General features: G+C 65.0%; 49 protein-coding genes (2 of these 49 running past the window's edge). 26 read left to right on the top strand and 23 right to left on the bottom strand.

Going from position 1 to position 57,671, the window contains the following annotated elements; genetic code table 11:
* The 3 genes from E3T51_RS02895 to rsmI form a co-directional block, all read right to left on the bottom strand.
* On the bottom strand, window positions 1–886 hold the 5' portion of the coding sequence (locus E3T51_RS02895) for a TatD family hydrolase (protein WP_134527269.1). The gene continues 98 nt to the left of window position 1, outside the view; 886 of the gene's 984 nt are visible here — the first part of the coding sequence; the start codon lies at window positions 884–886; the stop codon falls past the left edge of the window.
* Window positions 879–2,450 carry a methionine--tRNA ligase gene (gene metG, locus E3T51_RS02900; protein ID WP_104193072.1) on the bottom strand — a complete coding sequence of 524 codons (1,572 nt, stop codon included), beginning with the start codon at window positions 2,448–2,450 and terminating at the stop codon, window positions 879–881. Before metG ends, E3T51_RS02895 begins: the two co-directional genes overlap by 8 nt.
* 61 nt (window positions 2,451–2,511) lie before the next feature.
* On the bottom strand, window positions 2,512–3,375 hold the full coding sequence (gene rsmI / locus E3T51_RS02905) for a 16S rRNA (cytidine(1402)-2'-O)-methyltransferase (RefSeq protein ID WP_134527272.1): 864 nt from the start codon (window positions 3,373–3,375) through the stop codon (window positions 2,512–2,514).
* On the opposite strand from rsmI, the gene E3T51_RS02910 reads away from it, so the two are divergent.
* The 5 genes from E3T51_RS02910 to E3T51_RS02930 all read left to right on the top strand — a co-directional run bounded on the left by E3T51_RS02910 (window position 3,374) and on the right by E3T51_RS02930 (window position 8,355).
* Window positions 3,374–4,993 (top strand): dolichyl-phosphate-mannose--protein mannosyltransferase, encoded by a 1,620-nt coding sequence (locus tag E3T51_RS02910; protein ID WP_241989140.1) that lies wholly within the window; start codon window positions 3,374–3,376, stop codon window positions 4,991–4,993. The genes rsmI and E3T51_RS02910 overlap by 2 nt on opposite strands.
* 172 nt (window positions 4,994–5,165) lie before the next feature.
* Window positions 5,166–6,266, top strand: coding sequence for a fatty acid desaturase family protein (locus E3T51_RS02915; protein WP_134527278.1), 1,101 nt, complete (start codon window positions 5,166–5,168; stop codon window positions 6,264–6,266).
* Window positions 6,267–6,322: 56 nt separating this feature from the next.
* The gene (locus E3T51_RS02920) at window positions 6,323–6,844 is read left to right on the top strand and encodes a hypothetical protein (RefSeq protein ID WP_134527281.1); all 522 of its coding nucleotides are present in this window, start codon (window positions 6,323–6,325) and stop codon (window positions 6,842–6,844) included.
* A gap of 179 nt (window positions 6,845–7,023) precedes the next feature.
* Entirely contained in the window at window positions 7,024–7,386 is a 363-nt protein-coding gene (locus tag E3T51_RS02925) for a LysM peptidoglycan-binding domain-containing protein (RefSeq protein ID WP_166806365.1), read from the top strand.
* Window positions 7,387–7,458: 72 nt separating this feature from the next.
* On the top strand, window positions 7,459–8,355 hold the full coding sequence (locus E3T51_RS02930; protein ID WP_134527287.1) for a sulfurtransferase: 897 nt from the start codon (window positions 7,459–7,461) through the stop codon (window positions 8,353–8,355).
* A gap of 27 nt (window positions 8,356–8,382) precedes the next feature.
* On the opposite strand, the gene E3T51_RS02935 is transcribed toward E3T51_RS02930, so the two are convergent.
* A complete protein-coding gene (locus E3T51_RS02935; protein WP_134527290.1) occupies window positions 8,383–10,881 on the bottom strand; it encodes a DEAD/DEAH box helicase in 2,499 nt (832 codons plus the stop codon).
* 345 nt (window positions 10,882–11,226) lie between these two features.
* Here E3T51_RS02935 and E3T51_RS02940 point away from each other — a divergent pair, with 345 nt between their 5' ends.
* The gene (locus tag E3T51_RS02940) at window positions 11,227–12,846 is read left to right on the top strand and encodes a molybdopterin-dependent oxidoreductase (RefSeq protein ID WP_134527293.1); all 1,620 of its coding nucleotides are present in this window, start codon (window positions 11,227–11,229) and stop codon (window positions 12,844–12,846) included.
* A 280-nt stretch (window positions 12,847–13,126) separates the two neighbouring features.
* Here the strand turns inward: E3T51_RS02940 and E3T51_RS02945 are convergent, their stop codons facing one another.
* From E3T51_RS02945 to E3T51_RS02970, 6 genes are all read right to left on the bottom strand, one after another.
* On the bottom strand, window positions 13,127–14,080 hold the full coding sequence (locus tag E3T51_RS02945) for a ferritin-like domain-containing protein (protein WP_134527296.1): 954 nt from the start codon (window positions 14,078–14,080) through the stop codon (window positions 13,127–13,129).
* Between the two features lie 217 nt (window positions 14,081–14,297).
* Window positions 14,298–15,053 (bottom strand): twin-arginine translocase subunit TatC, encoded by a 756-nt coding sequence (gene tatC / locus E3T51_RS02950; protein ID WP_104193207.1) that lies wholly within the window; start codon window positions 15,051–15,053, stop codon window positions 14,298–14,300.
* 48 nt (window positions 15,054–15,101) lie between these two features.
* On the bottom strand, window positions 15,102–15,353 hold the full coding sequence (gene tatA, locus E3T51_RS02955) for a twin-arginine translocase TatA/TatE family subunit (RefSeq protein ID WP_134527299.1): 252 nt from the start codon (window positions 15,351–15,353) through the stop codon (window positions 15,102–15,104).
* A 129-nt stretch (window positions 15,354–15,482) separates the two neighbouring features.
* A complete protein-coding gene (locus E3T51_RS02960; protein WP_134527302.1) occupies window positions 15,483–17,102 on the bottom strand; it encodes an FAD-dependent oxidoreductase in 1,620 nt (539 codons plus the stop codon).
* On the bottom strand, window positions 17,095–19,254 hold the full coding sequence (locus tag E3T51_RS02965) for a molybdopterin oxidoreductase family protein (RefSeq protein WP_134527305.1): 2,160 nt from the start codon (window positions 19,252–19,254) through the stop codon (window positions 17,095–17,097). The genes E3T51_RS02960 and E3T51_RS02965 overlap by 8 nt, the downstream gene beginning before the upstream one ends.
* Window positions 19,255–19,261: 7 nt before the next feature.
* On the bottom strand, window positions 19,262–20,674 hold the full coding sequence (locus E3T51_RS02970) for an MFS transporter (protein WP_134527308.1): 1,413 nt from the start codon (window positions 20,672–20,674) through the stop codon (window positions 19,262–19,264).
* Window positions 20,675–20,956: 282 nt separating this feature from the next.
* Here E3T51_RS02970 and E3T51_RS02975 point away from each other — a divergent pair, with 282 nt between their 5' ends.
* Window positions 20,957–21,751 (top strand): RNase H family protein, encoded by a 795-nt coding sequence (locus tag E3T51_RS02975; protein ID WP_134527311.1) that lies wholly within the window; start codon window positions 20,957–20,959, stop codon window positions 21,749–21,751.
* Window positions 21,752–21,956: 205 nt separating this feature from the next.
* Here the strand turns inward: E3T51_RS02975 and E3T51_RS02980 are convergent, their stop codons facing one another.
* The 3 genes from E3T51_RS02980 to E3T51_RS02990 all read right to left on the bottom strand — a co-directional run bounded on the left by E3T51_RS02980 (window position 21,957) and on the right by E3T51_RS02990 (window position 25,413).
* Window positions 21,957–22,406, bottom strand: coding sequence for a hypothetical protein (locus tag E3T51_RS02980; RefSeq protein ID WP_134527314.1), 450 nt, complete (start codon window positions 22,404–22,406; stop codon window positions 21,957–21,959).
* 190 nt (window positions 22,407–22,596) lie between these two features.
* Complete coding sequence (locus E3T51_RS02985; protein WP_134527317.1) at window positions 22,597–23,835, bottom strand: exonuclease domain-containing protein; 1,239 nt, start codon at window positions 23,833–23,835, stop codon at window positions 22,597–22,599.
* A 117-nt stretch (window positions 23,836–23,952) separates the two neighbouring features.
* The gene (locus E3T51_RS02990) at window positions 23,953–25,413 is read right to left on the bottom strand and encodes a sugar porter family MFS transporter (protein WP_134527320.1); all 1,461 of its coding nucleotides are present in this window, start codon (window positions 25,411–25,413) and stop codon (window positions 23,953–23,955) included.
* Window positions 25,414–25,692: 279 nt separating this feature from the next.
* On the opposite strand from E3T51_RS02990, the gene E3T51_RS02995 reads away from it, so the two are divergent.
* Window positions 25,693–26,598 carry an oxygenase MpaB family protein gene (locus E3T51_RS02995; protein WP_134527323.1) on the top strand — a complete coding sequence of 302 codons (906 nt, stop codon included), beginning with the start codon at window positions 25,693–25,695 and terminating at the stop codon, window positions 26,596–26,598.
* A 99-nt stretch (window positions 26,599–26,697) separates the two neighbouring features.
* Here E3T51_RS02995 and E3T51_RS03000 read toward each other — a convergent pair whose 3' ends face one another.
* Together E3T51_RS03000 and E3T51_RS03005 are read right to left on the bottom strand one after the other, a co-directional pair.
* The gene (locus E3T51_RS03000; RefSeq protein WP_134527327.1) at window positions 26,698–27,981 is read right to left on the bottom strand and encodes a M18 family aminopeptidase; all 1,284 of its coding nucleotides are present in this window, start codon (window positions 27,979–27,981) and stop codon (window positions 26,698–26,700) included.
* A gap of 51 nt (window positions 27,982–28,032) precedes the next feature.
* The gene (locus E3T51_RS03005) at window positions 28,033–28,767 is read right to left on the bottom strand and encodes a hypothetical protein (RefSeq protein WP_134527330.1); all 735 of its coding nucleotides are present in this window, start codon (window positions 28,765–28,767) and stop codon (window positions 28,033–28,035) included.
* A 163-nt stretch (window positions 28,768–28,930) separates the two neighbouring features.
* Here E3T51_RS03005 and E3T51_RS03010 point away from each other — a divergent pair, with 163 nt between their 5' ends.
* From E3T51_RS03010 to E3T51_RS03025, 4 genes are all read left to right on the top strand, one after another.
* On the top strand, window positions 28,931–31,072 hold the full coding sequence (locus E3T51_RS03010) for a RecQ family ATP-dependent DNA helicase (protein WP_134527333.1): 2,142 nt from the start codon (window positions 28,931–28,933) through the stop codon (window positions 31,070–31,072).
* 130 nt (window positions 31,073–31,202) lie between these two features.
* Window positions 31,203–32,006: an amino acid ABC transporter substrate-binding protein gene (locus tag E3T51_RS03015; protein ID WP_134527335.1), complete on the top strand. Its 804-nt coding sequence runs from the start codon at window positions 31,203–31,205 to the stop codon at window positions 32,004–32,006.
* A 12-nt stretch (window positions 32,007–32,018) separates the two neighbouring features.
* Complete coding sequence (locus tag E3T51_RS03020) at window positions 32,019–32,687, top strand: amino acid ABC transporter permease (RefSeq protein ID WP_134527338.1); 669 nt, start codon at window positions 32,019–32,021, stop codon at window positions 32,685–32,687.
* Window positions 32,674–33,534, top strand: a complete 861-nt coding sequence (locus E3T51_RS03025; RefSeq protein ID WP_134527341.1) for an amino acid ABC transporter ATP-binding protein — start codon at window positions 32,674–32,676, stop codon at window positions 33,532–33,534. Before E3T51_RS03020 ends, E3T51_RS03025 begins: the two co-directional genes overlap by 14 nt.
* Window positions 33,535–33,558: 24 nt before the next feature.
* Here E3T51_RS03025 and E3T51_RS03030 read toward each other — a convergent pair whose 3' ends face one another.
* The 5 genes from E3T51_RS03030 to E3T51_RS03050 all read right to left on the bottom strand — a co-directional run bounded on the left by E3T51_RS03030 (window position 33,559) and on the right by E3T51_RS03050 (window position 39,432).
* A complete protein-coding gene (locus E3T51_RS03030; protein WP_104193095.1) occupies window positions 33,559–33,855 on the bottom strand; it encodes a hypothetical protein in 297 nt (98 codons plus the stop codon).
* Window positions 33,852–34,199, bottom strand: a complete 348-nt coding sequence (locus E3T51_RS03035; RefSeq protein WP_233205974.1) for a hypothetical protein — start codon at window positions 34,197–34,199, stop codon at window positions 33,852–33,854. The genes E3T51_RS03030 and E3T51_RS03035 overlap by 4 nt, the downstream gene beginning before the upstream one ends.
* Before the next feature lie 348 nt (window positions 34,200–34,547).
* A complete protein-coding gene (locus E3T51_RS03040; RefSeq protein ID WP_134527344.1) occupies window positions 34,548–35,087 on the bottom strand; it encodes a 5' nucleotidase, NT5C type in 540 nt (179 codons plus the stop codon).
* Between the two features lie 146 nt (window positions 35,088–35,233).
* Window positions 35,234–38,254: an AAA family ATPase gene (locus E3T51_RS03045; RefSeq protein WP_134527347.1), complete on the bottom strand. Its 3,021-nt coding sequence runs from the start codon at window positions 38,252–38,254 to the stop codon at window positions 35,234–35,236.
* Window positions 38,251–39,432 carry an exonuclease SbcCD subunit D gene (locus E3T51_RS03050; protein WP_134527350.1) on the bottom strand — a complete coding sequence of 394 codons (1,182 nt, stop codon included), beginning with the start codon at window positions 39,430–39,432 and terminating at the stop codon, window positions 38,251–38,253. The genes E3T51_RS03045 and E3T51_RS03050 overlap by 4 nt, the downstream gene beginning before the upstream one ends.
* A 150-nt stretch (window positions 39,433–39,582) precedes the next feature.
* Here E3T51_RS03050 and E3T51_RS03055 point away from each other — a divergent pair, with 150 nt between their 5' ends.
* The 7 genes from E3T51_RS03055 (at window position 39,583) to E3T51_RS03085 (ending at window position 46,974) form a co-directional block, all read left to right on the top strand.
* Complete coding sequence (locus tag E3T51_RS03055; protein WP_134527532.1) at window positions 39,583–40,371, top strand: DeoR/GlpR family DNA-binding transcription regulator; 789 nt, start codon at window positions 39,583–39,585, stop codon at window positions 40,369–40,371.
* Window positions 40,368–41,369 carry a 1-phosphofructokinase family hexose kinase gene (locus tag E3T51_RS03060; protein ID WP_134527353.1) on the top strand — a complete coding sequence of 334 codons (1,002 nt, stop codon included), beginning with the start codon at window positions 40,368–40,370 and terminating at the stop codon, window positions 41,367–41,369. The genes E3T51_RS03055 and E3T51_RS03060 overlap by 4 nt, the downstream gene beginning before the upstream one ends.
* Complete coding sequence (locus E3T51_RS03065) at window positions 41,366–43,372, top strand: PTS fructose transporter subunit IIABC (protein WP_134527356.1); 2,007 nt, start codon at window positions 41,366–41,368, stop codon at window positions 43,370–43,372. The genes E3T51_RS03060 and E3T51_RS03065 overlap by 4 nt, the downstream gene beginning before the upstream one ends.
* An 83-nt stretch (window positions 43,373–43,455) precedes the next feature.
* Window positions 43,456–45,222, top strand: coding sequence for a phosphoenolpyruvate--protein phosphotransferase (ptsP, locus tag E3T51_RS03070; RefSeq protein WP_134527359.1), 1,767 nt, complete (start codon window positions 43,456–43,458; stop codon window positions 45,220–45,222).
* A gap of 57 nt (window positions 45,223–45,279) precedes the next feature.
* On the top strand, window positions 45,280–45,558 hold the full coding sequence (locus E3T51_RS03075; RefSeq protein WP_134527362.1) for an HPr family phosphocarrier protein: 279 nt from the start codon (window positions 45,280–45,282) through the stop codon (window positions 45,556–45,558).
* A gap of 161 nt (window positions 45,559–45,719) precedes the next feature.
* Window positions 45,720–45,971 carry a hypothetical protein gene (locus E3T51_RS03080; protein ID WP_134527534.1) on the top strand — a complete coding sequence of 84 codons (252 nt, stop codon included), beginning with the start codon at window positions 45,720–45,722 and terminating at the stop codon, window positions 45,969–45,971.
* Window position 45,972: 1 nt separating this feature from the next.
* Window positions 45,973–46,974 carry an FHA domain-containing protein gene (locus E3T51_RS03085; RefSeq protein ID WP_241989142.1) on the top strand — a complete coding sequence of 334 codons (1,002 nt, stop codon included), beginning with the start codon at window positions 45,973–45,975 and terminating at the stop codon, window positions 46,972–46,974.
* Between the two features lie 43 nt (window positions 46,975–47,017).
* On the opposite strand, the gene E3T51_RS03090 is transcribed toward E3T51_RS03085, so the two are convergent.
* The gene (locus E3T51_RS03090) at window positions 47,018–47,524 is read right to left on the bottom strand and encodes a hypothetical protein (RefSeq protein WP_134527365.1); all 507 of its coding nucleotides are present in this window, start codon (window positions 47,522–47,524) and stop codon (window positions 47,018–47,020) included.
* A 193-nt stretch (window positions 47,525–47,717) separates the two neighbouring features.
* Between E3T51_RS03090 and E3T51_RS03095 the strand changes: the two genes are divergently transcribed.
* From E3T51_RS03095 to E3T51_RS03105, 3 genes are all read left to right on the top strand, one after another.
* Entirely contained in the window at window positions 47,718–49,574 is a 1,857-nt protein-coding gene (locus E3T51_RS03095) for a gamma-glutamyltransferase family protein (RefSeq protein ID WP_134527368.1), read from the top strand.
* Window positions 49,575–49,743: 169 nt separating this feature from the next.
* Window positions 49,744–49,944, top strand: coding sequence for a hypothetical protein (locus E3T51_RS03100; RefSeq protein ID WP_134527371.1), 201 nt, complete (start codon window positions 49,744–49,746; stop codon window positions 49,942–49,944).
* Between the two features lie 445 nt (window positions 49,945–50,389).
* Entirely contained in the window at window positions 50,390–51,640 is a 1,251-nt protein-coding gene (locus E3T51_RS03105) for a trans-sulfuration enzyme family protein (RefSeq protein ID WP_134527373.1), read from the top strand.
* 5 nt (window positions 51,641–51,645) lie between these two features.
* On the opposite strand, the gene E3T51_RS03110 is transcribed toward E3T51_RS03105, so the two are convergent.
* Complete coding sequence (locus E3T51_RS03110; RefSeq protein ID WP_134527376.1) at window positions 51,646–52,425, bottom strand: gamma-glutamyl-gamma-aminobutyrate hydrolase family protein; 780 nt, start codon at window positions 52,423–52,425, stop codon at window positions 51,646–51,648.
* A gap of 238 nt (window positions 52,426–52,663) precedes the next feature.
* Here E3T51_RS03110 and E3T51_RS03115 point away from each other — a divergent pair, with 238 nt between their 5' ends.
* The 3 genes from E3T51_RS03115 (at window position 52,664) to E3T51_RS03125 (ending at window position 55,418) form a co-directional block, all read left to right on the top strand.
* The gene (locus E3T51_RS03115; RefSeq protein ID WP_134527379.1) at window positions 52,664–53,395 is read left to right on the top strand and encodes a PspA/IM30 family protein; all 732 of its coding nucleotides are present in this window, start codon (window positions 52,664–52,666) and stop codon (window positions 53,393–53,395) included.
* A gap of 236 nt (window positions 53,396–53,631) precedes the next feature.
* Entirely contained in the window at window positions 53,632–54,408 is a 777-nt protein-coding gene (locus E3T51_RS03120; RefSeq protein ID WP_241989143.1) for an arginase family protein, read from the top strand.
* A 221-nt stretch (window positions 54,409–54,629) separates the two neighbouring features.
* Window positions 54,630–55,418 (top strand): crotonase/enoyl-CoA hydratase family protein, encoded by a 789-nt coding sequence (locus tag E3T51_RS03125; RefSeq protein ID WP_134527385.1) that lies wholly within the window; start codon window positions 54,630–54,632, stop codon window positions 55,416–55,418.
* Window positions 55,419–55,599: 181 nt separating this feature from the next.
* On the opposite strand, the gene E3T51_RS03130 is transcribed toward E3T51_RS03125, so the two are convergent.
* Window positions 55,600–56,589 carry a diacylglycerol/lipid kinase family protein gene (locus E3T51_RS03130; RefSeq protein WP_134527387.1) on the bottom strand — a complete coding sequence of 330 codons (990 nt, stop codon included), beginning with the start codon at window positions 56,587–56,589 and terminating at the stop codon, window positions 55,600–55,602.
* 206 nt (window positions 56,590–56,795) lie between these two features.
* Here E3T51_RS03130 and E3T51_RS03135 point away from each other — a divergent pair, with 206 nt between their 5' ends.
* Window positions 56,796–57,671, top strand: the 5' portion of a protein-coding gene (locus E3T51_RS03135) for a dihydrolipoyl dehydrogenase family protein (RefSeq protein WP_134527390.1). The gene runs 588 nt beyond the window's last position; 876 of the gene's 1,464 nt are visible here — the first part of the coding sequence; the start codon lies at window positions 56,796–56,798; its stop codon lies beyond the right edge, outside the window.

Below are 57,671 nucleotides of genomic sequence, written 5' to 3' on the forward strand. Positions count from 1 at the left end.
TGGCGGTGATTTGAGCAGAGAGCAGGGAGACATCCGTTTCGAGATGAGCGGCCATGCCGCGCAGCGTGTTGGGCAGCAGGTACGGCGCGTTGGGGCGGCCGCGGTAGGGCAGCGGGGTGAGGAACGGGGCATCCGTTTCGACCAGCAGCAGGTTGCGCGGGGCGGCCGACAGGGCGGCCCGCAGGTTGTCGGCGTTTTTAAACGTGACGTTACCGGCAAAGGACATGTACCAGCCCTGCGCGGCACAGATTCGGGCCATGTCCGCGTCGCCAGAGAAGCAGTGAAAGACGGTTCGTTCGGGGGCGCCGACCTTGAGCAGCGTTTCAATCACGGCCTCGTGGGCATCACGGTCGTGAATCTGCAGCGCGAGGTTGTGCTCCTTGGCGATGCGAATATGAGCTTCAAAGGAGCGAAACTGGGCGGCACGGCCCGCTTCGGGAGTACGAAAGAAGTCGAGTCCGGTCTCGCCGACGGCGACCACGCGCGGCTGCCCGGCGAGTGCGTCGATCGCGGCGATAGCGTCATCGAGGGTGCCGGCTTCGTCAAGAGCAGGCGCCTCGTTGGGATGGATCGCAACGGCGGCGAGCATGCGCGGCTCGATCAGGGCGGCCGCGGCCGACCAGCGTGAGGTTTCGACGTCGCCGCCGACCTGGATCACGCCGCGCACGCCAACGCTCGAAGCCCGGTCGAGCTGTTCCCGATAGTCAAGCGGATGCTCGCCGTCGGCGATCTCGAGATGAGTGTGGTTGTCGTAGACGGGTACCGTGAGCGGCTCCGGCAGGGGTGGGTAGCTCAGGTCGCGGCGCGCGGTGTTCTCGCGGCGGCGAATGGCGCTGCCGTAGCCGTCGACGCCTCCGTCCAGCCCGGCAAGAGAGTCGCTAGCCATCGGTCGGCTCCACGATCGATTCGATGCGCGGGAACAGCGGTTCGAGCGGGCTCACCTGAGCTCCGCCTGCCCAGTCCCAGGCCCGGTCGACGCGCTGGTCGGCGAGGGCACCGTCGCCGCCGAGAGCGGTCCACAGTTTGGCGGTGGCGATGGGAATAACCGGCGAAAGCAGCACGGCGAGGGTACCGAGACCGCGCACGGCGGTGTGCAGCACTGTTTCCAGCCGCGCCCGCGTTTCAGGGTTCTTGGCAAGCGCCCACGGCTCCTGCAGGGTGATGTAGCCGTTGAGCTCGTCGACGAGTTCCCACACGCTGGCCAGGGCGTCGTGGATGGCGAGGGTCTCGATGAAGGCTCCAGCGGCATCCGTCACCCGCTTTTCGGTGGCCTGGATCGCGAGGTCGGCGGCCGAAAGCTCGCCAGCGGCGGGCACGACGCCGTCACAGTAGCGCACGACCATGGCGATCACGCGGGAGGCGAGGTTGCCGAAGCCGTTGGCCAGCTCGGACTGGTACCGGGCCGAGAGATCCTCCCAGCTGAACGAACCGTCCTGGCCGAAGCTGATCGCGCGCATGAAGTAGTAGCGAAACGCGTCGGACCCGAACGTGTCGGTGATCTGGCTCGGGGCGATGCCGGTCAGCTTGGACTTGCTCATCTTCTCGCCGCCGACCAGCAGCCAGCCGTGCCCGAAGACCTGTTTAGGCACCTCGATGCCGGCGGCCATGAGCATGGCCGGCCAGATTACGGCGTGAAAGCGCAGAATGTCTTTGCCGACGATGTGGGTGGCGGGCCACCGGCTGGCGAACTCCTCATCGTTCTGGCCGTAGCCGGCTGCGGTGATGTAGTTTAGCAACGCGTCGAACCAGACATAGACGACGTGCGACTCGTCCCACGGCACCTTGATGCCCCAGTCAAAGCTCGACCGGGAGATCGACAGGTCGGAGAGCCCGCGCTTGACGAACGCTAGAACCTCATTGCGGGCCGCTTCCGGTTGCACAAAGTTGGGATTCTCTTCGTAGAGTGCAAGCAGCCGGTCGGCAAAAGCACTCATCTTGAAGAAGTAGTTCTTCTCATGCAGCAGTTCGACCGGTTTGGAGTGGATCGCGCAGACGAGCTGTCCGGTGTACTCGCCGGTACCATCGACCAGGTCACTGGTCTGCTTGTATTCCTCGCAGCCGACGCAGTAGTAGCCCTCGTACTCGCCGGTGTAGATATGGCCCTCGTCGTGCAGGTGCTGCAGAAACTTCTGCGCGTTCACCTCATGGCGTTCATCGGTCGTGCGAATGAAGTCGTCGTTCGCAATGTTGACGGTCTGAAGCAGCGGCTTCCACGCGGTCTCCACCAAACGGTCGGCCCATTCCTTCGGCGTGACGCCGTTGGCGGTGGCGGTGCGCAGAATCTTCTGGCCGTGCTCGTCGGTTCCGGTGAGGAGCCAGGCGTCTCGACCCGACTGCCGGTGCCAGCGCGCGAGCACGTCGGCGGCGACTTCGGTGTAGGCGTGCCCGATGTGCGGCACATCATTCACGTAGAAAATGGGCGTGGTGATGTAAAAAGAGCCTGCGGACATGCGTTCATCTTATGCGGCGAGTGCTTGCGGGTCTGGCCCGGTTACGCCCGGAGTTGTCGGATCAGCCCAGAGGAAAGGCCGAACGGTCGGGTTTCGGCAGCGGCGCGCCAGTCTTGGCCTGCAGGGCGTGCTCGTAAAGTTCTCGCTTGCCGAGCCCGCTGGCGGCCGACACGTCGGCTGCAGCGTCTTTCAAACGGATGCCGCCGGCCACCAGGTCGAGAACCTCGGCAACACCCATGGCCAGGTCCAGTACCCGCACTTCGGCGCCCGCGACGACGATGCAGATTTCGCCGCGCACGCCCGCAGCCGCCCACTCGGCCAGTTCACTCGCCGTGCCACGCTTGACCTCTTCGAAGAACTTGGTCAATTCCCGGCAGACCACGACCCGGCGGTCGGGGCCGAGGGTTGCGGCCAGATCGGTCAGGGAGTCGGCAAGACGGTTGGGCGATTCAAAGAACACCATGGTGCGACGCTCGGCAGCGAGGTCACGCAGCAGTTTGACCCGCTCGCCGTGCTTCCGCGGCAAAAACCCCTCAAAGGTGAATCGGTCCGTCGGAAGCCCCGAGACGGCCAAGGCGGTCAGTACAGCAGAGGGTCCAGGCAGGGCCGTGACCAAAACGCCAGCCGCGACCGCGGCATCCACTAAGTGAAAGCCAGGATCGGAAACGGTGGGCATACCGGCGTCGCTGAGCACCAAAATGTCGACATCGCGCGCCAGTTCGACGAGTTCGGCTGCCTTGCCGCGTTCGTTGTGGTCGTGCAGGGCGATGAGCTTGGGCCTGTTCTCAATTCCGAGGGCTTTCAGCAGATGGACGGTGACGCGGGTGTCTTCGGCCGCCACGATGGTGATGGTACTCAGGGTTTCGATAAGGCGCCGGGAAGCGTCGCCGAGATTTCCGATCGGGGTGGCGGCAAGGATGATCATGCTGCAATTCTCGCAGCAACAGCCGAACATTCGTTCTTCGCTCGCTCTGTACGATGGTGACGTGCTCGCTACTAGTCGATGGGTTCGCTGGGGCAGCTACCTCGCTGTAGTACTGCTGGCCGCCGCGTTGCGTTTGTGGAACCTCGGCCGTCCTCAGGCGCTCGTGTTCGACGAGACCTTCTATGTGAAGGACGCCTGGAGCCTGTTCAACAACGGCTACGAATCCACGTGGCCGACCGACGCCAACCCGCTGTTTGAAGCCGGGCAGACCGACATCTACACGTCGGAGCCGTCCTTCGTGGTGCATCCGCCGCTCGGCAAGTGGCTGATCGCACTCGGCATGAATTTACTTGGCCCTGGCAACCCCTGGGGCTGGCGACTGTCGACTGTCCTGGTGGGGGTACTCGCTGTCGTGCTCATCATGCTCGTGGCGCAAAAACTGTTTCAGTCACGACTGCTCGCCCTGATCGCCGGTTTTCTGCTCGCCATCGATGGGCATGCCATCGTCATGAGCCGCGTGGCGTTACTCGATAATTTCGTGATGTTCTTCGCCCTGCTGGGTTTTGGCGCCGTGTTGATGGACCGTCAGTGGCATGCGACGCATCTCGCGACCCGGCTCGCGGGTCAAACCGACCCCGGCTGGGGTCCGGCGCTGTGGTGGCGACCGTGGTTGCTCGCCGCTGGCCTCGCCTTTGGACTGACCAGTTCGGTGAAGTGGTCCGGCCTGTATTTTCTTGCCGCGTTCGGCATCTACCTCGTCGTCGTCGATGCCCTGGCCCGGCGTCGAAACGGCGTCTCATTCTGGCTCAGTGCTGCCATCCTCAAACAGGCCCCCGCCACCTTTCTCCTGCTCGTTCCCATCGCCGGCGCCACGTTTCTCTTGTCCTGGACCGGCTGGTTTGTCACACGTGGCGGCTACTATCGCGACTGGGCGGACGGGGTGGGGGCTGCCTGGACCGGACCATTGGCGTGGGTGCCGCACACGCTCCAAAGCTTTTGGCACTATCAGGCTGCTGCCTATACCTACCATGTGGGGCTGGCCACACCGCATCCGTACCAGGCGAACCCATTGACCTGGCTTTTCATGATTCGACCGACCAGCATGTACTACCGCGGCTCCGACGCGGCCGAATTCGGCTGCCAGTTTCAGAGCTGCTCTGAGGCCATCACCTCTGTGGGCAACCCGCTGATCTGGTGGGCCGCCACGGCGGCCCTGTTCTATCTCGTCTACCGACTCGCCCGATATCGCGAATGGCGGGTCGGCTACATTCTGATGGGCGTGGTGGCCGGCTATCTGCCGTGGCTCATGTATCTGAACCGCACGGTCTTTCAGTTCTACACGATCACCTTCGAGCCATACCTACTGCTCGGTCTTACCTTTGTCATCGGGTTACTCCTCCAGCGAATACCCGACCAGGCCCGACCACGACGCAGGCACTCAGCACATTCGCAGGTTCCGGAATATGACCCCCAACCGCGGGCCGGCACCGTTACCGCGGTGGCCGTCGGTCTTGGAGTCACGCTGCTGGTCACGGCTTTCTTCTTCCCGGTATGGACCGGAATGCAGACTTCGTTCGCGTTTTGGCAACTCCACATTTGGATGCCAAGTTGGCGATAGATCGGTCAAATACATTCCATTTTCGGCATATAATGACTGAGAAAAACGTGTGAATTGCGAGCGAACGGGGAGTTCGCGAACGTAGACTGACGGCTATCTGCTCCACGAGTAACCGCTCACTTTTCGGCTGAGAAGTCCCGAACGCTGAGAATCTTAGACTCAGGAAGGCCTTATGTCGGAAGCACTAGCCGCACCCTCGGTCCGCATCATCAGGACCCGGCCGGGTGGAGATACGAAAAATCCCACAACAGAATACTCGGCCCTTCTGCACACCGTGCGCAATCTCGGTCTTCTTGGCCGACGCACCGGCTTCTACTGGCTGGTCTTCTCCACTCTCGTTGCTGCCACCCTCGGCGCTGCCGTTGGTTTCGTGTTGCTTGGCGACACCTGGTACCAATTGATCATTGCCGCGGCGCTGGGCCTCATCTTTACCCAATTCGCCTTCCTGGCCCATGAAGCCTCACACCGTGCCGTGTTTACCTCCGGCAAAGCCAACGATCGAGCCGGCCGGGTTCTCGCCAACCTGTTCGTCGGTATCAGCTACGCCTGGTGGATGACAAAGCACAGTCGTCACCACGCCCAGCCGAACGTCGTCGGCAAGGACCCTGACATCGAACCAGACTTCATCGTTTTTCGTGAGGAAGACGCCAAAAAAGTCAGCCGACTCGGTGCCATCATCACCCGTAAGCAGGGCTACTTCTTCTTCCCACTGCTGATGTTTGAAGGCATCAACCTGCATGTCCAGGGCTTCAAGACCGTCTTCGGTAAGAACAAGGTCAACGAGCGCTGGGTCGAGATCACGATGCTCGTCACGCGCCTCGCTCTGTACCTTGCCGTGATCTTTTATTTCCTGCCGCTCGGTATGGCCTTCGCATTTGTGGGCGTGCAAATGGCGGTCTTCGGGGTCTACATGGGCGCAACCTTCGCGCCTAATCACAAGGGCATGCCGCAGCTTCCGGCTGAAAGCCGGGTGGATTTTCTTCGTCGTCAGGTGCTCACCAGCCGCAACATTCGCGGCGGCACCTTCATTGACCACTACATGGGCGGTCTCAACTACCAGATCGAGCACCACCTGTTTCCGAACATGGCCCGCCCGCACCTGCGTAAGGCTCAGGAGATCGCCAAAGAATACTGTCTCTCCCACGACGTGAAATACACCGAAACCGGAGTGTTTGAGAGCTATGGCATCGTCATCGCCTACCTCAACAAGGTCGGTCTGGCGGCGAGAGACCCCTTCGACTGCCCGATAGTGCAGCGCTTCCGCACGCACTAGGCGCACGCAGTAGTCAACAGGCCGTCTCCCCCCGGGGAGACGGCCTGTTTTTTGTTTTGTGGGTATTCGCCCGCACCCTGCCGGCCTCCAACCTCGTGATCACGCCGGGCACCATCACCGCCGGCACCGGATCCGACGCGGCACCGACTGTCGGGGCCGTCACCATCAGCAATGTCGCCCAGTCGCTGGTCTACACCACGACTCTCGGCAAGGGCACCTTCACCCTCGCCCCGACCTTCGACCTGAACGTCCCGGCCGACACCTACCGCTCCAACTACTCGGCCGCGATCGGTTCCACCGCCGTCAACCCCTACGTGTCGACCATCACGTTCACAATCGCCTCGCTCCCGTTCTCGCCGGGCCGGCGTCTCAATGAGTTGGGGCGCATCAGCTGCGCACTTGTGAGGTCTGGGGTCGACCGGTCTCGGCCACGAAACGCCCGGTGCCGTACTCGCCGGGCTGACCGGTCTCTGCGCGGAAACCTGCGAAGGCGGCTCGCGGGCAATGTCAGCGCAGCTGAGCGCACCACCCCGAACGGGGGTAGTCGACGCAGTGGTGCTGCCACTCGTGCACCCTAAGCTGGCTGAATGCGTGCATAGACAAGGTCACAGCGCGTCTCATCAGGAAGGGTTGAACCATTCGCAGCTCACTCGTACGTCGCCCGTGGGGCATCATCGTTGCCGCTGTCCTGCTCGTGGTGGTTTCTGGCTGTGCCGGCGAACCTGCTCCGGCCGTCACCGTCACGATCAGGCCGAGCGTGACCCCGACGCCCACCCCGAGTCCCACGCCGACACCGACGCCGGTTCCCACCGAGGAGCCGGCGCTCATTCCCAACCCCACGGTGCCCGACCTCGTTCCCAACGCGGAGCCCGTGCCCCTGCCGCAGGGACCCGCCGCTGACCAGGGCAGCACACCGGGCGCCCGCGGCACAACAACTGCTGACGGTGCGGGAGCCCTGCTCACCTACACGGTCGTCGAGGGCGACGCTTTCTTTGACATCGCCCAACGATTCAATATCCCGGTACAGCTGATGCTGACCATGAACCCCTCGGTGCCCGGGCTCGGCGAGAACATTTACATCAAGCAGATCATCAACCTGGACTGGACCACGACCCGGTAGCCGTATGTCGCCGGATGACTCGCCCCGGCCACGATTCCGCCCCGTGTCGGCGGCCCCCGCTAGCCTTGGTCCATGAGTTCTCCCGTTCCCTCGTCTCCCATCGTCTCCACGCAGTGGCTGGCCGACCACCTCGGCTCTGACCACCTCGTCATTCTCGACGCCACAGTGCTCGCGCTCGCACCTTCAGATTCCGGGCCGCGCTACCTCAGTGGGCGGGACGACTATCTCACCAAGGGGCACATTCCCGGAGCCGTGTTCGCGGACCTCTTCGATGTCTTTTCCGACCCGGCGGGTGCATTCGATTTCTCCCGGCCGAGCGCCGATCTGTTTGAGGTGGCGGCGGCATCCGTCGGCATCGACAACAGTACGACGGTCGTCGTCTACGACGCCGTGGTGGGACAGTGGGCTGCCCGCATCTGGTGGCTGTTCCGCGCCTTCGGCTACGACGATGTCGCCGTGCTCGATGGCGGTCTCACCAAGTGGCACGCCGAGACCCGCCCGTTCGCCACCGGCGGCACGCGACCGCGGGTCGTCGATGGCTTCACGGCAACGCCGCGTCCCGAGCTGTGGGTCGACAAGAGCTTCGTCGAGTCGATCGTCGCCGGCACAATGGATGCCGCACTCGTCTGCTCCGCGCCGCCGGCGGAATTCGCCGGCACGGCCGGGTCACGCCCGCGGGTCGGACACATCCCGGGCAGTATCAGCCTGCCGGCCGGCACACTCGTCGACCCCACCACGAATGTGTTCCTCCGCGGCGACCGGCTCAAGGCAACGCTCGCCCCAGCCGTGGCGGCGTCCGCAAATGGAGCATCGGGCCACCTGGTGACCTACTGCGGTGGCGGCATCGCTGCAGCGGCCAGCGCCCTCGCTCTTATCCGCGCCGGCAACGAGCACGTCTCCATCTACGACGGCTCCCTCAATGAGTGGGCCGCCGACGCCTCTGCCCCGCTCCACGCACCCGGCGTGTAGCGCCGCGATCTCGACGGGCGCTCAGCGCTACAACCGATTGACACCGGTCACGCGCACGACCGCCGCGCCGAGGTCATCGGAGTCGGCGAGGTTCACGCTCGCGCTGATCCCCCAGTCGTGGTCACCGGCCGGGTCGTCGATAATCTGGCGCACGGTCCACTCCTTTGCGCCCTCCTCGATAATGAGCAGCTCAGAACTGCGCGCGTTACCGCCGGTGAGTACCTCATCGTGCTCGGCGAAGTAGCCGTCCATCGCCTCGGCCCAGACATCGGTGGAGTAGCCGTGCTCCCGGTCGAGTTCACCCAGCTCGTCGTAGTGCTCCAGCGCAGCGAGCTGCACCCGGCGGAACAGCTCGTTGCGCACCAGGATACGAAAAGCTCGTACGTTGGTACTGAGTCGACGCGGTGGCGGGGGCAGAATCGTGTGGGCTTCCGCTTCGTGCGCGGCGAGATCGGGGTGCAGCAATTCTTCCCACTCGTCGAGCAGGCTCGAGTCCACCTGGCGGACGAGCTCCCCGAGCCATTCGATCAGGTCGAGCAGGTCTTCGTTCTTCGCCTCGTCGGGAATGGTCTGCCGGGCAGCCCGATACGCGTCCGACAGGTAGCGCAGCACGACGCCCTCGCTGCGGGCGAGCTTGTAGAACGCGATGAACTCGCCAAACGACATGGCCCGCTCGTACATATCGCGCACGACGGATTTGGGCTTCAGTTCGAAGTCGGCGATCCACGGTTGGGAAGCCTTATAGGTGTCGAAGGTGTAGTTCAGCAATTCTTCGAGTGGCTTGGGGTGCGTGATCTCCTCGAGCAGCGCCATCCGCTCGTCGTATTCGATGCCCTCACGCTTCATCGCATTCACGGCCTCACCGCGGGCGGCAAATTGCTGCCCCATAAGCACCGGCCGCGGGTCATCGAGGGTCGACTCCAGAATCGAAATCATGTCGAGCGAGTAGGTGGGCGCTTCGGGGTCGAGCAGCTCGAAGGCGGCCAGCGCAAACGGCGACAGCGGCTGGTTCAGCGCAAAGTTCGCCTGCAGGTCGACGGTCAAACGGATGCTGCCGCTCGCGCTCTGCTCTACGATTCCGGCTTCGCGCAGGGTCTTGTAAATGCCGAGAGCCCGCCTGGCCAACACCAACTGGCGCTTCCACGGCTCGTGGTTGTCGAAGACGAGGGAGTGCACGTGGGCGAAGGCATCGCCGCCGCGTCCGATCACGTTGATGAGCATCGCCGCGGTCATCTGCATGCTCGACGAGAGGGTTTCGGGTTCGGCGTCGACGAGTCGGCGAAAGCTGGGTTCACCCCAAGACACGAAGCCGTCCGGCGCCTTCTTGCGCACGATTTTGCGCTTCTTTTTCGGGTCATCACCGGCCTTCTCGATGGCCTTGAGATTGTCACTCTCGTGCTCGGGCGCCTGAATCACCACGGTGCCGGCAGTGTCGTAGCCGGCCCGCCCGGCCCGGCCCGCAATCTGGTGGAACTCGCGCACGTTCACCTGACGCATTTTCACGCCGTCGTACTTGGTGAGGGCCGTGAACAGCACGGTGCGAATGGGAACGTTGATGCCGACGCCGAGGGTGTCAGTGCCGCAGATTACCCGCAGGTAGCCGCGCTGGGCGAGCTGCTCCACCAGGCGGCGGTATTTCGGCAGCATGCCGGCATGGTGCACGCCGATTCCCATGCGGATGAGCCGGGACAGGGTTTTGCCGAAACTGGTGGTGAACCGAAACTCGCCGATCAACTCGGCAATAACGTCACGCTGCTCCCGGGAGGCCACCTTCGCGCTCGCGAGGGCCTGAGCGCGTTCGAGGGCGGCCGCCTGGGAGAAGTGCACGATATAGACCGGCGCTTTATCGGTGTGCAGCAGTTCTTCGACCGTTTCGTGTACCGGGGTCTGCTCGTAGTAATAGCTGAGCGGAACCGGGCGCTCGACCCCGGTGACAACTGCGGTGGCCCGACCGGTACGCCGGGTCAGGTCATCGCTGATGAATTTCACGTCGCCGAGTGTGGCTGACATGAGAATGAACTGCACCCGCGGCAACAGCAGCAGGGGAACCTGCCAGGCCCAGCCGCGCTCCGGGTCGCCGTAGAAATGGAATTCATCCATCACGACGAGGTCGACCTCGGTGTCTTCGCCGTTTCGCAGCGCGAGGTTGGCGAGAATCTCGGCAGTGCAGCAGATGATCGGGGCATCGGCGTTGACGCTCGAGTCGCCGGTCATCATGCCGACGTTCTCAGCCCCGAAGGTCTCGACCAGCGAGAAGAACTTCTCACTCACGAGGGCCTTGATGGGCGCTGTATAGAAGCTGCGTTTACCGGCCGAGAGCGCCGCGAAATGGGCTCCGACGGCCACGAGCGATTTGCCGGTTCCGGTTGGTGTGCTCAGGATGAGGTTCGCCCCCGAGACAATCTCGATGACCGCTTCCTCCTGCGCCGGGTACAAGGAAAGCCCCTGTTCGGTCGCCCAGGCTTCGAACGCCTCGAAGAGAACGTCGGGGTCGGTTTCATTTTCGAGGCGCGCAAGCAAAGACATAGTCCCTCAAGACTGCACTACTTCGCACCTTGCCCTCGACTTTTTGGCTACCGATCTCGTCATCTGTCCCATTTCGTCGACCACCGGCCCGGCCTGGCGCATAACTCCTGCAATTTACCGGCCGCCTGAAGTCTTGACGCGAAAAGTCGAGGCGGGGCGGGGCATCGCCTGCAAATTGCAGGAGTTATGCACTCTCGATGGCCAGTTTGGTGACCGTTTCGATGGCCGGGGCAATTTGCCGGATCAGCCACCGCGCCGAGCCGCAAGATGTGACGGATGTCTGACGAAACCCGCCGGGGCCGCCGACCGGCGGGTAATCACAGCCGCCCGTTCTAATCTGGCAACATGGTCTACGTCTCTCCTGACACCGCTGCGATTGCTACGCCACACCCTGCGCAGGCACTCTGGCGCCCGGCAGCCGCCGGTGTAGCCGCAGCCCTGGCCGGCCTCGGCGTGGCCGAGCTGACCGCGGCCTGGATCGCCCCGGGCGCGAGCCCGGTACTGACGGTCGGCGCCCTCGTCATCGACATCGTTCCGGCCGCCGTCAAAGACCTCGTTATCGGCCTGTTCGGCACAGCCGACAAGATCGTGCTGATCGTGACCATCGTGTTCGTGCTGCTCCTGGCCGCCGGCCTCGCTGGCATTGTCGAAAGTCGGCGCCCACCATTCGGCCGCCTGCTGGTGGTCGTCATCGGCGCAATCGCCCTGTTCGCGGCGCTGTCCCGTTCGAGCGCCTCGACCCTCGACGCAGTCCCAGCCGTCGTTGCCATGGGTGTCGCGGCGATCGCGCTGACCGTTCTCACGACCAGGCTGCCGGTCGATCGCCGCACCGGGCACGCCGCGACGGCATCGCCACCGGACCAGGTACCGGCACGCCCCGGAGGGAGTGGCCCCGACCGTCGCCGCTTCCTCGTCTATACCGGAATCACCGCGGGCATCGGCGTGCTCGCCTTGGCCGGCGGACAGTTCAGTGCCGCGGCCACCCGGGCAGCGGATGCCGCGCGCGCGCTGTTCACGCTGCCTCGGCCATCCGTTCGCGCCGCCGCCATTCCGGCCGGGGCGAGCCTCGACGTGGCCGGAATCACCCCGCTGATCACTCCGAACGCCGACTTTTACCGCATCGATACCGCCCTGAGCGTGCCGCGCATCGACCCGACCACCTGGCGACTGAAGATCACCGGCATGGTCGAGAATGAGGTCGAGATCGACTTCGCCGAGCTGCTCGCCCTGCCGCTTGAAGAAAGCACGACCACCCTGGCCTGCGTGTCGAACTACGTCGGCGGCGACCTGATCGGCAACGCCACCTGGCTGGGCTACCCGATCCGCAAGCTGCTCGCAAGGGCGAAACCCACGCGCGATGCCGATATGGTGCTCTCGACCAGCCAGGACGGCTTCACCGCCGGCACGCCGATCGAGGCGCTCACCGACGGCCGCAACGCCATCCTCGCCGTCGGTATGAACGGCGAACCGCTCCCCCTCGAACACGGCTATCCGGTGCGCATGGTCGTGCCCGGCCTGTACGGCTACGTCTCGGCGACGAAATGGGTCGTCGAACTCAAACTCACCCGGTTTGACCAGGAGCAGGGCTACTGGACTCCGCGCGGTTGGTCAGCCCAAGGACCGGTCAAGCTCTCCTCCCGCATCGATGTGCCCCACCAGGGAACCTCGGTATCCGCCGAGTCGATCGTCATTGCCGGTGTGGCCTGGTCGCAGCAGGTGGGGATCAGCGCGGTCGCCGTGCAGATCGATGACGGCCCGTGGCAGGACGCCACTCTCGCCGACGCGATCTCGGTCGACACCTGGCGACAGTGGGCCTACACCTGGGACAACGCGAGCGCCGGCGACCACACCGTCTCGGTACGGGCAACGGATGCCGCCGGACTCGTGCAAACCTCGGCCACGGCCGATGTCGCCCCCAACGGTGCCACCGGACTGCACGAAATTTCGGTGTCTGTCTCGGGGTGACCCGCTGGGCAAAGGCTGAAACATGCGCTCCGCCACCAATCCGGCGCCCACCCCGTATATTCGGGGGCAGGCACCACACCGGGCTCAGGTGCTGCCACGCAGGAGAGCCGGGCAGAAGAGCCGGGCAGGACCTCCATACGCGGGGGTTACGCCGCGGCGGGGAAGTTCGGGTGTGACCCGCACTCCCCCGCCCGGCGGAGTGCGGGAGCTGCGCCTCCGCGCGGGAGGTACAACTCCCGCGCAGCGACGTTACTCCCGCGCCAGGTGACGCCGGTGTTCCCTAGCCGTTGGCGCCACTGGTGTTGATGACACCGTTCACACCGGCCGGGAAGAACCCGCCCGACTTCACCGGCGCCGCATTGAGGTAGGCGATGTTGAGCACCTGGGCGGCACTGCGGCTGTAGACCAGGCCGTTGGCGTCAGTCGGAACCAGGTTCGCCTTCGACGCGTTGCCAATGCCCTGATCAAGATCCGTCGGGCCATCGACAGCGTCGCGCAAATCGGAGATCGCCTGCGCGGTCGTGTACACCGAGGGAAGTGCGATGCCGAGCGCGTACAGCGTGCTGCGGATGACACCGGCGTGATACGCCTCGACCGCGAGAATCCCGGCGGCCGCTTCGAGGAATGTCTTGTTCGTGATCAGCGGCGCGGCGCCCTTATACGCGGTGACTCCGACATCCTCGAAGATGAACGCCCCAAAGAGGAAGTTCGCCTCGTTGGCGTACACGTCGAATTTCTGGCCCGGCTTGACCAAGCCGGCCGCCAGGGCAGCAGCCGTGAAGCTCGCGTCGAGGTTGATCTTCGGGCGAGACACCTTCGCGCTGCCCAGGGCGGAACGCAGGAAAGCCACGTGGGCCTTCTCGTCGGCGGCGATTTCATCAGCGTACTTCTTGATTATTGCGGTCTTGAAGTGCACCATACGGCCGCCGGTCACACCGCCGCGCGTGCCCGCTCCCGTCGTCATGCTGTCGGGCAGCCCGCGGCCGGTCGTTGCCCGCAGGTAGAACTCGGCCTCGAGGTATTCGAGGTTGAGGGCAAAATTCAAAATGGCCGCGTCGCTCGGTGCCTCTGCCGGGCCGCCGGAGTCGACAGCCATTGCCGGGCCACCGGTAGCGAGCACCGCTGCTCCGACACCGAAGCCAGCCACGCCCGCCGCACGAAGGAAGTTTCGGCGATCCGAAGAATTCTCCGCGCTGCGATTGATGGCATTGGTAATAAATCCCTGATCAAACATCCTGGTTCTCCTGACGGTAAGTGAACGTGCCGGGTGTGCCTCAGTAACATCGGTAACGTACCCTCGCAAATCAATTTCGTGTGAGGGTGGACAAAAACTGTAATCAAACGATAAGAAAAATCCTCACTTTTGTGCATGGGCCCGTGCCGAATTTGTTTTGAGCGCGCCGAACCCGGGTGCAGTTTCGGTGGCATCACCGAGTCGGACCGAGTGCCGGTTAGAGCAGCAAGCCGTCCGCGCCGACTCGCGGCACCCGGCGGGCGACCCGGCGGTCGTGCAGCACTGCAATTCCGTACGCGGCGAAATAGAGCACCACCATCGGCACGGCGAGCAGGAACATGGACACGACGTCGGCCGCCGGCGTCGCAATGGCCGTGAATAAAACGATCACCAGGATGGCCAGACGCCAGGATTTGATAATAGAGCTGGCACTGACCACCCCGGCAAAGTTCAACAACACAATAAATACCGGCAGTACAAACGCGATCCCGATGGCGATCATCAGTTTGAGCACGAAGTCGAAGTAGTTTCCCGCGTTAATCAGCGCGGCATCCTGCTGGGGCGCAAAACTCGTCATGAGTTCAACCACGTGCGGCAGCACATACCAGCCGGACGCGCACCCGATCAGAAACAGCGGTACGGCCGAAAAAAAGAACCCGAAGGTGTACTGCTTCTCTTTGCGTGTCAGGCCGGGCATCAGAAAAGCAAAGATCTGATAGAGCCACATCGGGCTCGAGACGATCAGTCCAACGTAGAAGGAGATGCGTAGTTTAAGGTCAAAGGCGCTCGTGATATCTGGGTAATTGATCTGGGCGTTGCGGTTTTGAGCACGCACGATCGCGTAGATCGGCTCGCGCAGACCATCCCAGACGAAGCCGGAAAGCAGCCAGCCGGCAATGGCACCGACGAGGATGCCCGCAGCGGCGAGAAAGAGTCGCTTGCGCAGTTCAAGCAGGTGCTGCCCAAGCGACATCTTTTTCTTGGCGGGCGCGGTACGCACGCCCTCCACCACCACGATTGCCTAGGCTTTCGGGTTCGGCGTGCCGCTCGGATCGGCGCGAGGACTGTCAGCGCGAGCACTGTCGACGCGAGCGCTGTCGGCCGAACTAACCGGTGTGCCGTCGTCGGTGCGTTCCGGGGTGATCTCGCTCTTGAAAATCTTCATGGACTGACCGAGGCTGCGGGCGAGCCCCGGCAGTTTCGGTGCGCCGAACAAGAGCAGGATCACGACGAGAATAATTAGGAAATGCCATCCGGTCAGGTTGCTCAGCATGCGAATTCTCCCTCTAGTGAGTCGGTCGTGCAGCAGTGTAACGGTCTCACCGGAGATAAAACCGGGTAAATCTCATCATTTTCTTCGCCTGTAAGATCTTCCCTCTGCAAGGTGACAGAATTCACGCTGTCAGGGCGTCGACCCGACGGTTGCGAGGCGTTCGAGAACCTCGCCGATGCGCATTTTGCACCCGCCGCATCCGGTGCCAGCTCGGGTGGCCGCACCGATAGAGGCGACACTCGTGTCGCCGGCTTCGACCGCATCGGCAATGGCACCCCCAGTGACGCCGTTGCACCAGCACACGGTTGCGCCCGGGTCGAAGGCGCCGTCAACCGAAGGCTCATAGTCCGGCCCGTCGTAGCGCAGCAGCACCGACCGGTCCGCCGGTAATTCGCTGCCGCGCTCGAACAGTAGCGTCAGCTCGGCGGCGGTGCGCGGCATACCGACACAGACGAAGCCCGTAAGAAACCCCTCGCGGGTGACCATTTTCACATAGCGGCCGTGTTCGGGGTCAGCCCACTGCGACACGTACAACGGAGCTGCGTTACACGCGGCGGCATGACCGTCGGCCCCAAGATCCCACGGGTCGGCTGCGGTGTTACCGACCGACACAACGTCGATGTCCTCGGCTTTCAGCATCACCACGGCCGACGCCGCACCGACCAAGGCCTGGACCTCCCCCGTGCCCAGCACCTCGTTGCTGAACCGCTCAGCGAGCCAGTCGGCCTGACGCCAGCCGGGCCCGATCAGACCGCTCGGGCCGCCGGTTGGCAGCGTCGTCGACTCGCCGGCCTGGCGGGCGGATGCCACGTGGGCGCAGTCGCCGATCGCGTAGACACGCGGATCGCCCCAGCTCTGCAAGTTCGAATCAACCAGGATTCCGGTCGAAACCGGCAGCCCGGCCAGCTGTGCCAGCTCGGTTCGAGCCCCGACTCCGCAGGAGAGCAGCAACAGGTCTCCGTGAATTTGCTTGCCGTCGGCGCAGATCACGGCGTCGAACCGGTCTACGCCGTCGTCATCCTGATGAAAGAGCAGGCTCTCGGCGCGGGAATGGTTGACCATGGTTACGCCCGCCCGTCGGGCGCTCTGGGCCAGTACGCTGCCGCCGCCGCGGTCGAGGTTGCGGGCCATTGGAATTTCCCCGTGGTAAACGACGCGGGTCTGCGCCCCGGCCGTAGCCGCGGCGAGCGCGATCTCCATACCGAGCACGCCGGCGCCGAGCACGACGATGCGCTTGCCTGCGGTCACGGCCGCGAGTACCCGCTGGGCGTCATCGAGGTCACGGAGCACGGTGACCCCGCGTGGAAGTGCGGCGCCGCTGGTATCGAGAGCAGCGGCATCCGTTGCCGGTTTCTGCCGGTCACGACGCACCCGGACGATGCCGTCGAGCGTGGGAATGTTGGCGCGGGCGCCGGTGGCGAGCACGAGCCGGTCGTAGGACAGCAGGGTGCCGTCGCTGAGCGCTACAGCAGAGCGGCTGCGCAAAATCGCCGTGACGCTCACCCCGAGGTGCAGGAGAACTCCGGCCTCGCGGGCGGCTGGCGTGTCGGTGATCTCGAGGCTGTCACGGTCGATATGGCCGACAGCGTGCTCGGCGATCAGCACGCGGTTGTAGGCATCGGTGTTTTCGGCCCCGATCACGGTCAACGTGGCTGCGCCCCGGCGCACAAGGGGCAGGAGTTCTTCGACGAAGCGGGCCCCGACCGGGCCGTAGCCGACGAGCACGATGCGCTCGGGAGGTTTAGACATGGGTGCCATCTTTCACGAGTGCACGCACTCGAACGGTCGTCTTCTTGAATTCGGGCATGCCGCTCACTGGATCTGTCTCATCGTCGGTCAGCAGATTGGCACTCTGGTCACCAGCAAAGTGGAACGGCAGAAAGATCGTGTCCAAGCGGATATCGGTGCTCACCTTGGCCCGGCAGCGCACCGTGCCGCGGTAGTTGCTGACCTCTATCCAGCTCTCGTCGCTGATTCCGAGTTGCTCGGCTGTGGCCGGGTGGAGCTGCAGTCGGGCCTCCGGTTGGGCGTCGGATAGCTCCCGCACCCGCCGGGTCTGGGTGCCACTCTGGTAATGCTCGAGCAGGCGGCCGGTGATGAGGGTCAAGGTGCCACCGAGCTGGGCCGGTGCGCCGAGCCGTCGTGCCTCGACGACTACGAGGCGAGCCAGGCCGTCGGGGTGGGCAAAGCGGTCAAGAAACAGTCGCGGCGTTCCGGTCGACCCGATTGGGTAGGGCCAAAACGCCGGTTCCTCGGTATCCAGCAGGGCATAGCTGAGGCCGGAGTAGTCGGCGAGCCCGCCCTTCGACGCCCGGCAGAGTTCGTCGAACACCTCGCTCGCCTCGGCGCTGAAGCTTCCCGCCGAGTCGAGGCGCCGGGCGAGCTCCTGCCAGATCCACAATTCGCTGCGCACACCCTCCGGCGCCTCCACGGCCAGCCGACGACGGATGACGCGCCCCTCGAGCGAAGTCATCGTGCCTTCCTCCTCGGCCCACTGCGTCACCGGCAGCACGACATCGGCGAGCACCGCCGTTTCGGAGAAGAAAAAATCAGCCACTACCAGAAAATCGAGGGTTTTCAAGGAAGCTCGCACTCGGTCGGCGTTCGGCGCGGAGACGACCACGTTGGAGCCGTGCACGAGGAGGCAGCGAATGCCGCCCGGCTCGCCGAGCGCGCGGAGGAGCTCGACCGCGGGCAGGCCGACGCTCGGAAGGCTGTCGGGGTCGACGCCCCAGACCCCGGCGACGTGGGCGCGGGCGGCGGGATCGGTGATCTTGCGGTAGCCGGGCAGCTGGTCGCATTTCTGGCCGTGTTCACGACCGCCCTGCCCGTTGCCCTGGCCGGTCAGGGTGCCGTAGCCGGAGTGCGTGGTGCCGACGAGGCCGAGCACGAGGCTGAGATTGATGGCGGCGCTAGCCGTATCGGTGCCGTCGGCGTGCTGCTCGACGCCGCGCCCGGTGAGAATGTAGGTGCCGCTGCCGGTCGCTGCTCCCCGTGCGGCGGCAGCGGCGAGACGTCGGGCCAGTTCCCGCAGCTGCCAAACCGGAACGCCGGTCTGTTCCTGTACCCGGGTGGGCCACCACTGGCTCACGCTGCGGCGCAGGGCGTCGAATCCGGTGGTGCGATTGGCGACGTAGTCGAGATCGGCGAGTTTCTCGGCGATGACGATGTGGGTCAGGCCGAGTAGCAACACGAGGTCACTGCCCGGGGTCGGCTGCACGTGCATGCCAGCACCGTCGTCGGTGAGCCGGGCGGTCGCGGTGCGGCGGGGGTCGACGACCACGAGGCCGCCGGCGGCGCGGGCGCCCTCGAGGTGGCTGATAAACGGCGGCATGGTCTGCGCCACGTTGGAGCCAAGAATGAGGATGGTATCGGCCGCGTCGAGCTCGTCAACCTGAAACGGCAGTCCCCGGTCGAGGCCGAAAGCCCGATTGCCGGCGGCGGCGGCGCTCGACATGCAGAACCGGCCGTTGTAGTCGATCCGGCTGGAACCAAGCGCCACCCGGGTGAACTTGCCGAGCTGGTAGGCCTTCTCGTTGGTCAGGCCGCCGCCGCCGAACACGCCGACCGCGTCAGCCCCGTGCTCAGCCCGGGTCTCGCGCAGTTTCGCGGCGACGAGGTCGAGCGCGTCGCTCCAGGATACCGGCTCGAAGGTGCCGTCGGCCTGCCGTAACAGGGGTTTCAGAATGCGATCCGGCGACACGAGCAGTTCGGCGGAGGTCCAACCCTTCTTGCACAAGCCCCCACGGTTGGTCGGGAACGCCCGGCCTGCAACTGTCAGTGAGGCGGCCGGCGAGGCCGATGCGGCGGCATCCGCTTCAAACGACGTCGTTTCAACGGGACTGAGGTCCATGGCGCACTGCAGGGCGCAGTACGGGCAGTGCGTGGCGGTGGCAGTCAACGGGCGCCTAGATCTTCTGGCCGGCCACGGACGAACCACGGCGCAGGTAGACGAAGGCGGTGACGCACATCATGACGACGTAAGCGATGGCGAAGGCGTAGATCGCGCTCGAGTAGTCGCCGGTGGTGGTCTTGGAGAAGCCGAGCACCTGCGGGATGATGAATCCGCCGTAGGCTCCGACGGCCGAGATGAGTCCGAGGGCAGCGGCAGTTTTGCGCTGCGTGCCCACGTCGCCCGAGTTCTGGTGGGCGTCTTTCACGCCGCTCCGCGCCGAGAATACGCTGGGAATCATGCGGTACGTCGAGCCGTTGCCGATTCCAGTGGCGACGAAGATCAGCAGGAAGCTGCCGAGAAATGCCCAGAAGTTGCCAAGTGGAAGCACCGCGACGACCGCGAGGGCTCCGACCGCCATGACGCCGAAGGCGGCGACGGTGACGGATGCCCCGCCAAAGCGGTCGGCTAGGCGTCCGCCGGCCGGGCGGGTCAGCGACCCGACGAGCGCGCCGATGAAGGCGAGGGAGAGCGAGGCCGACGCCACCTGGAAAGTGGAGTACACCGGGAACTGGTCGGCGATGAGCTTCGGGAACACGCTCGCGAAGCCGATGAAAGAGCCGAAGGTACCGATGTAGAGCACGGCGAGAATCCAGAAGTGCGGTTCTTTCACCGCGGCGATCGATCCTGCGAAGTCGGCCTTGGTGTTGGTGAGGTTGTCCACGTACATCCAGGCACCCCACATGGCAACCAGGATGAAAGGGATCCAGAACCAACCGGCGAAGCTAATGTTCAAGGTTCCCACGGCGCCGAGGGTGATCACGATCGGTACGATGAGCTGGGCTATGGAGGCGCCGAGGTTGCCGCCGGCAGCGTTGAGGCCGAGCGCGTAGCCCATCTGGCTCTGTGGGTAGAAGAAAGTGATGTTCGACATGGAGCTGGCGAAGTTACCGCCGCCGAAGCCGGCGAGGGCGGCGACGAACAGCATGACGCCGAACGGGGTGTCGGGGTTGCCGACGCAGAAGCCGAGTGCGATCGACGGGATCAGCAACAGTCCGGCCGAGATGATGGTCCAGTTGCGGCCACCGAATTTGGGCACCATGAAGGTGTAGGGAAAACGCAGGGTGGCGCCGACGAGGCTCGGCATGGAAATGAGCCAGAACACCTCGGTGGTGGAGAAGGAGAAGCCTGCCGCCGGCAGCGACACGACAACGATGCTCCACAGCTGCCAGATGACGAAGCCGAGGAACTCGGCGAAGATCGACCATTTCAGGTTGCGGGAGGCGATGACTTTGCCGCCCTGCTCCCACTGTTTCTTATTCTCGGGGTTCCAATTGTCGATCCATCGACCCGGACGATGCACCAACACCGCCGCACCGGTACTGGGTGCGGTGGTGCCTGATGCTGATTCAACGGTGCTGGATGTCATCGAAATCTCCCTCGGAAAATGGAAGTGAAGCGGCGGTGAAAGGGTGTTCGGGCAGCCCAGGCGGCTTCCCTGTTTCGAAGCTAGTCAGCGCATGTTTCCGGCAGCCGTGACACCCGTTACCTTCCGATCACCAGATGATCACACCGAGTTTTGGGGTTGTTGGGGCGCTGTTACCTGACGGACACATTCCGCGCTGGGACCCGGTGATACGGGCAGCGGATGCCGAGGGTGGCAGACTTAGACAACCTGCGCCCGCGCATCCGCTGTTTGAAAGGCCCGCACATGACGATCATCGCCGCCGCCGACGGTTCTGCCCTTGGAAACCCCGGACCAGCCGGCTGGGCGTGGTACGTCGACGACTCCTGCTGGGCGGCCGGCGGCTGGAAGCACGCGACGAACAATCAGGGCGAGCTGAAAGCCGTGCTCGAGCTTTTTCGCGCGACCGCGCACATCGATGACGACCTGCTGGTGCTGTGCGACAGCCAGTACGTGATCAACTCGGTGACCAAGTGGATGAAGGGCTGGAAGGCCAAGGGCTGGCGCAAGGGTGACGGCAAACCGGTTATGAACCTTGACCTGCTGAAAGAGATCGACGAGGCCATCATTGGGCGCCGATACAAGTTCGAGTGGGTCAAGGGGCACGTCGGGCATCCACTCAACGAAGCCGCCGATGAGCGTGCGCGCGGCGCGGCCGAGGCCTTCCAGCGTGGCCGGCTGGCACCGGCCGGGCCGGGTTTTCGCGGGGCTGCTTCGGTAGCCGAACCAACGGTGCGGGCGCGAGTTGCGGCATCCGTCGGGCAGAGCACCTCTGGCTCGCCCACGCTTCCCGCGGACCGAATCACCGAGCGGGCCGCCGCCTACCCACACGACGAGCTTTTCTCGTTCGACGACCTCGGTGACGCTTTCGGCGAGGACCGTCGCGAGCTCACCGCCCCGCACGGCCCCGACGCCGCGCGCAGCACGAGCGAGCTGCACCGGGTGACGCTCTCGCTCAGCGCCGAGGAACACCGGCGCCTGGTGCAGCGCGCTGTAGCCCGCGGAGTGACGATCGAGGACTACCTGCGCGGCCAGATCTGAGCCGTGGAAACATGGAACAGGACCGTTTCTCCCTTTGACCCCGCACAACTGCACGCCTTCGAGATTGCTCTCGCTGAACGCCGCCGCGAACTGACCGTCCAGTGCCAGCGCCTCGCCGACACCAACGCCCGCGTGCAAAGTTCCCGGAGCGACGGCTCGGCCTCTTTGACGAGTTCTATCCCCAGAGTGTCGGCCAGCTGTGCGGTTACCGGTGTTGTTCAACCCTCGCCGGCGCGTGAATGACAACTGACGGCCGACCATCGCCGGAGATTGTCCGGGTTCCGAAATAGGCGGTCAGAATCAGGATCAGTGCTGTTCCAGAAAAGATCCCATCGAGAATTCCTGCTGGAAGAAGAAAAATCATCAGCGCCATCGTGACGACGCAGTTGATGACCGACAGGGCCACGCCCCACAGGCGATCGCGGAGAATTCCGATCGCCCCGATCAGTCGCAGGGCACCGAACACTCCGCTCATCACCATCATGAGATAGAGGTTCTCCTGCAAGTACGGCACGATGAACGAAAAATGCTCCGAGATGATGCCCTGTTCTACCCCGAGCAGGAGCAGGGGAATGACTCCGATGAAGACGCCGAATTCCATCAGTCCGCCCTGCACGATCAGCAGAATCGCGGCCGCCTTGTAGCTCTTCTTCATTCAGTTGCCCCCGTGGCCAAACGAGCCGTCGAGTTCGACGCCTGTCTGGTGGAGTCAGTTTAGCGGCCGGCCGCGGCACAGGCATCCGTTCGCGAGAGGGCAGCCTGGTCATCGCCCCGCCGCCTGATGGTTCGGCCACGTCGAAGAGAAATCGTCGGCCGGCGAGGGCTCACACCACAAATAGACGCGGTCAGCGTACTCCGATGAGAGAGCGCAGGCCGAATTCGGACACGATCGGAATGCCGTAGTCGCGGGCCTTACCGGTTTTGCCGGTGACCGAAGCGGGGTCGGCGGCGACGAGCAGGCGAGTACGCAGGGTGACCGCCGTGCCCAGAGCCAGCCCCCGAGCGACCAGCTCCCGCCCCCAGTCGGAGCGGGCCCTGGCCATGTCACCGGTCAGCACAACTATGTCGCCCTGCTCCAGCAGCACGGTATCGATCGAAATGATCGGCAGCTGTACCACCGAGGCCGGTGCCGCCAGTGCTGCAGCAACGATCTCCGGAGCGATATCGAGCATGCGGGCGACCGCGATCAGATCGGCGGAATCCGCGATGCTGAGAGCCCCGTTCGACCAGGCAACCTGCACGAGGTCTTCAAAGTACCGGCGATGCAGCGCCGTACAGTCCGTACCGCTGATGCCGCAAAATTCGGCCAAGACTCGAAGTTCACGTGTTTTCTGAGCCGAGAGAACATGATCGAGCAGGCACAAATCAAGCAGGGCGAGGTAGTCGAGGTGCTCTTCGGGGCCGGTGTAGTCGGGGAGTTTCACGGCCGCCCTGGCCAGGAAACTCGGCGTCGCCGCAGTGTTGTCGGGCATTGACGGGTCGCGCTGCACCCACTCTGCGTCGGTGGCAGCGGTGATTCTCGGCCAGGTGGATCGCTCGGCGCGGTCGAGGGCGCTGACCCACGGTGCGACGCTGGGCGAACCGTGCACGTAGGCGGCGAGAAGGCTCGCGCAGGCCACGGCCTCCATCAGGGCGCCCGGTCCGCGCTCGATTTCGATGTCGTAGGCGGCACAACAATCGACCAGCAGCCGACCAGCCCCGGGCAGATAGGTGCGGGCGAGGTGCATCGTGCAGACGGCCTCGAGTCCACGGCCGGGAGCATAACCAATCAGTTCGAACTCGCGCATGAGGAATCCGGTGACGAACTGGGCGTTGTGCGTCACCAATACCCGGCCACGCAACAGGTCGACCAGGCGCGGCGCAATCTGTTCGAAGGTCGGCGCGCGCAGGAGTTCGGCCGTGCTGACGCCGTGGTTCGCCACGTCCCCGGCGTTGCTCCCCGGGTTCACAACGGTTTGCCAGCTCGCAGCAATGCGACCACCCTCGTCGAGGTGCACCACAGCGACCTCGACGACCCGATCCCGCTGATACGGGAACAGTCCGGTAGTTTTCAAACTTATAACGGCGTATCCACGTTCGGGCATGGTCACACTCCACAATCTTGTCTTGTGAAGTTATCCACAAACCGCTCGCATCGCGACAGCCCGTTCGGGGGCTTGTCGGTATCGCTGCGCACTGTTTAGATGTGAGTGCTTAAATGCCTAGCTGGCGGATGCGGCCTTCCGCGCCGAGTTCTTCGGGGGTAGCAGGGTGTCTGCTTCTTCCAGCGACATCCCGTTGGTTTCGGGCACCTTGCGCAGCACGAACCAGAAGGATAGTCCGGCGAACAGGGCGTACAGGGCGTAGGTGATGGGCAGGGAAGCATCCGCCATCGGCGGAAAGCTGACCGTGATCAGGAAGTTTGCGATCCATTGGGCGGCCGCGGCCAGCCCGAGGGCCTTGGCGCGAATCGAGTTGGGGAACATCTCCCCGAGAAGCACCCACACCACCGGTCCCCAGGACGCGCCGAAGGAGATCACGAACAGGTTTGCCGCAACGAGCGCAATCGGGGCCCAGGCACCCGGCAGGCTGAGCGCGCCGTCGACCGTTACCGACTGGCTGAACGCCGCCGCCATCGTTGCCAGCGACACCGTCATGCCGATGGAGCCGGCCAACAGGATCGGTCGCCGGCCGATCCGGTCGACCAGGGCGATCGCGACCAGGGTGACCAGAATGTTGGTCACCGAGGTGATCACCGAGATGGTCAGCGAGTTCGATTCCTCGAAACCCACCGCGCTCCACAGGGTGGTCGAGTAGTAGAAGATCACGTTGATACCGACGAACTGCTGGAACACCGACAAAATGATGCCGACCCAGACAATGGGTTTGAGACCAAAGGTACTGCCGCGCAGAGACCCCGACCTCTGCGACCGCGCATCGACCTCGATCGAACGACGCATGTCGCGAATCTCCCGGTCGACATCCCCGCTCGGCCAGAGGCGGGTGAACACGGCGCGGGCATCCGCTTCTTTGTCTTTCAGAATAAGGAAACGCGGTGATTCCGGCAGGATGAACGCGATCCCGCCATAGACGACGGCCGGCACGGCACCGACGAGGAACATCCAGCGCCAGGCCTCCAACCCGAACCAGAACTCACCAGCGGCTCCGCCCGCACTCTCGGCGAACACGGCGTCGGAGAGCAGCGCGGAGAAGATACCGAGCGTGATGGCAAGCTGTTGGAGGGAGCCGAGTCGTCCGCGCATGTGCCGGGGTGAAATTTCTGCGATATAAGCCGGTGCAACGACAGACGCGAGACCGATACCGAGCCCGCCGATGATGCGCCAGATGATGAGGTCGATGACGCCAAACGCGAATCCTGAGCCGATCGAGCTGACCAGGAACACCACGCCGCCGAGCACCATCATGGGGATGCGTCCATAGCGGTCGGCGAAGCGGCCCCCGAAGAACGCACCGGCCGCCGCGCCAAGCAGCGCGCAAGCCACGGCGAACCCGGTGAGGGTGGCGTTCAGCCCGAATTCCTCCTGCACCGCGTTGACGGCCCCGTTGATGACTGAGGAGTCGAACCCGAACAGAAAACCACCCAGGGCCCCGGCGACGGCCAGAGCGATAACTTTCCTGTTCGAGCCGGGTGCAAGGTCAGTCGCCTTCGTGGACGCGTTCATCGTGCTGGGTATCGATTGCTCACCTGACTAGCCTACGTCGCGTGTCAGCGCGTGCCGCGCCGAGCAAGCAAATAAACGCGGGGGCGTCAGTGCGAACCGGCGTACAGCACCTGCCTTTCGTGTCGCAGAAAGCGATGTGATCATCCTTTCAACCGTTGCGAACGGCGCGCCCCCAAGACCTAATCAGCTGACGCCTCCGCTCGTCGTGCGCGACAATGACCCGCGAGCCTGGCAGCCGCATACGGCGGGCGTCCAGCGAGGCGGGGCTACGATCCGAAGATGGGCAGATTCACGGACAGCTGGCGCTCACACCTTTTGGTGACCCTCTCGGGCACCAGCGACGGGCGGCCGAAATGGGTCGACCAGATCGCCACGGGAGACAACCCCGGATTCTTCGGCCCGGGGAGCGCGGCCTGGACCGTGCACGGCGGCATGGCGACCATGGTCGCCGGCATTCGCGCTCTGCTCATGCAGACCCTGCATCCGGGCGCCATGGCCGGCGTGCACGACTGGTCGCGGTATCACGAAGACCCGCTCGGCCGCCTCTCCGGCACGATCCAGTGGCTCATCACGGTGACCTTCGCCGACACCGTCGTCGCCGAGCGGGAATCGGGACGGGTCGCGCACTTTCACGACCGTGTGATCGGCACCTATCTTGATGCGCGGGGCGAGGAACGGCCCTATGCCGCTGATGACCCCGAGCTTCTGTCGTGGGTGCACGTTGTCTTCACCGATGCTTTTCTACAATCCCACCTTCTCTGGGGCGGGGCTATTCCCGGCGGTGCCGACCGCTACGTCGACGAATGGGCGATCGCCGGCGAACTCGTCGGCGTGCGGGATGCGCCACACTCAGCGGCCGAACTGGCCGCGCAGCTGGAGGCTTTTCGCAGCGCCGGAACGCTCAAGAGCGACGCCCGCGTGGCCGAAGCGGTGCGCTTCATCCGCTACCCGCCGCTCAGCCGCGGAATGCTGCCGTTCTACCGGATCATGTTTGCCGGTGCCGTGGCGTCGATCCCCCGCGAGTATCGCGACATGCTCGGCCTGAAACGATCCCTGTTGCCAACGATTTGGAGTACCCGACTGGTCCTCGGTGTCGTACGCTCACTGCTGGGCCCGTCGTCGACCTCAGAGGATGCCGCCCGGGCGCGGCTCGCGCGCATCGCTGCAACCGGTGAACGCGGCTAACCTGCCGTACAGTGACCGTTTCTTTCGCGTCGACGTACCAGCCCAGCGTGCGAGTCGGCGGCCGCGACGGATCCGGCCGATCAGCCCGGCCTGGTGTTACTACTCTTCGGGTGTGAAGAAGGCGGCGGTCGCCGCGGCGAGCGCTTGCGGATCGTTGACGTGGCACAGCTCCCGGGCCGAGTGCATCGACAATAGCGGCACACCGACGTCGACCACGCGAATGCCCAGTCGGGTCGCGGTCAACGGCCCGATGGTCGAACCGCAAGGAACCGTGTTGTTGGAGACGAATTCCTGATAGTCGACGCTGGCCTGGGCGCAGGTGCGGGCCCAGAGGGCGGCACCGTGGGCATCCGTCGCGTAGCGCTGGTTGGCGTTGATCTTGAGCAGGGGGCCGCCGCCGAGAATGGGCTGGTTGGCCGGATCGTGGCGCTCGGGATAGTTCGGGTGCACTGCATGGCCGGCATCAGCGGAGAGGCACCACGACTTGGCATAGGCCTGCAACTGATCCGACCCGGTCGCGCCGAGGCCGTGACCGATGCGGCTGAGAATGTCGTCGAGCAGCGGACCGCTCGCGCCGGAGCGGGACTGCGAACCGAGCTCTTCGTGGTCGAAGGCCGCGAGCACGCTGATCGAACCCCCCGTTGCCAGGTGGCTGGTCGCGATGAGTGCGTGCAGGCCGGCATAGACCGACGAGAGATTGTCGAGGCGGCCGGCGGCGAACAGTTTGTCGCCGAGACCGAAGGTGGTCGGCGGGTTGGTATCGGCGGTGAGAATGTCGTAGCCGGCGACATCCGCTGCCCGAAGGCCGGCCAGGCCGGCCAGGCCGGCGACCAGGTCAGCTTCGGATGCCTCGCCGACGCCGAAGACGGGCGTGAGGTGGCGCTGACGGTCGAGCGTCAGGCCGTTGTTCACCTCGCGGTCGAGGTGCACCGCGAGCTGCGGAATGCGCAGGAACGGCCCGGTGCGCACGAGGCGTTCGGTGCCGTCACGTGTGACCAGCCGGCCGGCGAGTTCGAGTTCGCGGTCCAGCCAGGAGTTTTGTAGCGGCCCGCCGTAGACCTCGACTCCGGCCTGCAGCCAGCCGTGGGATCCGATCGTGGGTTTGGGCTTGAGCTTGAAGCCCGGGGAGTCGGTGTGGGCGCCGAGAATGCGAAACGGTGTCGTCGGCCCGGCACCGACCGGCTCTGACCAGGCGATGACGGCGCCATCGCGCACGACGTAGTAGCCAGCGGCGTCGTCGATCGTCCAGTTCTTCGACTCATCCCGGCGGGTGAAGCCGGCCGCATCCAGCCGCCGGGCCACTTCTCCAGCGGCGTGGTATGACGAGGGTGACGCTTGCAGAAAGGCGGAAAAATCGGCGATGTAGTCGAGTGTTGCGTCCATCCACCCATCCAACCACCCGGGCGGGGCCAGCGGATGCCGCGGGGCGTGCTGCTACTCGGCGGGTGCGTCGGCCTGCAGGGCAGCGCGCGCGAAGGCGGCACCGCCGACGGTGACCGTGCCGCGGTCGCCGTGCCAGGCCTCGGTCTGTTCGAACACGCCGAGCCGGTCGAGCAGGTGCCACTTCGTGTCGACGAGGTGCCAGACCGACTGCGTCGTGGGTTCCTGGCCGTCGGACTGCACCCAGCCGAGCGAACCGAGCGCGCGCGCCAGGGTCGTGAGGTAGTCTTCGCGGCGGGCCAGGCTGCGGGTCGCGACAAACAACAGCAGCAGACGGGTGGCGTCACTCACGGCCGGTGTGCGGCTGTGGTGGATGGTGCGGGCGAGGTGCCACCAGAGCTCGCGGGGAGATCGTGCGAGGGCGCGGCCCTTGACGGTGAGTACGAGCATCCCCCTGCTGACCCGCAGCAGCCCAACGTCGCGCAGGTGGCCGCGCAGTTCCTGCAACGGACGCAGGTGCGCCTCGCGGTTCACGCTCATCGGCCAGCCCCAGTCGAGCTCGGCCGATGCTTCAAGGACGACCGCCGGCGGCAGGTGCCCTGCCTTGGTCAAACGGATGCCGTCGGCCCCGACCCGGGTCAGAATCCACTGCGCCGGGGCCACCATGCGGGCCATGGCCCGCTCCTGCAGCAGGATCGAATCTTTCACCCGTGCCTGCCCGATGAGTCGGCGAAAACCGACAACGGCCTGTTCCGGCAGCCGCGTTTCGATCTCCTGAATCACGTTCACCCACCGAGCCTAGTGAGCGATCCCGCTCGAAGGCGACGAATGCCCCGCGACACGCACTGTCAGCCCAGCCCGCGCCGGTATGCGCCCAGGAAGTACCAAGTACACGACCAGTGTCACTGGTCTATGAAACAGGGATGTCGGTGGCATCTGGCACCCTTGAAGGATGACCGACACCCGTGCATCCGCTCTGGCCATTCTGCGCACCCTCGTGGGGCGAGCCGACGCCTCCTGGCATGACGGACAGTTCGAGGCCATCGAAACCCTGGTCGACCACCGTCGCCGCGCGCTCGTGGTGCAGCGCACCGGGTGGGGCAAATCGGCCGTGTACTTTGTGGCGACCCTGCTGCTGCGACGCCAGGGCGCGGGCCCGACCATCCTGGTCTCTCCGCTGCTCGCCCTGATGCGTGACCAGGTCGCCGCTGCGGCCCGCGCCGGGGTGCGGGCGGTGTCGATCAATTCCTCGAACGCGCACGAGTGGAGCGACGTGCTTCAGAAGCTCGACGCCGACGAGGTCGATGTTTTGCTGGTGTCGCCCGAACGACTGAACAATCCGTCTTTTCGCGATGAGCAGCTGCCCGCCCTGATCGCTCGGGTCGGTCTGCTCGTGGTCGATGAGGCGCACTGCATCTCCGACTGGGGTCACGATTTTCGCCCGGACTACCGCCGCCTGCGCGACCTGATCGCCCAAATGCCGACCGGCGTGCCCGTGCTCGCCACCACGGCCACCGCCAATAGCCGCGTCGTGCAGGACGTTGCGGAGCAGGTTGGCATGGTCGCCACCGGCTTTCATGGCGCCACCGCCGGAACCGCTGAAGTCGTCACCATTCGCGGCCCGCTCGCCCGCTCATCGCTGCGGCTGGGTGTGCTGCGCCTGCCCGATTCGCGCGCCCGGCTGGCCTGGCTGCTCAGCCACCTCGCCGAACTGCCGGGCAGCGGCATCATCTACACCCTTACCGTGGCGGCCGCCGAAGACACCGCCAGGCTGCTGCGCGAGGCGGGTCACGCGGTGCGCGCCTACACCGGCCAGACCGACACGGCCGAACGCGAACAATCCGAGGAGTTACTCAAGAGCAACCAGGTCAAAGCGCTTATCGCCACGAGCGCTTTGGGAATGGGATTCGACAAACCAGACCTCGGCTTCGTGTTGCATCTGGGCGCGCCGTCCTCCCCCGTTGCCTACTACCAACAGGTCGGTCGCGCCGGCCGTGCCACCGCTTCGGCCGACGTATTGCTGCTGCCCGGCGTCGAAGATGAGGCCATCTGGCACTATTTCGCCACCGCCTCGATGCCCAATCAGGCCAAGGCCCTCGCCGTGGTCGGCGCACTCGAAGCCGCCGGTGCTCCCCTGTCCACACCGGCGCTCGAAGCCAGGGTCGACCTGAAGCGCACTCCGCTTGAGCTGCTGCTCAAGGTGCTCGACGTCGACGGCGCGGTGCACCGGGTCAAGGGCGGCTGGCAGTCGACCGGGCAGCCCTGGGTCTACGACGGGGAGCGCTACGAACGCATAGCGGCCGCCCGGCTCGGTGAGCAGCAGGCCATGCTCGAATTCGAAGGCACCACCGGCTGCCGCATGGAATTTCTGCAGCGCGCCCTCGACGATGAGACTGCGGTGGCCTGCGGGCGTTGTGATAATTGCCGGGGCGCCTGGTATTCGAGTGCTGTGGCCGAGGGTGCCGTGGCGACGGCCACGCAATCGCTCGATCGCGTCGGCGTCGCCATCGATGTGCGTGCGCAGTGGCCGACCGGCATGAGCAGCCTCGGCGTCGCGGCCACCGGCAAGATTGCGCTCGGCGAACGGTCCGAGCCCGGCCGCGCGCTGGCCCGCCTGACCGACCTCGGCTGGGGTGGTCCGCTGCGTGACCTGTTCGACCCCCGGGCAGCGGATGCCCCCGCCCCACCGGCCATTCTGGCCGCCTGCGTGCGCGTGCTCGCCGAGTGGGGGTGGGCCGAGCGACCGGCAGCCATCGTCTCGATGCCGTCGCGGCGGCATCCACTTCTCATTGATTCGGTGGCACGGTCATTGGCCGACGTCGGTCGGTTGCCGCTGCTCGGCGCCCTGGACTGGGCGAACGGAGGCCCCACCGGGGAGCCGGGCGGCAACAGCGCTTATCGGCTATCCAGCGTGTGGGACCGCTTCACTGTTGGCGCCGAGCTGAGTGAGGCGCTCGCTGCGTTCACCGGCCGGCCCATTCTGCTGATCGACGACCTCGCCGACAGCCGGTGGACCCTGACCGTGGCTGCGCGCGTGCTGCGACAGCACGGCGTCTTGGCGGTACTGCCATTCGCCCTGGCCCTGCGCTCGTAGGTCATTATCAAGCTAAACCGGAATAATTGGAGCTTGCGGCTCCTTGTTAGGCTAGGTGCGCCGCTACCCGCGGCCTCCGCACCATTCGGGGGCGACACGACCTCCACCTAGTTTGTTAGGCGATTTTTCCATGAATTTCAGACTCATTCCGGCTGCCCTGCTCAGTGTCGTTGCCCTCACCCTCACCGGCTGCTCCGCCTCGAACGGCGATAACACTTCTGCCACCGACGACTCGCTGAGCAGCGTGCTCGACTCTGGCACCCTCACGATCGGCACCGAGGGCACCTACCGGCCGTTCTCATTCCACGAAGACGGCTCCGGCGAACTCACCGGCTACGACGTTGAGGTGGCCCGCGCCGTTGCCGCCGAGCTCGGCGTTGACGCCGTGTTTGAAGAAACCCAGTGGGACGGCATTTTTGCGGGCCTCACCGCCGGTCGCTGGGACACCATCGCCAACCAGGTGTCGATGACCCCGGAGCGCCTGGAGGCTTACGCGTTCTCGACGCCGTATACCTACTCCCCCGGTGTCATCGTGGTTCTCGCCGACAATACGTCGATCACGTCGTTCGCGAGCCTCGACGGCCTGACCACGGCGCAGTCGCGGTCCAGCAACTGGGACACCCTAGCCACCGAGAGCGGCGCGAACGTGCAGCACATCGAGGGCTGGGCCCAGTCGGTCGCCCTGGTCGAACAGGGCCGAGTGGATGCCACGGTCAACGACAAGCTGACCTTTCTGGACTACCAGAAGACCAACGACGCTGACAACCTGAAGATCGCGGCCGAGACCGAGGAGCGCTCCGAGAGTGCGTTCGCTTTCGCAAAAGACGGCACCGCGCTGGCCGACGCCGTGAGCGAAGCTCTGGCAACCCTCAGCAACGATGGAACGCTCGCCGAGCTCTCCGATGAGTACTTCGGCGCCGACGTCAGCCAGTAACCCGACGATTCGATGATCCAGCCTGATTGGGAGTTGTTCTTCGGCTCGTTCTGGCCAATGGTGGACGGCGCGGTGCGGGGCACGATTCCCCTTGCCCTGACGTCGTTCGCGATCGGCCTCGTGCTCGCACTCGTTCTCGCGCTCATGCGCTTATCGCCGAAGCGCTGGTTGTCGGCCATCGCTCGCGGCTACATCTCGATTGTGCGCGGCACCCCCTTGCTCGTGCAGCTGTTCGTGATCTTCTACGGACTGCCATCGATCGGCGTGCTCATCGACCCGTGGCCGAGCGCTATCGTGGCGTTCTCGATCAACGTCGGCGGATACGCCGCCGAGGTCATCCGGGCCGCGATTCTCTCGGTGCCGAAAGGCCAGTGGGAGGCCGCCTATATGATCGGCATGTCGCACAATCGGGCTCTTACCCGAATCATCCTGCCGCAGGCGGCTCGGGTCTCGGTGCCTCCGCTGTCAAACACGTTCATCAGCCTGGTCAAAGACAGCTCCCTCGCCTCGCTGATTCTGGTCACCGACCTGTTCCGTGAGGCGCAGCAGATTGCATCCTTCAGTAACGAGTTCATGCTGATCTACCTCGAAGCTGCCCTCATCTACTGGGTTATCTGCTTGGTGCTATCCACCGGGCAGGGTTTTCTTGAGAAGCGATTGGACCGATATGTCGCCCGCTGATCCCCTCGTTACAAACGGCCAAACGGATGCTGCCCCCCTACTTCGCGTGCGGGGCCTGCAGAAGAGTTTCGGCAGCAACAGTGTGCTGGAGTCCGTGGACCTTACCGTGGGCCGCGGCCGGGTGCTGGCCCTGATCGGGCCGTCCGGCTCCGGTAAGACCACCATTCTGCGTTGCCTGAACGGGCTGGAGTTGCCCGACGGGGGCACCATCGAGGTCGCCGCTTCAGTGATTGCTGACCGGGTTGGTAGCGGCTCCGCTACCGGCCGGGGCGCTGGATCATCCGCGTCGGTGGCCATTGACTTCGCCGCGAAGACCTCGCCGAAACAGCTCGGCGCCCTGCGCGACCGGTCGGCTATGGTTTTTCAGCACTACAACCTGTTTCCGCATAAGACCGTGCTGCAGAACGTGATTGAAGGACCGGTCATCGTGCAACGCCGCCCGCTCGCTGAGGTCACGGCCGAGGCGCTGGTCCTGCTGGCGCGGGTCGGCCTGACAGACAAACAGGGCAGCTTTCCGTTCGAACTCTCCGGCGGCCAGCAGCAGCGCGTCGGCATTGTGCGAGCCCTCGCGCTGCGCCCTCAGCTGCTCTTATTCGACGAGCCGACCTCGGCCCTCGACCCGGAGCTCGTCGGCGATATACTGCGCCTGATCAAGGAGCTGGCCGACGAAGGCTGGAGCATGGTCATCGTCACACATGAACTCGAGTTCGCCCGCGAGGTCGCGCACGAGATCGCCTTCGTGGACGGTGGCATCATCGTCGAGCATGGCGAGCCGAAACAGTTGTTGCAGCGCCCACAGCAGGAACGTACCCGCCAGTTTCTGCACCGGCTGCTGCACCCCTTCTAGGGCCAGCAGCCGGCACGGGAAGAACTAGGGGTGCGGCGTGATGATCACCACGGTGATGCGGTCAAGGCCGGGGCCGTAGTGCCAGTAGATGCGACCGGCTGTCGGCGTTCGATGCTCGATGTAGGAGTCCCAGACGGCCTCACCTTTCTTACCGGCCAGCGACACGTACTTGTGCGAGCGCAGCGCTGGGTCCTCGGGGTTCAACTGCAGGCGACCCAGAGCGGTACGCACTCGTTTGAGTCGTCCGACCAGCTGTGGCTTCGTTTCCAGGAGAGACAGTCCCGAAGCCGCTTCCCGCGTCAGGAGGAGCGTAAAACTCATGACTTGGGCTCGACGGGAGCGGCCGACTCATCGACCGCGTGCTCCTCATCCGCGAATCGGGTGAAGTCGCCACCCTCGGTGGTCTCGTCCTTACTGCTGTGCTCAAGGCCGCGCACCAGGGCGGCACGGATGCCTTCGTCGTCCCAGACCAGAAGTTCACGGCGCGGGATAGACACCAGCGGAGTCAGCAGAATCTCACCCTCGGCGTTGACTGCTACGGCGTAGCGGTCATCGCGATGCACACCCGCTTTTCCGAAAGCCATTCTCGAGCGCTCATCGGCACTCACCTCGCCCATCGGAATGAAATCCGACTTGAGTTCCGTCATCTTCTTCAGTTCCACCATCGTCTTCACCCGATCACTTGGTGGCCCGCACCGGTCCGGGTAAAACACCGAGACCGATCCATGCCTATCTGAAAGTGAGATTACCCCAGATTTACATGTGGGTAAACCCCTAGCCAAGAGATCACGACTCAGTATTATGCGCCGAGACGTGATTGCCGGTCGGGACCGACAGAGGCAGACAAGAAAAGACCAGTCCGTTCGGCAGGGCAATCGGACTGGTCTAAGCGACTCTTAGAATACAACGCTGCGCGCGCACACTCAAGGACCAAGTCCACCTTTTCCGATACGGGATTTGCACACGCGGGTTGTGATCGGTCATGCGGCTGGAGAATAGCGGAACAGTCGCGGCTATCGAGAAAAGGCGGCCCCGCCCTGTAACGCCGGTCGCTTTCCGGTCCGGCGCGGCGCAGCCGCGTACGGCGAGTTGTCGGCGCGCTCAAGCAGGTAGCGCGTCACCGTGTTCCAGTCGGGAAACAGTGGGGTCAGAAACTTGATCAGTTCGCCCTCAAACCCGTCAGCACCGACGGCTGATCCGTCGTCGACGAGGAAGTCGCCGCGATTGAGATGTTTGTGGTGCGACAGAATGAGACGCTTGTAGGCCGGTCCGCCGGCATCCGCCCCGAGGTGCTCCTGCACCCACTCGAGCTTGTGCTGCCAGGCACTCGCGTTGCCCCACGGGGCCATCGAGAGAATATACGTGTCGAACGATCGGGCGAGAGTGTGGAAGGCGTCGATGGCGCCGCTGATAGGTTCCATGCGGGCGAAAATTCCGGGCACTTCGTCGAGTCTTTTCTCGTAGCGAGAATACTCGGCGTTGGTGAGTCGATCGATTCCCGATTGCACGTTGACGAGGGTGTTGTCGAGGTCGATATAAAGAATCTTTTTCATTCGGTCTCCCTGGCGCGGCTCGCTTCATTGCGGCACCACTCCGATCGTGACAGGCTCGCCGCGGATCGGCAAGAGCTGAAGCCAACCTCATGGGGTCAGCGCGGCGGCTCCGCGCGGCGCTTTGGTGGGCGAGAGACCCCGGCCAGTCATTCGATGGGCAGGTCAGCCTCAATTCGGCTGTATCCCTGATCGGTGACCGAGATGCGCAGCGTCGCCGGAATCTGCTCTTTCATTGAGTCGACGTGGCTGATCAGTCCGATCGTGCGTCCGCCGGCGCGAAGGGTGTCAAGGGTGCTCATGGCAGTTTCGAGGGTCTCGCTGTCGAGCGAGCCGAAGCCCTCGTCGACAAACAGGGTATCGAGGGTGATACCACCCGCTTGCCCGGTCACCACCTCGGCTAGTCCGAGCGCGAGTGCAAGGGAAGCCAGGAATGTCTCGCCACCGGACAGAGAATGCGTTGGCCGGGCGCGACCAGTGAACTCATCACGGATCGCCAACCCCAGACCAGACCGCGCGCCACCCTTCACGCGCGAGTCATCGTGTTCGAGGCTGTAGCGTCCGCTTGTCATCGTGCGCAGCCTCAGGTTCGCTGCCCCCACGATTTCTTCCAGCTGGGCGGCCAGGACATAGGTCTCCAGCCGCATCCGTTTCGTGTTCGGTTCGTCGCCCTGCATAACGTCAGCCAGCTGACGCACCTGAGAATGCTCATCTATCAGGCTAGCGGATGCCGCAAATCGCGTCGTAACTTCCCGCACGATCGCTTGCAGCTGGCCGGCACGTTCAGCGAGTGAGCTGTGCGAGCTCACAGCGTCATCGCGCGCGGCGCTCGCGGCATCGAAGGCTCGCAGGGACGGCTCGAGATCGATCGGAGCTGACGGAAGATCGACCAGCTCAGGATCGGCCACAGCCGCCAGGGCCGCCGCACGTTGGTCGTCATAGGACCGCACGACGTTGGCCAGTTGGATGACCTGGCCCTCGTCAAGCCTCGCCCCGACAGCCGTTCCCTCATCGTCGAAGGCTTCCTCCGCCAGCCGGTTCGCGAGGTCGAGAGTGGCCGCATCGCGGGCGTCGGCGCGTTGCTGGCTGACTACGAGGGCGTCGTCGAGTGTGCGCGCACAGTCCAGCTCCTGCTGCAGTGCGCGTACCTGATCGGTCACGGTACCGCTTCCACCACGCTGCGCGCCCACGCGAGCCAGGAGCAGGTCGCGCTGCCCAGACCGCTCACTGTGGATGTCGGCCGCCGTATCGCGTGCCGCGCGGAGGCCTGACAGTGCGGTCTGGGCAGTGGTCTGGGACTCCCGAAGGTCGGCCTGTTCCTGCCGAAGCCCGCCGATCAGGCGGGAGGCCGTCTGCGCAGTAGCCAACCGGGCACGGGCGGCACAGCACTCGGCTTGCAGCTCACCGACGCTTCGCTGCCCGGCCAGCGCCTGCGCCTGACCGAGACGATTCGTCAGCGAGGTCGCGGTCTCCTGGGCATCGGCCAGTTCCTGCTGGCTGCCCTGCATGTGCTCGCGGGCCGCGCTGAGGTCGGCTGCAGTGACTAGCTCGCCCTCCGGCGCTGCCGGAGCAGGGTGTTCGATAGCCCCGCACACCGCGCACGGAGCACCTTCGACGAGACGGCTGGCTAGTTCAGACGCCTGCCCAGCGAACCGGCGGGTCACGAGCGCCTCGTAGTCCACGGCGGCCGCCGCGTTGTCACGACTTCGATCCAGTAGTTGCGTGCCAGCCCCCGCCAACTCCCTCAACAACGCCACCACGTCTTCGGCGGCCGCGAAGCCGATTTCGGCCCGGCGTACAGCCTCGGCAGCGTCTGACTCCCCGGCTGCGGCGAGCGTCGTCGCCGCGAGTTGCTCGCCGATGAAATCTATCTGCTGGGGCAGCTCATCGATTCGCTGCTGGGCACGCGCCAGGCCATCGGCGTGACCGACCAGCGCGTCGAACAAGGCCGTGATCTCTCGGTTCAGGGCGGGAAGCTGTTTTTCTTCCGCAAGCACCTCCGCGAGCGCTCCAAGCCGCCCCACGAGGGCATCCATGATTGAACGAAGCGCCCGCTGCGAAGGGCCAGCGCTGTCACTGGCGGCGCCTTCACTGGTACCGCTGTCACTGGTGCCGCTGTCACTGGTGCCGCTGTCGCCGAAGGGTAACCAAGCGGTCCTGGCCATGCCTACATCGGCCAGGGCTGTCTGCCATTCAGCAGTCGCGGTCCGGCTGCTCCGAATCTGCGGCCAGACCCGTGCCGCACGGGCCGCGCGCAGCAGCGTGCCGCGTTGTGCCTCGACCCCGAAGTGGCAGCCGTCGAGGGCGGCGAGAGCGGTGTCAGCCAGAACGCGGCGAGCCTGACGTCGCTGGGTCTCCGTTGCCGCGCTATGTTTCTCGGTTGCAGTAGACAGCCGAGCGGCCGCACCGGTCGCCTCCGCCGAGGCGATGCCAACGGCACTATTCAGGCCAGCCAGAGCGTCGCTAAACCAGCCGAGGTCCGGCGCGACTGGTGCTTCCAAAAGCCGAAGCTGGTGCATGGCAGCGGTGGTCTGTTGTGCGACATCACGCTGCACGTCGGCGAGCCGATCGTCGAGTGATTTGCGGCGCAGCACGAGCGCGGCTTCCAGTTGTTCGAACCGGGTGGTCCCGAACAGGCTGCGCAGCACAGCGCGCCGTTCATCGGTTTTGGCCAGCAGAAAGTATTGGAACCGGTTTTGGGCGAGCAGGATCACCTGAAGAAATTGGTCAGCCTTCAAGGGCAGGATCGCGCTCAGTTCAAGGCCGACGGCTTGTACCTTGGCCGCAGTTGCCCGCCATTCGGTGCCGTGCAAAATATAAAGCACAGCAGTGGCTGCTGCGGTGGTGGTTCCGGTGCCCTTCTTCTTAGCTCGCTCGTACTCCGGGCTGCGCACCAGACGGTAATCACGTCCGCGCAGGCTGAAGTCGAGTTCGACAAAGGTGGGATCATCGGGCTCGCAGTAGTCGCTGCGCAACGGCTGCTTTCCGTCGGGAAACCGCGGCACCTTGTCATACAGAGCGAAACAGATGGCGTCGAGGATACTGGATTTACCGGCGCCGGTTTTGCCGGTTATGAGAAAAATTCCGTCGGCATCAAAGCGTTCAAAATCGACAACCTGTTCGTTCTTGAACGGTCCGAACCCGGCCAGACGCAATCGTTTGATCTTCATGCGTTGACCTCCGTGGCATTCTGCTCAGCAAGCAGTTCTGCAACCAGCGCTCGTTCAAATTCGCTGGGCCCGACCCCGTTTCGCACGAACGACAGAAAACCCGCCACGATCTCGGGGTCGCCGGTGGCCGCGCGAATGCGCTCGGCGTAGGTCGAGCCATCCGCTTCGACCGTGATCGCGGGCTGGTGTTCGAGCGCAACCGCGTGCGCAAATCGGGAGTGAAGTGCGCGCATGGCGTCGAGCGGCCGCACCTGGTCGGTGATGATGGCTTTCACCCAGTCGCCCTCGTTGTCGGCGTATGCCTCGTCAGCGAGCAGATCAGCGAGTTCACCGGTGAGAACCGCGAGCCGGCGCGGAACGGGCAGGTCGACCCACTCGATCGGGCCGAGGCCATCGGCTACGAGTTCGACCAGCCAGGCGCCGCGCGGCTTGCTGGCCTCGGCGAAGGAGTAGTGCAGCGGCGCGCCGGAGTAGCGCACCCGTGGGGTGAGGGTAGCCCGCCCGTGAATGTGGCCGAGGGCGACGTAGTCGCAACCGTCGAAAACCCGAAGCGGTACGACGTCGAGTCCGCCGGCGGTGATGTCGCGCTCCACATCGCTCGACTCGGAGGCCGAGGCGACGCCGGCTGCAAAGCAGTGCGAGAGTACGACGCTGCGGCCGCCGCACTCAGTGCGGCGGCGCAGCGCCAGGTCGTTGCGAATACGGGTCATGGCGAAATTGAGAACCTGTTCGTGCGTTTTCATGACCACATCAGGATGCCGGTGGCGAATGAGTGCGGGCTCCAGATACGGGATGCCGTAAAAATGCACCGGGCCATGCTCGTCGGTGATGGTGACGGGCGAGGTGTATTGCTCGGGCCGGGTTATCACGTGGATGCCGGCCAGTGCCGCCCACTCGGACTGAAAGCCGAGCCGAGTAGCCGAGTCATGATTTCCGCTCGTCATGACAACGGACGCCCCGGACTCCTTCAACCGCCGCAATGTGTCGGTCAGTAGCGCATAGCTCTCTTTTGAGGGCATCGCGGAATCGAACACATCCCCCGCCACCACCACCACGTCGACAGCGCGTTCCGCCACCACCGCCACGAGAGCATCCAGCGCGAGTCCCAGGTGCTCGAGCGTGGAATGGGTGTGGAAGGTGCGCCCGATGTGCCAGTCCGAGGTATGCAGAATCTTCATGCTGTTTACGCTAGCGGGGCCCACCGACAGCGCCGACCGACAGCGTTGGTTCTTCGTTTGTCTTCTTTTTTTTGACAAACAAAAACAAACACAGCTAAAGTCGATGAAACCAACTTCGTGACTCACCTCACTCACCGCCCCGGAGGCATCGTGTTCGCCGAAGAACGTCAACTCGTGATCGCCGCGCTCGTGGCAAGCGAGGGTCGAGTCACCGTGACCGACCTTGCCGCGCGTTTCGCCATCACTGCCGAGACCGTGCGCCGCGACCTCGACACCCTCGAGGCCGCCCGCCACCTGCGTCGCGTGCACGGCGGTGCCGTCGCCATCGACCGCCTGAGCCTGTCTGAGCCCAGCCTCGATGAACGGCAAACGCAGCGCCTCGACGAGAAGTCGCGCATTGCCGACGCCGCGATGCGCATGATCCCCACCAGCCGCACCGGTTCGATCGTGCTCGACGCCGGCAGCACCACGGAGCGTCTGGCTGACCGTCTGAGCGGCTTCACGCCCGCGGTTGCCGGAGATCAGTTGCTCGTGATCACGAATGCGGTGCCGATCGCCGCCAAGCTCTCCCGCAACGAGGCCATCCAACTGGACATTCTCGGCGGGCGTGTACGCGGCCTGACCAGCGCCATCGTCGGCGCCGGCGCCGTCGCCCAGCTCGGGGCGCTCCGCCCCGACATCGCCTTCATCGGCGCCAACGGCATCAGCGCCACCTTCGGCCTCAGCACCCCTGACTCGGTCGAAGCGGCTGTCAAATCGGCCATCGTGCGGTCAGCCCGCCGCGTCGTCGTGCTCGCCGACTCCAGCAAGCTCGATCAGGAGACGCTGGTCTGCTTTGCCGCGCTCGCAGCGATCGACACCCTCGTGACGGATGCTGCGCCATCCGTCGATCTCGCCGCCGCCCTTGCCGCGGCCGACGTTGACGTGGTGATCGCATGATCGTCACCCTGACCCCCAACCCCAGCTTCGATCGCACCATCGAGCTGGCCGGCCCGCTGGCGCGCGGCGAGGTGCAGCGAGCCCTCGCCGCCCACGGCGAGCCCGGCGGCAAAGGGGTCAACATCTGCCGGGCCCTCGAAGCCAGTGGCATCGCAAGCCTGGCCATTCTGCCGGGTGATCCCGACGACCCGGTGCTCCTGGCCCTCGCCAACCACGGGGTACCGCACGTCGGCCTGCCGATCGACGCACCGCTTCGCAGCAACGTCGCGATCACCGAACCCGACGGCACGACGACCAAGGTCAATGAACCCGGCCCAGCCCTGAGCCTTCAACAACAGCGTGCCCTCATCGACCTCGTACTGGAGCAGTCGGTCGGTGCCAGCTGGCTCGTCCTGGCCGGTTCGGTGCCGCCCGGCGTGCCCGACGATTTCTATGCCCAGATCATTCGTGAGGTACGCGCCCGACTCGGTAGCCGCGCGCCGAAGGTCGCCGTGGACTCCTCGGGCGGACCACTCGCCGCCGCCGCATTGGCCCACCCCGATCTGCTCAAGCCCAACGGCGAAGAACTCGCCGAGCTGAGCGGACTGTTCGACGGTGACACGCTCGAGGCGAACACCGACCTCGTCGTCGACGCAGCGCGCATTCTCATCGCCGGGGGTGTCGGCGCCGTGCTGGCCACTCTCGGAGCCAGGGGCGCCGTTCTGGTCACCGCAAACGGAAGCTGGCTTGCCACGACTCCCCCGATGCGTGCCGTGAGTACCGTCGGCGCCGGCGACTCGGCCCTGGCCGGCTACCTGCTGCAAAGCAACCTCGGTGCGAGTGCTGTCGATTGCCTGCGCCAGGCCGCTGCCCACGGTGCTGCGGCAGCTTCCCTACCTGGTTCCACTGTTCCTGCCCTGCACCAAACCAACCCCAGAGCCGTCACCGTGACGGACCTTGCCCCAGAATCGGTCCCTCGGCCGGTCCTGGCCACACATCCAAAGGAGGATGACCAGTGAGTGCACTGATTACCCCGGAGCTTGTTGCTCTGAATACCCATCTCGGTACCGAGCCGAAGGACGTCATTCGACAGCTGGCCAAGCTCGTCGTCGCCTCGGGTCGCGCCACCGAAATCGAGGCCCTCTATGCGGATGCCCTCGCCCGCGAAACGAAAACAGCCACCGGCATCCCTGGTGGGCTCGCCATCCCGCACTGCCGCTCCTCGGCCGTGCTGGAGCCCACGCTCGCGCTGGCCCGCCTGTCGTCCCCGGTTGATTTCGGCTCCAAGGACGGCCCGGCCGACCTGGTCTTTCTCATCGCGGCGCCGGAGGGTGCCGACCAGGAACACCTGAAGATTTTGGCCAAACTGGCCCGCTCGCTCATGAAGAAGGACTTCACTGCCGCCCTGCGGGACGCGTCGACCGCGGAGCAGATCGTCGACCTCGTCAACAACGTGGTCGCCCCGGTACCGGTAGCCGCTGGTGCCCAGACCGGTGACAACGCCAATGCCGGTACCGGTGCAGCGGCGAGCGGCATGAAGCGTATCGTCGCCGTCACGGCTTGCCCCACCGGCATCGCGCACACCTACATGGCCGCCGACTCCCTGGTGGCCGCTGCGAAGGCCGCTGGTGTCGATCTGCAGGTGGAAACCCAGGGTTCGGCCGGCCTCACCCCGCTCGATCCCGCCGTCATTGCTAGGGCCGAAGCCGTCATCTTCGCCGTCGACGTCGACGTGCGCGGCCGGGAACGTTTCGCTGGTCTGCCCGTCATCAACTCCCCGGTCAAGCGCGGAATCGACGAGCCCGGCCGTTTGATCGAGGAGGCCCTTGCGGCTGCACTCAACCCGAATGCCCGTCGCGTCAACGGAACCGTCGACATTGGCGGAGCATCCGAAGAAAAGAGCGAGCACTTCGGGCAGAAGCTCAAGCGTGCGCTGCTTACCGGTGTCAGCTACATGATTCCATTCGTCGCCGGCGGAGGTCTGCTCATGGCCCTGGGCTTCCTGCTCGGGGGGTATCAGATCACCGATGTGGCCGATAAGGCCGTTCTGGAGAATAGCCTGTTCAACCTGCCCGACGGCGGCATGCTTACCTACCTTGGTGCGGTCTTCTTCAAGATCGGCAACTTGTCGATGAACTTCCTTGTTCCGGTACTCGCCGGCTACATCGCCTTCGCGATCGCTGACCGCCCCGGTATCGCTCCCGGTTTCGTCGCCGGAGCGGTCGCTTTGTTCATGGACGCCGGTTTCCTCGGCGGCATCGTCGGCGGCCTGCTCGCTGGCGTCGTGGCCGCGAGTATCGGCAAGCTGCGCGTTCCGCGCTGGCTGCGTAGTCTGATGCCCGTCGTGATCATTCCCCTTGTCGCGTCGATCGTCGCCTCCGGTTTGATGTTCATCGTTCTCGGCGGGCCCATCGCGCTGCTCACGTCCAGCCTGAGTGACTTCCTCAACGGACTCTCCGGCGGTGCGGCAATTCTGCTCGGTGCCATCCTCGGCCTCATGATGGCCTTCGACCTCGGCGGTCCGGTCAACAAGGTCGCTTACGCTTTCGCCGTCGCCGGCCTTGGCACTGCAACCCTTGCCGACCCGGCGCCGTGGCAGATCATGGCCGCGGTCATGGCCGCCGGCATGGTGCCGCCGCTCGCGATGGCCCTCGCCACCGTGCTCGACAGGAATCTGTTCAGCGTGACTGAGCGCGAGAACGGCAAGGCGGCGTGGCTGCTCGGTGCCTCGTTCATCTCCGAGGGTGCCATTCCGTTCGCCGCCGCCGACGTGTTCCGGGTGATCCCTGCGGCCATGCTCGGCGCCGCCGTGACCGGTGGCCTGTCAATGGCCTGGAACATCACGAGCAAGGCGCCGCACGGCGGAATGTTCGTGTTCTTCGCCATCGACAACTTTCTTTTGTTCGTGCTCGCCATTGTGATCGGTACTGTTATATCGGCGTTCGCAGTTGTTGGGCTCAAGCGTTATGCCGTGCGGAAGCGCCCGGTTGAGGCCGCTCCAGCCGCCCTGGTCAACGCCTGATCTGACCAGCAACACCTGCCCGAACTACCCGACCATAGCGACACGCGGTACCGCAGTACAGCGACACCAGCGAAATGCTGGGGATGAAGAAATCGAGGACGATCGTGCAGACGCTTTCCAACAGTGCCGATGCGAGTCGGGCACCTGCAGGCGAGACCGGAAGCGGCCGCTCCTTCGTCGGAGTCGGAGTCAGTCCCGGCCGCATCATAGGCCCTGTTCTCCTGATGCCGACAGCCGTGCGTGAACCCGCCGTGGGCGAGCAGCTAGCCGAAGGAACGTCGTCGGAGGAGGCATCCGCTGCCCTGCGCACCGCAGCGAAAGCCGTGCAGACCGACCTCACGGCACGCTCGGCCAGTGCCTCGGGTACCGGCCGGGAGGTGCTGGAGGCGACAGCTCTGATGGCGAACGACCCGATGCTGGTCAAGGGCGCCGTCAAGCTCATCAATAACGGCGCCTCGCCGGAGCGGGCCATTTGGGACGCAGCGGCGTCGGTGGCCGAGATGCTGCACAACCTCGGGGGCTACATGGCCGAGCGAGCAACTGATGTACTCGACGTGCGCGGGCGCATCGTCGCCGAGCTGCGCGGCGTCCCGGCCCCCGGCATTCCTTATTCTGATTCCCCGTTTATTCTGGTTGCCGAGGACCTCGCACCGGCCGACACCGCCACCCTCGATCCGGCGAAGGTGATCGCGCTGGTCACCTCGAGCGGCGGGCCACAGTCCCACACCGCTATCATCGCCCGTGCTCTCGGGCTGCCCGCCGTGGTCGCTGCCGTGGGGGTGGATGCCCTCACAGATGGCACCCGCATCTTCGTCGACGGGGCCGCCGGCACCATTCTGGTCAACCCCGGCGCCGCGGAGGTCGCGCTCGCCAAGGCTTGGGAGACCAGCACCGCCGCTCGAGCGGTGTTCGACGGCACCGGGCGGCTCCAGGACGGCCACCTGGTTCCGCTGCTCTCCAATGTCGGCGGCGCAAAGGATGCGGTCAAGGCCGCGGCTGCCGGCGCTGAGGGCGTTGGCCTGCTGCGCACGGAGTTTTGTTTTCTGGAACGCGACACCGAGCCGTCCATCACTGAACAGGTGGAGGCTTACCGCGGGGTGTTCGATGCTTTTCCCGGCAAGAAGGTCGTCGTGCGCACCCTCGATGCCGGCGCCGACAAGCCGCTGCCGTTTCTGACGGATGCCTCCGAGCCGAACCCGGCCCTCGGCGTGCGCGGCTACCGCACCGATTTCACCTCGCCGGGCGTGCTCGAGCGTCAGCTTTCCGCTATCGCGCAGGCCGCAGAGGGTAGCGAAGCAAACGTATGGGTGATGGCCCCCATGATCTCCACGGCAGAGGAGGCCGAACACTTCGCTTCACTCTGCAGTGCCGCCGGCCTCGCGACCCCCGGCGTCATGGTCGAAGTGCCCTCGGCCGCGCTGACCGCTGCGAGCATTCTCGAGCACGTCGACTTCGTGAGCCTCGGCACCAACGACCTCACCCAGTACGCCATGGCCGCCGACCGCCAGCTCGGCCCGCTCTCCGCCCTCAACACGCCGTGGCAGCCGGCCGTTCTGCAGTTGATTCGTCTAACCGTGAACGGGTCGCACGACGAGGGGCACAACAAACCGGTCGGTGTTTGCGGCGAGGCCGCAGCCGATCCCGCCCTGGCGGTCGTTCTCGTCGGACTCGGCGTGGCGACACTGTCTATGACGGCGCGGGCGCTCTCGGCCGTCGCCGCGGTACTGGCGAGCGTGACGCTCGCGGAGGCGCAGCAGCTCGCCAAACTAGCCTTGACGGCGCACTCGGCAACGGATGCCCGTCGTTTGGTTCGCGAGAAACTACCCATACTTGATGCGCTGGGTCTCTAACCCGGCGCACCCCGTTTCATCGCACCGACTTTTCACACACTTATCCAGGAGGATCCCATGTCTGAACGAACCGCCGTCATCGCCAGTCGCGTCGGCCTGCACGCTCGCCCGGCCGGTATTTTCGTCGCCGCCGTAGGCGAGTTACCCATTGAGGTCACCATCGCCATGGCCGGCGAACCGGCCGACGATGCCATGGACGCCTCGAGCATTCTCTCGATCATGAGCCTGGGTGCCTCCAACGGCGACACAGTGGTGCTGCGCGCCGAAGGCAACGGCGCCGACGAGGCCCTCGCCTCCCTCGTCAAGATTCTCGAGACCGACCTCGACGCCGAATAATACCGGTGCCCCGTTTGCGTGGAATCCTTTACGTCGCACAACTAGGTATCTAAGCTAGGAAAATCTCGAGGTTCATCCTCGGGACCGGTGCAGCTACCGGAACCGGCAACATTCTTTCTGCGAGCGAAAAGGAACCTACCGTGACCGAACGACAGACGTACCTGGGTAATGTCGAAAGCTCCGCTGACAACGCGGAGCACACCATCAAAGACTGGACCGACCTCGGCCAGGAAATGTGGTCTTACCTTACGGGCAAGGGCGCCGCTATCAACTACAGCTTCGTTGATATGGTCGTTGAGGTTCCTCGTGACATCGGCCCCGACGCCCCGCGAGCAGTATGGAAATTCAACGGCACCCTGCGGGTCACGACCAGCGACGAGAAGTCAGCCGGCGCCGACCCTTTCCGGAAGTAGTGTGAACGCCTCAGCGGGCTCTGCGAATCGGGACTCGAAAGTACCGATCGTCACACCAGCACCGTCCCGCGTCAAACTGAACATCGATCTCAACTTCTCCCTGGTCGAGCCCACCGGCGCAGTCGGCGCCTCGAAGGCTGACCCTGATACGGAGTCGACCGGTTCAGCATTCGGTGACTCCTTCGGGGCAGAGGATGCCATGCACGGCACGGTGACTGCCAATGGCACGGAAATCACCGTCTTCACGAGCAACCCCGAAATGTTCGTACAGGGCCGAGCCCTCAATCTGGAACCGTTGCGCGCGCTCGCCTCCGAGTTGGCCGGTCGCGGTCTGACCGTCTCCATCACCGGGCCGGTGGGCCTGATCGCCCGGCTGGGCGACGTGCAGGCATCCGTCACGCAACGTCTCGTGACACGGTCGCCGCACATCGTACTCGGGTCTCGATCCGCTCTGGGCCCGCTGGTGCAGGCGCGGATGCGGGGCCAGTCACGGATGCCCGTGGCGATTCCGCTTCCACCGTCGACCGTCTTCCCGCTCGCTCCGACCTTCGACCGGCGCAGTCGCCGCCGAGTCACGACGACCCACTACACGCCCGGAAGCGGGCGTCCTCGCCTCATATTCGTCGTCGGGTCCAAGAACTGGAACGGGCAAATGCCCCGGGAATTCGATCTGCTGCCGGGCACCACAACGATCGGGTCCTCGGCCGAGGCGGACCTGCAATTGCCGGGACTGAAACCGTTACACGCCGAGATTCGCCACGACGACAACGACGAGTACCGTCTGTTTGCCTCGGGTGACGTCGCGGGCAGTTCTCGACCGTCCGAAGACGGTCTCAGCGTCGGCAACGGGCAGATTCTGCGCACCGGTTCACGACTTGAAATGGGCCCGTGGCGAATGGGCTACTTTCGTGAGGAGTTCGCCGACCACGGCCGTCCGTTCGGCGGACGAGTGGGCGGCGAACTGTCCGTGCAGAAGCCTCAGCCACCCAGGCGTCAGGCCTGACCAGAAGGCGAGATCGGGGTGCCGCATTTCCGTGCGGCACCCCCTATGAGGTGAAAAGGCCGGTCCAGACCGCCCGTGATCCCGATTCTCCAATGAGCGCCACGGTGACCACCGATCCGATTGCGCTCGCCAAAACCACGAGGTCGAGAATGACGGTGGCAATCAGGCGCCCGGTACGACTCCGCGAAACGGCGGCGAAACGGGCACCGTCGCCGGCGATGTAGCGATACCAGCCCCATTGCAGCACAGCCACGAGAAACAGAGCGATCACCCACGGCAGCAGGGTGCGACCAAGAGATGTGTGCGCACCGAGCAGCGGTGTGATGTTAACGAGGCGTGACTGCAGCCATTCGCCCGCCTGCACAGCGAGGGGAACCAACACGAGCGCGGCGAGGGCGATGAGCGGCGTCACGATGCCCAGTCGCCGCCGAACGGCCGGCCAGAACGCAGTGAGCACCGCGCACAGCGCGGCCAAGGGCACGACGATCACGACCGCGTGCACGATGAGCACGTGCAACGGCAATCCATTGAATTCCCAGTCAAAGTTCATGGTGCAACTTTCTCGTCTCGGGTTGCGCAGCTGTCGGGCATCCATCCTGGACACGGCCTGCGACGACAGATCCGCATGCTCACGGCCTGATCATGGCATGAATCGAGCGGATTCGAGGCAAATAATGCGAAGTATCCGGCCGTCGGCATCTTCTCGTCAGCGCCCAGCGCAGCACTCGTGCAAGGGTAGGGGAGTGACCTATACCGCACCGAACGTCTTCACCACCCGGCCGACTCTGCAGGGAACCTTCGGAATGACCGCCTCCACGCACTGGCTCGCGACGGCGTGCGCCCAGGCCGTGCTCGAACGGGGCGGCAACGCCTTCGACGCGGCCGTGGCCGGCGCCTTCGTTCTGCACATCGTGGAACCGCACCTGAACGGACCCGGCGGCGATATGACCGGCGTCTTCGTGACCGCGAGTGAACCGGATGCCCCGCGCGTACTGATGGGGCAGGGCCCGGCCCCACAGGCAGCCACCATCGACCACTACCGCTCAGAGGGCCTCGACCTCGTTCCCGGATCGGGCGCGCTCGCAGCGGCCGTTCCCGGCGCAGTCGACGCCTGGCTCGTGCTCCTGCGCGACTTCGGCACCTGGGAGCTGCCAGAGGTGCTCGCGTTCGCCCTCGGCTACGCCCGCGACGGGCATCCCGTTCTGGGCCGCGTCGTCGCCACGATCAGCTCGGTCGCAGCCCTGTTCGCCGAGCACTGGCCTACTTCGACAGCACAGTGGATGCCGAACGGCCACCTGCCCGCAGCCGGTGACCTCGTGACCAATGAAGCCTGGGCGAGCAGTCTCGACCGCCTGCTCGCGGCCAGCGCCGCCGCGGCCGTCGCGACCAGGGAGGCACGCATCGACGCGGCCCGGCGCGAGTGGCGGGCCGGGTTCGTGGCCCGTGCCATCGTCGACTTCGGGCAGGCTGCGCACCGGCACTCTTCCGGAACCGACCATGCCGGCGTCATGACCCTGGCCGACCTGGCCGGTTTCGAAGCGAGCATCGAGGAAGCCACAACGGTCGTTTTTCGCGGTCACACGATCGCTAAAACCGGCGCCTGGGGGCAAGGACCAGCGTTGCTGCAGACCCTGACAATTCTCGAGGGGTTCAGCGACGCCGAGCTGGACCCCTCGACCGCGCTCGGCGTGCACACCATCCTGGAGGCCCAGAAGTTGGCGATCGCCGACCGGGAGGCCTACTACGGCGACGCCGAGGTACCGCTGGATTACCTCCTGTCGGCCGACTACGCGGCCACCCGTCGAGCGCTCATTACGGGCGCTGCCTCGCACGAGTTTCGCCCCGGCCTCGTACCCGGCTACACCCCGTATTACCCGGTGCTGCGCACCGAGTACACGACCGAGGCGCTCACGCAGCAGGGTGCGGAGGCATCCGCTGCCGTCGGCGAACCCACGGTCGCCGCACCGGCCCGCGCCGAAGCTGAGCCAGAAACCCTCTCGACCGGTGAAATGCGCGGCGACACCTGCCACATCGACGTCGTCGATCGCTGGGGCAACATGGTCTCAGCGACACCGTCTGGCGGCTGGCTGCAGTCCTCGCCGACCATTCCCGAGTTGGGGTTCTGCCTCGGTTCACGCCTGCAGATGACCTGGCTCGAGCCCGGCGCACCGTCGGCACTGACCGGCGGTAAGCGCCCGCGCACGACGCTCACCCCGACCCTCGTGCTCAAGGACGGGCACGCTATCGCGGCGCTCGGCTCCCCCGGCGGCGACCAGCAGGACCAGTGGCAGTTGCTCTACCTGCTGCGCACGATCGTCGGCGGGTACACGCCGCAGCAGGCGATCGATGCGCCCGCTTTTCACAGCACCTCGTTTCCGGGCTCATTCTGGCCGCGTACCTGGGAACCCGGCGGCGCAGTAGTCGAGGATCGTCTCGGCGAGACAGTCATCGCCGAACTGGAAGGGCGCGGCCACCGGATCACCCGGGCCGGCGACTGGGCGCTCGGTCGCATTTCAGCGGTCACCCGGGACCCGCAGAGCGGGCTGCTGCAGGCGGCGGCGAACGCCCGCGGTGCCCAGGGATACGCGGCCGGTCGCTGACCCTGCAGCAAAATACCACCGTTTCGGGTATTTTTCTGTCCCCACCTATGGGGAGGACATTGACCTGTCTATCCCCACTAGATTGAAGCTATCGAACCGATTACCTGAGTCGGCGATGGGACGGACAATCGTGAAAATGTTGCAGACAGAGTGCCCAGAATGCCAGCAAATGGTGTGGATCACGTCGGATACCCGGTTTGCGACCTATCACTCGCTGGCCAACTCGACCACGGATTGCCCCGGCTCCCGAATGAACGTCCCCGTACCCCCCAAACAGACGGCCGCGAGCCGTCGTCGCGCGCAGGCAGATCTGCTCGCCTGGGCGCACTCTACGACCGAGGTTGGCGCCGACAAACACCAGGCCGCCTGAGCCGACCTTTTGATCCCTCGATCGATGCCATCGATCATCTCGAGTATTTGACGCCATCGGTCACCAGACGAGACGGCTCCCCCGAAGCGTCGGGCGGGCACCGCCTCATCTGGTTTGACGCTGCCCGCCCAGCGACGTGCGGACCGAGCACGATGCCTCGTTCGAACCATGGTTACAACGGATGCATAACAAACCGAACGACCGGGAGTTGCCGATCGCACGGCCGGGGTAGACTGTACGTTCCATTTTTATCAGCCTCTTCTCAGGCCATCCCACGTACGGTTACACACGGAGTTCCCCCACTCCAACGATTGGCCCCGGCATAGTTCTCACCTCCCCCCAGGCGAGAAGTGCCGGGGCTTTTTCGTAGTCGGCACCGGCCCGCGGTCACCCCCTGACGCGTAACGTTCAATGGCGGATGCTGCGGCGGGTCTAGCGTGGAGGAATGACCTCTCGCACCGAACCGACCCCCGCCTCGAACCCGGCACCACGGCCGAACAAGCACGATCCGGCCACGCTGGGCTTTCAGACCCAGTCGGTGCACGCGGGCAACGCGATCGATGTCGGATCAGGGGCGCTCCGCACACCGATCGTGATGGCCAACTCCTACGCTCTGCCCGACGACCCGTCCACGATGAGCTGGTCGGGCGCGACACCCGGTCTCTACACCCGCAACACCGGTATAAATCAGCAGGGCCTGCAGCACAAGCTCGCCGTGCTCGAGCGCGCCGAAGACGCCGTCGTCTTGGCCAGCGGTGTCGCCGCCCTGCACGCCGTGTTCTTCACGCTGCTCAAGACCGGCGACCACGTCGTCGTCGCCAACGTCACGTACGAGGCCTCCTATCGGCTCTTCACCGAGCTTTTGCCGAACAAATACGGAATCGAGGCCACCTTTGTGGACGCGACGGATCTGGCTGCGGTGCGGGCCGCCATCCGCTCTACGACCCGTCTGATTCACATTGAGACGGTCGGCAACCCCACGACCGCGGTGACGGATGTCGCGGGCGTCGCGAGGATCGCGCACGATGCCGGCGCGCTGTTGTCTATCGACAACACGTTCACGCCGCCGCCGCTGTTTCGTCCCCTGGAGCATGGAGCCGACCTCGTCGTGCACTCGTTGACGAAGTACATCAACGGTCACGGTGACGCGATGGGTGGCGCCGTCATCGGCAGCGCGGCGCTGATTCGCCGAATCAAGCTTGACGCGATGGTCGACGTGGGCGGTGTGATCAGCCCGTTCAACGCCTGGCTGATCATGCGCGGCTCGGTTACGCTCCCGTTGCGCATCCGACAGCACTGCGAGTCCGCGCTCGCCATAGCCCGCTTCCTCGAGGCCGACCCGCGGGTCGCGTACGTCGCCTACCCGGGGTTGGCCTCGCATCCGCAGCACGCCGTGGCCCTGCGGCAGCTGCCGAACGGTTTCGGTGGGGTGCTCGCCTTCGCCGTCACTGGCGACAAGGCCACGCAAAACCGGTTTGTCGCGAACCTACGCGTGATCACCTCGGCCGTGTCGCTCGGGCACGATGAGTCGCTCATTGTGCACGTCGACAACTCCGGGCCGCGCGTCGCGGCCTACCCGGCACCGTTCCGCGAATTCGGGCACCTGCGCTTCTCGGTGGGCCTCGAAGACACCGCCGATCTGGTGGCAGATCTCGCGGCGGCCCTCGATGCCACCTGTGACGCCGCCGTTCTCTAGCCGGTCTAGGCGGCGAGCGCGCTCGTGATTGGGGCCTCGACCCGCACCCGGGCGTCGTGCTGAGCCGTTAGACCGGCCAGGAGCAGGGAGAGCTGGTCGACCGGGGAATCGGGCGCTTCGGGGTGCCACTGCACCCCAACGATCGGCGCGCTCTCGTGCTCGAGGGCTTCGATCAGGCCGTCGGGGGCGTGGGCAGCGGCCAGAAGTCCAGCGCCCAAGCGGTCGACGATCTGGTGGTGGGCGCTCTGCACCGAGATGTCGACCCGGCCAAGGCTCCACGCGAGGGTGCTGCCGGCGGCCAGTGTGACGTCGTGGGTGGAGAGGATCTGGTCGATCGGCACGTCGGTGTTCTTGTGGATGCCGTCGTCGATGTGCTGCACAAGAGTGCCGCCGAGGGCGACGTTGATGATCTGCAGGCCGCGGCAAATGCCCAAAAGCGGCGTACCGAGCGCGAGCGCACGCTGCACGAGGGAGATCTGACCCTCATCGGCCGTGGCAAAATGTGCCGTCTCGCCCTCGTATCCGGTTGTGCCGCCGTAATAGCTGGGGGTGATATCTTCGCCGCCGACGATCACGAGGGCGTCGGCATCCGCTGTCAGGCGCGACAGATCGGCGGGCGTGACGTCGGCGGCTGCGACGCGGGTGACAGACCAGCCGGCTGCCTTGGCCTCAGCAACGACGCGTGAATTGAGCACCTGCACCTTGGCGTGGTACGCGGGCCGGTCAGGACGCGCGGTCGTGACCTCGACGACGACGAGCATGCGGTTCGTGAGTTCTTCATTCATGCGGGGCTCCCGTCGGTGTCGATTGCGCTGCGCTGTACCAGGGCCGCGTTCGTTCCATTTTGGGCGGCACGCGCGTGGTATGCGAGCGGTCCTGTAACACGGGGCAACATCGCGCTCCGGGCACATTTTTGAAGGTTCCCAGACTCGCGTCTGCCGGTCACCCTAAACTTTGCAACAGACACGCACTTTCCTGGCGGAATCCGTCGGCCAGGGTCACTCTTTGTGAAAGGACCTCCGAATGACTAAGCACTCCATCTTCGGCCGTATCTCCCAGCTCGCGAAGGCGAACATCAACGCCATCCTGGACTCGGCGGAAGACCCGGCCAAAATGCTCGACCAGATGGTGCGCGACTTCTCGAGCAGCATCTCCGATGCCGAGAGCGCGATCGCTGAGACCATCGGCAACCTGCGTCTGCTCGAAGACGACCACCGCGAAGACCAGGAAGCCGCCGTGGAGTGGGGCGACAAGGCCCTCGCTGCGAGCCGCAAGGCCGACGAGCTGCGGATGGTTGGCAATGCTGCCGACGCCGACAAGTTCGACAACCTCGCCAAGGTCGCGCTGGGTCGGCAGCTCACCTCTGAAAAAGAAGCGAAGACCGCCGAGCCGCAGATTCAGGCTCAGACCGCCGTCGTCAACCAGCTCAAGACCGGCCTGAACGCCATGAAAGACAAGCTGGTGCAGCTCACCAACAAGCGCGCTGAACTGATCGCGCGCTCCAAGACCGCCAAGGCGCAGGCGCAGGTGATGGACGCCGTCAAGAGCATCGACATGATGGACCCGACCAGCGAGGTCAACCGCTTTGAAGACAAGATTCGCCGCGAGGAAGCCCGCGTGCGCGGTGCCCAGGAACTCGCCGCCTCCAGCCTCGATGCCCAGTTCGAAAGCCTCGACGACCTCGGCGAACTCACCGAAGTGGATGCCCGCCTCGCCGCTCTGAAAGCCGGCAACACCGCCGCCATCGAGAGCTAGACGGGCACTGGGCCGTCGCGGACCGAGCCCGGCTGTCCCAACGGTTTACCGCGTCGGCCAGTCTGAGTGTCCGCTTCGCTAAATCGCTGCAAGAAATTCGCTGCTGGAAATTCGCTGCTGGAAATTCGCTGCTGGCGAAGCGGATGCTGACCTGCCCGGTCACTGGGCCATACTGAGGTATGGCTCCCACCTTCGTTGTAGTGCCGCAATGGCAGGGTTCAATTTCTCCGCGCGCAATGCGTTTGGTCGACGGGGCGGCGGCCATCCAGGGCGACCTTCCTTTCTCAGCCACGCGCCTGGTCGACGTGCCGGTCGAAGCCGGAGATGCGCTCGATACCGGGGTGCACCGGTTCTCAGCGATTCAAGTGGTGCGCGAGCGCCACACCAGGGTCTTAGAGGACACCACCGACTGGGCACTCTCGATCGGTGGTGACTGCGGCATCGCGCTGGCCGCGGTGGAACACGCGGCGCGCACGCATCCGGGCGATCTGGCCGTCGTGTGGTTTGACGCCCACCCCGACCTGCACACGCCGGAATCCTCGCCGTCTGGCGGATTTTGCGGCATGGTCCTGCGCGCGATCAGCGGCGAGGGACCGGCCGAACTTGATCTGGCCGTCGCGAGCAGCGTGCAGCTGCAGAACGTCGTTCTCGCCGGCATTCGTGACGTCGACGATGCCGAGGACGAGCTGCTGAACCAGCGCGGCCTGGTCAGTGTGTCGTGTTCCGAGCTGGCCGACCCGGCCGCGCTCATCGCTGCGGTTGCTGCAATCGGCGCCACCCACGTTTTCGTGCACATCGACCTGGACGTGCTCGATCCGTCGGCGCTCGATGGACTGAGCGATCTCATTCCGTTCGGGCTGAGCGTGACCGACCTCGGCGGCGCGATCACCGCCCTGCGCGCCAACTTCACCCTCGCCGGCGCGACCATCACCGGGTTCGCTCCCGCCTCCCCCGCGGCGGCGACCGACGACCTGCCGAGCATTCTGCGCATCATCGGCGCGCTGACCCGCTGAGACGGCGTGGGCTAGCCGGGTGACCGGACTGAGTCAGCGGGAAACGCCATAGATGCCTCATAACTCCTGCAAATTCTGGCCGGTCAGCAACACACCCGCGTCGTTCCGGGCAACTCCCGGTGACTCCCACGCGAATTGCAGGAGTTATGCGCGTGCGCGGGACCACACGGACACCTAGTCAGACCAAATGCACGAATTCACCCCAGCCAATGGAGGCCCCCATGACCGACCAGCCCCGCATTCTCACCGAGCGTCGCGGCCATATTCTGCTGATCGGGTTTAACCGGCCTGAGAAACGCAATGCCGCCGATTTCTCGCTGCTGCAGCAACTCGCACTCGCCTACGGTGAGCTTGACCGCGACCCCGAACTGCGCGTCGGACTGGTCTACGCGGTCGGGGAGCATTTTACAGCCGGACTCGACCTCGCCGATATCGGCCCACGGCTCGGCCCGAACGGGCTCGAAATGGTGCCTGAGGGCGGTATCAACCCGTGGCAAGTGGATGGCCAATCCCTGAGCAAACCGGTCGTCATCGCTGTGCAGGGAACCTGCCTGACCCTCGGCATCGAGCTGATGCTCGCGAGCGACATCGTGGTCGCCGCCGAATCGACCCGGTTCGGTCAGATCGAGGTCGCCAGGGGTATTCTGCCGTTCGGGGGCGCGACGATTCGATTTCCGCGCGCGGCCGGCTGGGGCAACGCCATGCGCTGGCTACTCACCGGCGACCTGTTCGATGCCGCCGAAGCGCGTCGCTTGGGCCTCGTGCAGGAAATCGTGCCCGACGGCGCCCAGTTCGACCGGGCGCTCGAGCTCGCCGGGAAGATCGCCGCCCAGGCCCCGCTCGCCATCCAAGCCACCCTGGCCAATGCGCGACTGGCCCAGCGGAGCGGTCCGGCATCCGCTGAAGCAGGACTACAGCCAGCTCTCGCCCGCCTGGTGGCGACCGAGGACTCCCGGATCGGAATGCAGTCGTTCCTAACCCGAACTCCCGCTGTGTTCCTCGGCCGCTAGCGCCCCGCCCGACAGGTCTGCAGGGGGCCCGGGCCCCGAACGCGGGCCCAGTTTACAAACCGGGCCCGCGTTCACGGTGGGCCCGGGGACACCGAGAACGGTGAGTACTGAACGCCGAATTCGTATCCGCCAATTCGTATCCGACGGGTCTTCGGGGCCAGTCGCGAGGATGCCGGAGTCGTCATGCGGTCGGTGGAATCTTGATGGTCAGGCCGGCCGGCAGCACCTGAACGTCGAACCCCATCGCTTCCCCAAAACCGTCGCCGTCGAGTTCGATCTGTTCTGCTCGTTCGAGTCGAACGCTGAGTCCTTCGGCCCGCACATAACGCAGCGCGCTGACTTCCTTGGTCATGAGAGCCCGACCGGCCTTCATGCGTCGGAGGACTCCGTTTTCCCAAATGACTTTAACGAAAATTTGCACCCAGCCCACGAATCCCTCCGGTCGAAGCAGCGCGACGTCGAACTGCCCGTCATCGACGGCAGCGTCGGGCAGCAGCACGATGTTCGAGGGGAGGGATCCGCAATTGGCGATAATAATGGTGTGCGCCCGGGTGGCACGAAAAGGGCCACGATTGAGCGAGTACCGAAACCTCAACTCATTTTTGTCGCGCAGAGTCCTGGCGAGACCCGTGACGTAGGCGAGCCAACCGGCCTTCTTCTTCAGGTCGTCATCGGTGTTCGCCAACATTTTCGCGTCCAGCCCCAGCCCGGCCATGACGAGGAATACGTGACTTGTCTTGGCGCCGTCTGCACGCGTGATCTCGATCAGGCCCAGGTCGATCTTGCGGTCGACACCCGTGAAGGCGGTGTGTACGGAGAGCTCAAGGTCATCCAAATTCAGGTCAAGATTTCGCGCCAGAAGGTTTCCGGTTCCAGACGGAATCAGCGCCATGGCAATGGAGCCATCCTTGAGCCCCTCGGCGACGGCGCGAACCGTGCCATCGCCGCCGGCAACGATGACCACCGCAGCGCCCGACTCGAGCGCTTCCGCCGCGCGACCCTGCCCTGGATCATCCTCGCTCGTTGACAGCCAGATGGTCTGATCCCAGTCGTTTTCTGCTTCCACCTGCGCGACGATAGCTTTCAATGCATCCAAATCGACCTTAATGGGGTTGTACACGACAACAGCGCGCTGGCGTTGCGCATCGGGAGATATCGGTTGGGCTGGCATGCCGACACATTAGCTGGCTTTGAATCGCATTTGAAGAGTTTGCGGCAGGCGTCAGCGCGCCAAACAAACTCCCCCACTGAGTGAGAACGTCAGGGTAGGCTGCTCAGATCCAAGCTCTCCGAGTCCCGGCCCAGCGACCACCAGCCCGAGCAGCCGTGACCAGTTCTTCGTCGCCAGGCCGGTATGCCCCGAATCAAGGAGAATCAATGTCGAATCAGATCTACGATGTCATCGTGATCGGCGGCGGCGCCGTCGGGGAGAACGTTGCCGACCGCACCGCCCAGGGCGGACTACGCACGGTCGTCGTCGAGAGCGATCTGGTGGGCGGCGAGTGTTCGTACTGGGCCTGCATGCCGTCGAAAGCGCTGCTGCGCAGCGGCGCCGCCCTCGCCGCGGCCCGCCGGGTTCCGGGCGCCGCCGAGGCCGTCACCGGCAGCATCGACGTGCGCGCCGCCCTCCAGCAGCGCGACTCCATTGCCAGCAACTGGAAGGACGACGGCCAGGCAAAATGGTTGGAGTCGGCCGGCATCGGCCTCGTGCGCGGCCATGCCCGCCTCACAGGCGCTAAAGAGGTCACCGTGACCGCTGCGGATGGCGCGGTGACCGTTCTGACCGCCACCCATGCGGTCGTCGTCAGCACCGGGTCGGCGGCGTTGCTGCCCGACATTGACGGTCTGAAAGAGATCGAGCCCTGGACCAGCCGCGATGCGACGAGCGCCCAGCAAATTCCCGAGCGTCTCGCCGTGATCGGCGGCGGCGTCGTCGCAGCCGAGATGGCCGCTGCCTACGCCTCGCTCGGCTCGACGGTGACCGTGATCGCCCGCAGCCCACTGCTCGGCGGTCAGGAACCCTTTGCCGGCGAACTCATCACCGCCGCGCTCGAGGAGAATGGGGTGACCGTGCTCGTCGGTCCGTCCACCACGAAAGCGCACCGCGATGAAAACGGTACAGTCACGCTCACTCTCGATGACGGCACCTCCGTCGCGGCCGACAAGGTTCTCGTGGCCATCGGGCGCACCGCGCGCACCCACGACCTCGGCCTCGACACGGTCGGCCTCGACGCGGGTGACTGGCTCGTCGTA

Origin of the sequence: Cryobacterium serini (genome assembly GCF_004404025.1) — a bacterium.
Lineage (GTDB): Bacteria > Actinomycetota > Actinomycetes > Actinomycetales > Microbacteriaceae > Cryobacterium > Cryobacterium serini.

Coding starts and splice junctions, on each gene's coding strand:
- metG (WP_104193072.1), bottom strand. CDS start 2,450: ATGTCCGCAGGCTCTTTTTACATCACCACGCCCATTTTCTACGTGAAT.
- E3T51_RS02910 (WP_241989140.1), top strand. CDS start 3,374: ATGCTGCAATTCTCGCAGCAACAGCCGAACATTCGTTCTTCGCTCGCT.
- rsmI (WP_134527272.1), bottom strand. CDS start 3,375: ATGATCATCCTTGCCGCCACCCCGATCGGAAATCTCGGCGACGCTTCC.
- E3T51_RS02915 (WP_134527278.1), top strand. CDS start 5,166: ATGTCGGAAGCACTAGCCGCACCCTCGGTCCGCATCATCAGGACCCGG.
- E3T51_RS02930 (WP_134527287.1), top strand. CDS start 7,459: ATGAGTTCTCCCGTTCCCTCGTCTCCCATCGTCTCCACGCAGTGGCTG.
- E3T51_RS02935 (WP_134527290.1), bottom strand. CDS start 10,881: ATGTCTTTGCTTGCGCGCCTCGAAAATGAAACCGACCCCGACGTTCTC.
- E3T51_RS02940 (WP_134527293.1), top strand. CDS start 11,227: ATGGTCTACGTCTCTCCTGACACCGCTGCGATTGCTACGCCACACCCT.
- E3T51_RS02945 (WP_134527296.1), bottom strand. CDS start 14,080: ATGTTTGATCAGGGATTTATTACCAATGCCATCAATCGCAGCGCGGAG.
- tatC (WP_104193207.1), bottom strand. CDS start 15,053: ATGTCGCTTGGGCAGCACCTGCTTGAACTGCGCAAGCGACTCTTTCTC.
- tatA (WP_134527299.1), bottom strand. CDS start 15,353: ATGCTGAGCAACCTGACCGGATGGCATTTCCTAATTATTCTCGTCGTG.
- E3T51_RS02960 (WP_134527302.1), bottom strand. CDS start 17,102: ATGTCTAAACCTCCCGAGCGCATCGTGCTCGTCGGCTACGGCCCGGTC.
- E3T51_RS02970 (WP_134527308.1), bottom strand. CDS start 20,674: ATGACATCCAGCACCGTTGAATCAGCATCAGGCACCACCGCACCCAGT.
- E3T51_RS02975 (WP_134527311.1), top strand. CDS start 20,957: ATGACGATCATCGCCGCCGCCGACGGTTCTGCCCTTGGAAACCCCGGA.
- E3T51_RS02980 (WP_134527314.1), bottom strand. CDS start 22,406: ATGAAGAAGAGCTACAAGGCGGCCGCGATTCTGCTGATCGTGCAGGGC.
- E3T51_RS02985 (WP_134527317.1), bottom strand. CDS start 23,835: ATGCCCGAACGTGGATACGCCGTTATAAGTTTGAAAACTACCGGACTG.
- E3T51_RS02990 (WP_134527320.1), bottom strand. CDS start 25,413: ATGAACGCGTCCACGAAGGCGACTGACCTTGCACCCGGCTCGAACAGG.
- E3T51_RS02995 (WP_134527323.1), top strand. CDS start 25,693: ATGGGCAGATTCACGGACAGCTGGCGCTCACACCTTTTGGTGACCCTC.
- E3T51_RS03000 (WP_134527327.1), bottom strand. CDS start 27,981: ATGGACGCAACACTCGACTACATCGCCGATTTTTCCGCCTTTCTGCAA.
- E3T51_RS03010 (WP_134527333.1), top strand. CDS start 28,931: ATGACCGACACCCGTGCATCCGCTCTGGCCATTCTGCGCACCCTCGTG.
- E3T51_RS03015 (WP_134527335.1), top strand. CDS start 31,203: ATGAATTTCAGACTCATTCCGGCTGCCCTGCTCAGTGTCGTTGCCCTC.
- E3T51_RS03020 (WP_134527338.1), top strand. CDS start 32,019: ATGATCCAGCCTGATTGGGAGTTGTTCTTCGGCTCGTTCTGGCCAATG.
- E3T51_RS03025 (WP_134527341.1), top strand. CDS start 32,674: ATGTCGCCCGCTGATCCCCTCGTTACAAACGGCCAAACGGATGCTGCC.
- E3T51_RS03030 (WP_104193095.1), bottom strand. CDS start 33,855: ATGAGTTTTACGCTCCTCCTGACGCGGGAAGCGGCTTCGGGACTGTCT.
- E3T51_RS03035 (WP_233205974.1), bottom strand. CDS start 34,199: ATGGTGGAACTGAAGAAGATGACGGAACTCAAGTCGGATTTCATTCCG.
- E3T51_RS03040 (WP_134527344.1), bottom strand. CDS start 35,087: ATGAAAAAGATTCTTTATATCGACCTCGACAACACCCTCGTCAACGTG.
- E3T51_RS03045 (WP_134527347.1), bottom strand. CDS start 38,254: ATGAAGATCAAACGATTGCGTCTGGCCGGGTTCGGACCGTTCAAGAAC.
- E3T51_RS03050 (WP_134527350.1), bottom strand. CDS start 39,432: ATGAAGATTCTGCATACCTCGGACTGGCACATCGGGCGCACCTTCCAC.
- E3T51_RS03060 (WP_134527353.1), top strand. CDS start 40,368: ATGATCGTCACCCTGACCCCCAACCCCAGCTTCGATCGCACCATCGAG.
- ptsP (WP_134527359.1), top strand. CDS start 43,456: ATGAAGAAATCGAGGACGATCGTGCAGACGCTTTCCAACAGTGCCGAT.
- E3T51_RS03075 (WP_134527362.1), top strand. CDS start 45,280: ATGTCTGAACGAACCGCCGTCATCGCCAGTCGCGTCGGCCTGCACGCT.
- E3T51_RS03090 (WP_134527365.1), bottom strand. CDS start 47,524: ATGAACTTTGACTGGGAATTCAATGGATTGCCGTTGCACGTGCTCATC.
- E3T51_RS03100 (WP_134527371.1), top strand. CDS start 49,744: ATGGTGTGGATCACGTCGGATACCCGGTTTGCGACCTATCACTCGCTG.
- E3T51_RS03105 (WP_134527373.1), top strand. CDS start 50,390: ATGACCTCTCGCACCGAACCGACCCCCGCCTCGAACCCGGCACCACGG.
- E3T51_RS03110 (WP_134527376.1), bottom strand. CDS start 52,425: ATGAATGAAGAACTCACGAACCGCATGCTCGTCGTCGTCGAGGTCACG.
- E3T51_RS03115 (WP_134527379.1), top strand. CDS start 52,664: ATGACTAAGCACTCCATCTTCGGCCGTATCTCCCAGCTCGCGAAGGCG.
- E3T51_RS03120 (WP_241989143.1), top strand. CDS start 53,632: ATGCGTTTGGTCGACGGGGCGGCGGCCATCCAGGGCGACCTTCCTTTC.
- E3T51_RS03125 (WP_134527385.1), top strand. CDS start 54,630: ATGACCGACCAGCCCCGCATTCTCACCGAGCGTCGCGGCCATATTCTG.
- E3T51_RS03130 (WP_134527387.1), bottom strand. CDS start 56,589: ATGCCAGCCCAACCGATATCTCCCGATGCGCAACGCCAGCGCGCTGTT.